This is a genomic window from Sphingosinicella sp. CPCC 101087 (assembly GCF_004151485.1).
Lineage (GTDB): Bacteria > Pseudomonadota > Alphaproteobacteria > Sphingomonadales > Sphingomonadaceae > Allosphingosinicella.
Genome location: NZ_SBFF01000003.1, coordinates 171,602 through 228,161, shown reverse-complemented (window position 1 = coordinate 228,161; position 56,560 = coordinate 171,602). Strand labels below are relative to the sequence as shown.

General features: G+C 67.5%; 51 protein-coding genes (2 of these 51 cut by a window edge). 11 read left to right on the top strand and 40 right to left on the bottom strand.

Translation table 11 applies throughout. The features are described 5' to 3' along the window. Window positions 1-863 carry the 3' portion of an aminodeoxychorismate synthase component I gene (gene pabB / locus EKM57_RS06330; RefSeq protein WP_129791637.1) on the top strand. 853 nt of this gene lie to the left of the window's left edge, so the window shows 863 of its 1,716 coding nt (coding positions 854-1,716); the start codon falls outside the window, past its left edge; it ends in the stop codon at window positions 861-863. Window positions 864-908: 45 nt separating this feature from the next. Here the strand turns inward: pabB and EKM57_RS06325 are convergent, their stop codons facing one another. The 5 genes from EKM57_RS06325 to argS all read right to left on the bottom strand — a co-directional run bounded on the left by EKM57_RS06325 (window position 909) and on the right by argS (window position 6,017). Beyond that, window positions 909-1,856 (bottom strand): hypothetical protein, encoded by a 948-nt coding sequence (locus EKM57_RS06325; RefSeq protein WP_206185316.1) that lies wholly within the window; start codon window positions 1,854-1,856, stop codon window positions 909-911. Window positions 1,857-1,930: 74 nt separating this feature from the next. Beyond that, on the bottom strand, window positions 1,931-2,464 hold the full coding sequence (locus EKM57_RS06320; RefSeq protein ID WP_129791635.1) for a GNAT family N-acetyltransferase: 534 nt from the start codon (window positions 2,462-2,464) through the stop codon (window positions 1,931-1,933). Beyond that, window positions 2,457-3,464 (bottom strand): beta-N-acetylhexosaminidase, encoded by a 1,008-nt coding sequence (gene nagZ, locus EKM57_RS06315; RefSeq protein ID WP_129791634.1) that lies wholly within the window; start codon window positions 3,462-3,464, stop codon window positions 2,457-2,459. Before nagZ ends, EKM57_RS06320 begins: the two co-directional genes overlap by 8 nt. Window positions 3,465-3,524: 60 nt before the next feature. Beyond that, complete coding sequence (locus EKM57_RS06310; protein WP_129791633.1) at window positions 3,525-4,223, bottom strand: SPOR domain-containing protein; 699 nt, start codon at window positions 4,221-4,223, stop codon at window positions 3,525-3,527. Between the two features lie 60 nt (window positions 4,224-4,283). Beyond that, window positions 4,284-6,017, bottom strand: a complete 1,734-nt coding sequence (gene argS, locus EKM57_RS06305) for an arginine--tRNA ligase (protein ID WP_129791815.1) — start codon at window positions 6,015-6,017, stop codon at window positions 4,284-4,286. Window positions 6,018-6,485: 468 nt separating this feature from the next. On the opposite strand from argS, the gene EKM57_RS06300 reads away from it, so the two are divergent. Continuing rightward, entirely contained in the window at window positions 6,486-6,800 is a 315-nt protein-coding gene (locus tag EKM57_RS06300) for a hypothetical protein (protein WP_129791632.1), read from the top strand. A gap of 254 nt (window positions 6,801-7,054) precedes the next feature. Here the strand turns inward: EKM57_RS06300 and EKM57_RS06295 are convergent, their stop codons facing one another. The 23 genes from EKM57_RS06295 to EKM57_RS06185 form a co-directional block, all read right to left on the bottom strand. Beyond that, the gene (locus tag EKM57_RS06295; RefSeq protein ID WP_129791631.1) at window positions 7,055-7,870 is read right to left on the bottom strand and encodes an ion transporter; all 816 of its coding nucleotides are present in this window, start codon (window positions 7,868-7,870) and stop codon (window positions 7,055-7,057) included. Between the two features lie 220 nt (window positions 7,871-8,090). Next, on the bottom strand, window positions 8,091-9,161 hold the full coding sequence (locus EKM57_RS06290; protein ID WP_165357217.1) for a nucleotidyltransferase family protein: 1,071 nt from the start codon (window positions 9,159-9,161) through the stop codon (window positions 8,091-8,093). Next, window positions 9,154-10,332 carry a hypothetical protein gene (locus tag EKM57_RS06285; RefSeq protein WP_129791629.1) on the bottom strand — a complete coding sequence of 393 codons (1,179 nt, stop codon included), beginning with the start codon at window positions 10,330-10,332 and terminating at the stop codon, window positions 9,154-9,156. Before EKM57_RS06285 ends, EKM57_RS06290 begins: the two co-directional genes overlap by 8 nt. A gap of 8 nt (window positions 10,333-10,340) precedes the next feature. After that, a complete protein-coding gene (locus EKM57_RS06280) occupies window positions 10,341-10,991 on the bottom strand; it encodes an NAD(P)H-binding protein (protein WP_129791628.1) in 651 nt (216 codons plus the stop codon). A gap of 17 nt (window positions 10,992-11,008) precedes the next feature. Next, entirely contained in the window at window positions 11,009-12,163 is a 1,155-nt protein-coding gene (locus EKM57_RS06275) for a deoxyguanosinetriphosphate triphosphohydrolase (RefSeq protein WP_129791627.1), read from the bottom strand. A gap of 46 nt (window positions 12,164-12,209) precedes the next feature. Next, window positions 12,210-14,099: an SPOR domain-containing protein gene (locus EKM57_RS06270; RefSeq protein WP_165357215.1), complete on the bottom strand. Its 1,890-nt coding sequence runs from the start codon at window positions 14,097-14,099 to the stop codon at window positions 12,210-12,212. Between the two features lie 212 nt (window positions 14,100-14,311). Next, window positions 14,312-15,814, bottom strand: a complete 1,503-nt coding sequence (ftsZ, locus tag EKM57_RS06265) for a cell division protein FtsZ (protein ID WP_129791625.1) — start codon at window positions 15,812-15,814, stop codon at window positions 14,312-14,314. A gap of 192 nt (window positions 15,815-16,006) precedes the next feature. Then, entirely contained in the window at window positions 16,007-17,269 is a 1,263-nt protein-coding gene (ftsA, locus tag EKM57_RS06260) for a cell division protein FtsA (protein WP_129791624.1), read from the bottom strand. Continuing rightward, complete coding sequence (locus EKM57_RS06255) at window positions 17,266-18,210, bottom strand: cell division protein FtsQ/DivIB (protein WP_129791623.1); 945 nt, start codon at window positions 18,208-18,210, stop codon at window positions 17,266-17,268. Before EKM57_RS06255 ends, ftsA begins: the two co-directional genes overlap by 4 nt. Then, the gene (locus EKM57_RS06250) at window positions 18,207-19,124 is read right to left on the bottom strand and encodes a D-alanine--D-alanine ligase (protein WP_129791622.1); all 918 of its coding nucleotides are present in this window, start codon (window positions 19,122-19,124) and stop codon (window positions 18,207-18,209) included. The genes EKM57_RS06255 and EKM57_RS06250 overlap by 4 nt, the downstream gene beginning before the upstream one ends. Continuing rightward, entirely contained in the window at window positions 19,117-20,019 is a 903-nt protein-coding gene (gene murB, locus EKM57_RS06245; RefSeq protein ID WP_206185315.1) for a UDP-N-acetylmuramate dehydrogenase, read from the bottom strand. Before murB ends, EKM57_RS06250 begins: the two co-directional genes overlap by 8 nt. After that, on the bottom strand, window positions 20,016-21,440 hold the full coding sequence (murC, locus tag EKM57_RS06240) for a UDP-N-acetylmuramate--L-alanine ligase (protein WP_129791621.1): 1,425 nt from the start codon (window positions 21,438-21,440) through the stop codon (window positions 20,016-20,018). The genes murB and murC overlap by 4 nt, the downstream gene beginning before the upstream one ends. Continuing rightward, on the bottom strand, window positions 21,437-22,600 hold the full coding sequence (gene murG, locus EKM57_RS06235) for an undecaprenyldiphospho-muramoylpentapeptide beta-N-acetylglucosaminyltransferase (protein WP_129791620.1): 1,164 nt from the start codon (window positions 22,598-22,600) through the stop codon (window positions 21,437-21,439). The genes murC and murG overlap by 4 nt, the downstream gene beginning before the upstream one ends. Beyond that, complete coding sequence (locus EKM57_RS06230; RefSeq protein ID WP_243450913.1) at window positions 22,597-23,805, bottom strand: FtsW/RodA/SpoVE family cell cycle protein; 1,209 nt, start codon at window positions 23,803-23,805, stop codon at window positions 22,597-22,599. The genes murG and EKM57_RS06230 overlap by 4 nt, the downstream gene beginning before the upstream one ends. Then, on the bottom strand, window positions 23,802-25,103 hold the full coding sequence (gene murD, locus EKM57_RS06225) for a UDP-N-acetylmuramoyl-L-alanine--D-glutamate ligase (RefSeq protein WP_129791619.1): 1,302 nt from the start codon (window positions 25,101-25,103) through the stop codon (window positions 23,802-23,804). The genes EKM57_RS06230 and murD overlap by 4 nt, the downstream gene beginning before the upstream one ends. A gap of 103 nt (window positions 25,104-25,206) precedes the next feature. After that, the gene (mraY, locus tag EKM57_RS06220; protein ID WP_129791618.1) at window positions 25,207-26,277 is read right to left on the bottom strand and encodes a phospho-N-acetylmuramoyl-pentapeptide-transferase; all 1,071 of its coding nucleotides are present in this window, start codon (window positions 26,275-26,277) and stop codon (window positions 25,207-25,209) included. Next, window positions 26,277-27,656: a UDP-N-acetylmuramoyl-tripeptide--D-alanyl-D-alanine ligase gene (murF, locus tag EKM57_RS06215; protein WP_129791617.1), complete on the bottom strand. Its 1,380-nt coding sequence runs from the start codon at window positions 27,654-27,656 to the stop codon at window positions 26,277-26,279. The genes mraY and murF overlap by 1 nt, the downstream gene beginning before the upstream one ends. Continuing rightward, window positions 27,653-29,068: a UDP-N-acetylmuramoyl-L-alanyl-D-glutamate--2,6-diaminopimelate ligase gene (locus EKM57_RS06210; RefSeq protein WP_129791616.1), complete on the bottom strand. Its 1,416-nt coding sequence runs from the start codon at window positions 29,066-29,068 to the stop codon at window positions 27,653-27,655. The genes murF and EKM57_RS06210 overlap by 4 nt, the downstream gene beginning before the upstream one ends. Beyond that, window positions 29,068-30,765, bottom strand: a complete 1,698-nt coding sequence (locus tag EKM57_RS06205) for a penicillin-binding protein 2 (RefSeq protein WP_129791615.1) — start codon at window positions 30,763-30,765, stop codon at window positions 29,068-29,070. The genes EKM57_RS06210 and EKM57_RS06205 overlap by 1 nt, the downstream gene beginning before the upstream one ends. After that, window positions 30,765-31,388 (bottom strand): hypothetical protein, encoded by a 624-nt coding sequence (locus EKM57_RS06200; protein ID WP_129791614.1) that lies wholly within the window; start codon window positions 31,386-31,388, stop codon window positions 30,765-30,767. The genes EKM57_RS06205 and EKM57_RS06200 overlap by 1 nt, the downstream gene beginning before the upstream one ends. Continuing rightward, window positions 31,385-32,356 (bottom strand): 16S rRNA (cytosine(1402)-N(4))-methyltransferase RsmH, encoded by a 972-nt coding sequence (gene rsmH / locus EKM57_RS06195; RefSeq protein WP_129791613.1) that lies wholly within the window; start codon window positions 32,354-32,356, stop codon window positions 31,385-31,387. The genes EKM57_RS06200 and rsmH overlap by 4 nt, the downstream gene beginning before the upstream one ends. Then, window positions 32,353-32,832: a division/cell wall cluster transcriptional repressor MraZ gene (locus EKM57_RS06190; protein ID WP_129791612.1), complete on the bottom strand. Its 480-nt coding sequence runs from the start codon at window positions 32,830-32,832 to the stop codon at window positions 32,353-32,355. The genes rsmH and EKM57_RS06190 overlap by 4 nt, the downstream gene beginning before the upstream one ends. 530 nt (window positions 32,833-33,362) lie before the next feature. Then, window positions 33,363-33,659, bottom strand: a complete 297-nt coding sequence (locus EKM57_RS06185; RefSeq protein ID WP_129791611.1) for a hypothetical protein — start codon at window positions 33,657-33,659, stop codon at window positions 33,363-33,365. Window positions 33,660-33,799: 140 nt separating this feature from the next. Between EKM57_RS06185 and EKM57_RS06180 the strand changes: the two genes are divergently transcribed. The 6 genes from EKM57_RS06180 to EKM57_RS06155 all read left to right on the top strand — a co-directional run bounded on the left by EKM57_RS06180 (window position 33,800) and on the right by EKM57_RS06155 (window position 39,791). Further along, window positions 33,800-34,183 carry a hypothetical protein gene (locus EKM57_RS06180; RefSeq protein WP_129791610.1) on the top strand — a complete coding sequence of 128 codons (384 nt, stop codon included), beginning with the start codon at window positions 33,800-33,802 and terminating at the stop codon, window positions 34,181-34,183. 472 nt (window positions 34,184-34,655) lie between these two features. Further along, window positions 34,656-36,887 carry a phosphoribosylformylglycinamidine synthase subunit PurL gene (purL, locus tag EKM57_RS06175; RefSeq protein ID WP_129791609.1) on the top strand — a complete coding sequence of 744 codons (2,232 nt, stop codon included), beginning with the start codon at window positions 34,656-34,658 and terminating at the stop codon, window positions 36,885-36,887. A gap of 124 nt (window positions 36,888-37,011) precedes the next feature. Next, window positions 37,012-37,182: a bacterioferritin-associated ferredoxin gene (locus EKM57_RS06170; RefSeq protein ID WP_129791608.1), complete on the top strand. Its 171-nt coding sequence runs from the start codon at window positions 37,012-37,014 to the stop codon at window positions 37,180-37,182. Window positions 37,183-37,275: 93 nt separating this feature from the next. Next, window positions 37,276-37,755 carry a bacterioferritin gene (gene bfr / locus EKM57_RS06165; RefSeq protein ID WP_129791607.1) on the top strand — a complete coding sequence of 160 codons (480 nt, stop codon included), beginning with the start codon at window positions 37,276-37,278 and terminating at the stop codon, window positions 37,753-37,755. A 136-nt stretch (window positions 37,756-37,891) separates the two neighbouring features. Further along, window positions 37,892-38,509, top strand: a complete 618-nt coding sequence (locus tag EKM57_RS06160) for a nitroreductase family protein (protein WP_129791812.1) — start codon at window positions 37,892-37,894, stop codon at window positions 38,507-38,509. Between the two features lie 25 nt (window positions 38,510-38,534). Continuing rightward, entirely contained in the window at window positions 38,535-39,791 is a 1,257-nt protein-coding gene (locus tag EKM57_RS06155; RefSeq protein WP_129791606.1) for a DUF418 domain-containing protein, read from the top strand. 25 nt (window positions 39,792-39,816) lie between these two features. Here the strand turns inward: EKM57_RS06155 and EKM57_RS06150 are convergent, their stop codons facing one another. The 5 genes from EKM57_RS06150 to panB form a co-directional block, all read right to left on the bottom strand. Next, window positions 39,817-40,245, bottom strand: a complete 429-nt coding sequence (locus EKM57_RS06150; protein ID WP_165357213.1) for an Hpt domain-containing protein — start codon at window positions 40,243-40,245, stop codon at window positions 39,817-39,819. 104 nt (window positions 40,246-40,349) lie between these two features. Then, entirely contained in the window at window positions 40,350-41,690 is a 1,341-nt protein-coding gene (gene der, locus EKM57_RS06145) for a ribosome biogenesis GTPase Der (protein WP_129791605.1), read from the bottom strand. Between the two features lie 61 nt (window positions 41,691-41,751). Next, window positions 41,752-43,071: a PQQ-binding-like beta-propeller repeat protein gene (locus tag EKM57_RS06140; protein WP_129791604.1), complete on the bottom strand. Its 1,320-nt coding sequence runs from the start codon at window positions 43,069-43,071 to the stop codon at window positions 41,752-41,754. After that, window positions 43,068-43,814 carry a tetratricopeptide repeat protein gene (locus EKM57_RS06135; protein WP_129791603.1) on the bottom strand — a complete coding sequence of 249 codons (747 nt, stop codon included), beginning with the start codon at window positions 43,812-43,814 and terminating at the stop codon, window positions 43,068-43,070. The genes EKM57_RS06140 and EKM57_RS06135 overlap by 4 nt, the downstream gene beginning before the upstream one ends. 122 nt (window positions 43,815-43,936) lie before the next feature. After that, window positions 43,937-44,794, bottom strand: coding sequence for a 3-methyl-2-oxobutanoate hydroxymethyltransferase (panB, locus tag EKM57_RS06130; RefSeq protein ID WP_129791602.1), 858 nt, complete (start codon window positions 44,792-44,794; stop codon window positions 43,937-43,939). Between the two features lie 169 nt (window positions 44,795-44,963). On the opposite strand from panB, the gene EKM57_RS06125 reads away from it, so the two are divergent. Then, the gene (locus EKM57_RS06125) at window positions 44,964-45,554 is read left to right on the top strand and encodes an alpha-ketoglutarate-dependent dioxygenase AlkB (RefSeq protein WP_129791601.1); all 591 of its coding nucleotides are present in this window, start codon (window positions 44,964-44,966) and stop codon (window positions 45,552-45,554) included. 22 nt (window positions 45,555-45,576) lie between these two features. Here the strand turns inward: EKM57_RS06125 and EKM57_RS06120 are convergent, their stop codons facing one another. Then, the gene (locus tag EKM57_RS06120) at window positions 45,577-46,266 is read right to left on the bottom strand and encodes a cell wall hydrolase (protein ID WP_129791600.1); all 690 of its coding nucleotides are present in this window, start codon (window positions 46,264-46,266) and stop codon (window positions 45,577-45,579) included. A gap of 290 nt (window positions 46,267-46,556) precedes the next feature. Next, a complete protein-coding gene (locus EKM57_RS06115; RefSeq protein ID WP_129791599.1) occupies window positions 46,557-47,072 on the bottom strand; it encodes a hypothetical protein in 516 nt (171 codons plus the stop codon). Between the two features lie 197 nt (window positions 47,073-47,269). On the opposite strand from EKM57_RS06115, the gene EKM57_RS06110 reads away from it, so the two are divergent. Continuing rightward, a complete protein-coding gene (locus tag EKM57_RS06110) occupies window positions 47,270-47,674 on the top strand; it encodes an EVE domain-containing protein (protein ID WP_129791598.1) in 405 nt (134 codons plus the stop codon). 66 nt (window positions 47,675-47,740) lie between these two features. On the opposite strand, the gene typA is transcribed toward EKM57_RS06110, so the two are convergent. Both typA and EKM57_RS06100 read right to left on the bottom strand, forming a co-directional pair. Further along, window positions 47,741-49,573, bottom strand: a complete 1,833-nt coding sequence (typA, locus tag EKM57_RS06105) for a translational GTPase TypA (protein WP_129791597.1) — start codon at window positions 49,571-49,573, stop codon at window positions 47,741-47,743. Window positions 49,574-49,932: 359 nt separating this feature from the next. Then, the gene (locus EKM57_RS06100) at window positions 49,933-50,889 is read right to left on the bottom strand and encodes a calcium-binding protein (protein WP_256386868.1); all 957 of its coding nucleotides are present in this window, start codon (window positions 50,887-50,889) and stop codon (window positions 49,933-49,935) included. Window positions 50,890-51,074: 185 nt separating this feature from the next. On the opposite strand from EKM57_RS06100, the gene EKM57_RS06095 reads away from it, so the two are divergent. Then, window positions 51,075-52,922, top strand: a complete 1,848-nt coding sequence (locus tag EKM57_RS06095; protein WP_243450912.1) for a DUF885 family protein — start codon at window positions 51,075-51,077, stop codon at window positions 52,920-52,922. Window positions 52,923-53,045: 123 nt separating this feature from the next. On the opposite strand, the gene cydB is transcribed toward EKM57_RS06095, so the two are convergent. From cydB to EKM57_RS06075, 3 genes are all read right to left on the bottom strand, one after another. Beyond that, window positions 53,046-54,044, bottom strand: coding sequence for a cytochrome d ubiquinol oxidase subunit II (cydB, locus tag EKM57_RS06085; protein ID WP_129791594.1), 999 nt, complete (start codon window positions 54,042-54,044; stop codon window positions 53,046-53,048). Further along, the gene (locus EKM57_RS06080) at window positions 54,041-55,477 is read right to left on the bottom strand and encodes a cytochrome ubiquinol oxidase subunit I (protein ID WP_129791593.1); all 1,437 of its coding nucleotides are present in this window, start codon (window positions 55,475-55,477) and stop codon (window positions 54,041-54,043) included. The genes cydB and EKM57_RS06080 overlap by 4 nt, the downstream gene beginning before the upstream one ends. Window positions 55,478-55,876: 399 nt before the next feature. Further along, window positions 55,877-56,560 carry the 3' portion of a glutaminase gene (locus EKM57_RS06075; protein WP_206185313.1) on the bottom strand. 252 nt of this gene lie beyond the right edge of the window, so 684 of the gene's 936 nt are visible here — the last part of the coding sequence; its start codon lies beyond the right edge, outside the window; the stop codon is at window positions 55,877-55,879.

The window sequence follows — 56,560 nt, the reverse complement described above, 5'->3', positions numbered from 1 at the left end:
TCACCGGCGCGCCGAAGATCCGGGCCATGGAGATCATTCACGAGTTGGAGAGTGGGCCGCGCGGGGTCTATTGTGGCGGGATCGGAAGGATTGGCACGGACAGCGCCGCCTTCAACGTCGCGATCCGCACCCTGACGCTCAAGGCAAATGGCAGCGGGATCGCCCGGATCGGCCTAGGCTCCGGAATCGTTGCCGACAGCGAGCCGGGCGAGGAATGGCGGGAATGCCTGGCGAAGGGAGCGTTCGTGGAGAGCCAGCGGCGGTTCGACCTGATCGAGACCATGGCGTTCGACCCGCATGACGGAATCGACCAGCTGGACCGCCATCTCGCTCGGCTGAAGCGTAGCGCCGAGGCGCTGGACTTCGCCTTCGACCGGCATTTCGCCCGCAACGAGCTCCAAGCGGCGACCTTTCGCGCCGGCCGGAGCCGGGTCCGGCTGATGCTCTCGCGCAGCGGCGCAATGGCGATCGAGCTGAGGCCGATCCCGGAGCCTCCCGCCGAGCCGGTACCGGTCGCACTCGCGCCGCTGCCGGTGCGGGCCGAGGACTTCCGGCTGGCGCACAAGACCAGCGACCGCGCCTTTCATGACGAGGCGCGGGCCGCCGCCGGCACGTTCGAGATCGTGTATCGCGACCCCGACGGGTTCCTCACGGAAGGAAGCTTCACCAGCCTTTTCGTCGAGCGGGACGGCCGGCTGCTGACCCCGCCCCTGGCGCGTGGCCTGCTTCCGGGCATCCTGCGCGAGCGGCTGATCGAGGAAGGAAGCGCCGAGGAGGCGGATCTCAGGGAACAGGATCTCGCCGGCGGGTTCCTGATCGGAAACAGCGTTCGCGGCCTGATCCGCGCGGTGCTCGAGATTTGATACCCGCTCAAAGCGTCGCGCCTCGCCGCTTTGGGTTGCGATCCTCTATCGGGTGCGTAGGCTGCCCACCTCTTCCCGATCCAGGTCGCGCTCCATCGAAGCGCGAATTCGAGCGCGCCTTTGCTCCGCCGGCATGTTCCAATTCCCCTGGTACAGGGAGGCCAGGAATGCGAGATCCCAGTTGGTGAGATCGTCGGCAATCAGGCCGCCCTGTGCGCGGTCCCTGTCGAAGATCTGCATGATCGAAGGCATCGCTACTTCGCCCTTGAGCGGATTGCCCAGAACGACCATCGCCAAATAAGCGGACAGCGATCTGAACGACACACGCCCAAGCCGGGAAGCGTCGACGACGATCAGCATCGACTGCAGCTCGCTTCGCGAGCCATTCCGCAGTCGGCTCGGCAAGCTTCTCATCCCGGTCACAGGCCGGCCCGTGTCGGAGGCGCCTGTGGCGAGCGAGAAGCTGAACGGCATTTCGCCATAGGTTCCACGGAGTTGGGCATGGGACAACCAGCGAACTGGCGCCCTCGAAGCCAGGAATTCGTGCACCTCGGACGATGGGATCGCCCCGAAGAAGGAAGGTCGATCGGTGCGGATCCGGGCGAGGAGAGGGGCCGCTTGCGAGGCGAAGAGGATATAAGCGGCCGGCACGCAGTCTCCGCCGGACCGAATGCGCAGCCCAAGCTCGCTCGCGACCGCCGCGATTCGGCCGGCGAAATAGCGTGCCTGGCGCGACGACAGTCCTTCGATCTTCAGGCACAGGGCCTCGCCCCAACGGGCAATCCTGCCATCGGCCGTTTCCGCGAGGAGCGAATCGACGAAGCGGTCGACGGCCTCGCGCGATGCCTGCTGGCGGCCCACCACGAAGATCTCGTCCCCGGCGCCCGGCGCTCCGACCGAAACAGGTCCGAGGAGCTCGGCCTGCGCTGGCCCGACGCTCGCCGACAGGCCGGCGATCAGAAGAGCTGGCAGGAAAAGCATGTTCCGAGCCATTTCGGGCCTTCGACCGACCGCGGGATGCGCCGTCGTTCATAAGCCGGCGGCCGCGTGACGAGAATAGCCGAATATCAGTCGCGCAACAGCCGCGCCCGTTCCCAGCGCATCCGGACGATCGATGCCATGCCGCCGCCGGGGACCTCTTCGTCGAACCGCTCCACCTCCACCGCTCCGAGCCGATCGTAGAAGCCGCGCGCAGCATGGTTTGCGGCCCAGACGTATAGCTGGAGCGAGGCGTCGGGCGACCGGTCGGTCAGCCACGAAGCGGCGGCACGGATCAGGCGGCGACCGATTCCGCCGCCTTTGCATTCGGGATCGACATGGAGATTGTCGAGCAATGGGCCGGCCGGGTCGCTCTCGCGCCGGATGCAGGCGAAGCCGGTCGGCTTGCCGTCGCGCTCCGCGATGAAGACCGCATCGACTTCGCCGTCCATCGCGGGGAGCCTCTCGCGCCAGAAGGCGCGCCGATCCTCGACCACGTCGCGATCGAGAAAGGCGTCCGGATAGATGCCGCGATAGGCGCTCTGCCAGCTCAGTGCGTGCAGAGCCGCCACTGCCGGCCAATCATCGGGCCGCGCCCTCCGGACGATCGGGCGGTCAGGCATAAGCCAGCAAGGCGTCGCGTTTCGCCGCCAGCGCGTCGAACGGATCCGACGATGTTTTTCCGGCGACTCGCTTCATGGCGCGGTCCAGCCGATCCAAGACGGTGGGGGCGGCTGCGGAAAGCGCGTCAGCGACCGCCTCATTTTCCGCGATCGCGCCGGATCCGAGAAGCACCAGATCGCAACCCGCCGCGATCGCGCCGCGGGCGCGGTCGGCGAGCGTTCCGGACAGGGCCGCCATGGCGATATCGTCGCTCATCAGCAGCCCGTCGAAGCCGATGCGACCGCGGATCACGTCCACGATGACAGCGCGCGACAGGGTGGCGCATCTCTCCGGATCCCAGGCCGGGAAGAGGATGTGGGCGGTCATGGCCATCGGCGCGTCGGCAAGCGCCGCGAAGGGATAGAGGTCGTCCGCCAGCTCGGCGCCGTCCTCCCGGACGATCGGCAGCTCGAAATGGCTGTCGGCGGCGGCGCGGCCGTGGCCCGGAACATGTTTGACGACACCGCAGACCCCGCCGGCGGCCAAGCCGTCCAGAATGGCTCGGCCAAGGGCAGCGACCTGCATCGGATCCGCGCCGAGCGCCCGATCGCCGATCACGCCGTGCGCGCCTTCCCGGCGAAGGTCGAGCACCGGGGCGCAATCGACATTGATTCCCGCCTCGGCGAGGACAAGCGCTATTGCCTGCGCGTTGGCCCGCGCCGCTTCGATCGCGCTGATGGGGGCGCGGCGATAGAGCTGGGCGAAGCGCTGCGGCGCCGGGAAGGCAGGCCAAGCGGGGGGCTTGAGGCGGGCGACACGGCCGCCCTCCTGGTCGATCAGGATCGGTACGTCGCTGCGCCCGGAAAGCGCCCGCAGCGAGTCGGTGAGCCGGCGAACCTGCTCCGGGTCCCGGCAATTTCGTTCGAACAGGATGAAGCCGGCAGGGGCGGCCTCGACGAAGAAGGCGCGCTCGTCTTCGGTCAACGTATCGCCGCTCAGGCCGAAAATGGCGGGAATCATCGCCCCGGTCTAAGCGAAGCCGAGCCGCGCAGGAAGCGGGTCCGCTTCGCAGAGCCGCCGTCAGCCGACGACGGCGCAGTCCTCTCCAGCGATCTGGAGGCGCCGGCAGACGCCCGCGGCATCCGGACCCACCGCGCGCAGGCGGTAGAGGGTGCGCCCATCGGTCTGAACCGGAAGGATCGAATGGCTCAGCGGCGCCAGGTAGCGAAAGCGCCCGGACAAGGCCGTCCAGGCGCGCCGGGCGCCAGCTTGAGAAGAGAAGGCGCCTAGCTGAATCGTCGCTCCCGCGGCAGTCGGGGCCGGAGCCTGGGGCCGGGCCTGGGGCCGCGGCTGGGCTTGAACCGGCGGCCGAGCCTGGGCGGGCGGCCGGGCCTGCGGCGCAGCCGGTGCCGAGGGGCGCGCGACGGGCGCTTCGGGGACCGCATTGGTGTCGAGGCGGCCTTTCGGCACATCCCCCTCGCTCGCGGCGAAGGCGGTATCACCTTCACCGGCGACGTTCATCCCGCCGGGATCGGCCGGCTTGACCTTATAGTCGCCCTCGGGCGCCGCGATGATCTCGCCCCCACCGCCTTCGCGGCTGCGATTCCCGAGCCAGAAGAGTCCCCCGACGATGAGCCCGATCGCGACCAGGCCGATGACGATCGCACCGATCATCTTGGCGACGGAAGGCCCGCCCTGGTCTTCATCCTCCTCGACCGCCTCGAGCCAGGGCAGGCGATCGTCCTCGCCGATCACATCCCCACGCGCCTCGTCCGTCATCTCGCTCTCCCCCCGTCGCCCGCAGCGCCGGTCAGTCTCGCCTTGGCCGGCGGCGGGCGATCAGAGCATCTCCTCGACCGCCTGAACGCCCATCAGCGCCAGCCCATTACGCACAACCTGCCCGATCCCGCTCGCCAGTTCCAGACGGGCGCGTGTCATTTCGGGATTCTGTGCCAGGAGGAAACGCTTTTCGGGATCGTCATTCCCCTTGTTCCACTGAGCATGAAAGGCAGCAGCCAAGTCGCCGAGATAGAATGCGATCCGGTGCGGCTCGTGCGAGGCGGCCGCCTGCTCGACGACTCGGGGGAATTGGGCGGCAAGCCCGACCAGGGCCAGCTCGTCCTCGTCGAGTCGCCCGAGGTCCGCCGGCGTCGCCATGTCGATGCCCGCCTCGGCCGCCTTGCGGGCGAGCGACGATATCCGGGCATGGGCATATTGGACGTAGAAGACCGGATTGTCCTTCGATGCCTCGACCACCTTGGCGAAGTCGAAATCCATCTGGGCGTCGCCCTTGCGGGTCAGCATGGTGAAGCGCACCACGTCCTTTCCGACGTCGTTCACGACCTCGGCGAGCGTGACGAAATTGCCCGATCTCTTGGACATCTTCACCGGCTCGCCGGCCCGCAGCAGGCGGACCATCTGCACCAGCTTTATGTCGAAAGGCGTGCGACCCTCGGTCAAAGCCGCGACCGCGGCCTTGATCCGCTTGACCGTGCCGGCGTGATCGGCGCCCCAGATGTCGATCAGCTGATCGGCCTTCTGCGCCTTCTGGAAATGATAGGCCAGGTCCCCGCCGAAGTAGGTCCAGCTCCCGTCCGATTTCTTGACGGGCCGATCCTGGTCGTCGCCGAATTCGGTGGCGCGGAAGAGCGTGAGCTCGACAGGCTCCCATTCGTCATTAGGTTCGAGGCTCTTCGGCCGTTCGAGCAGGCCTTCGTAGACCAGTCCGCGCGCACGAAGGGTTTCGAGCGCCTGATCGGCGAGGCCCTTTTCCTGCAGTTCGGCTTCCGAGGCGAAAACGTCGTGATGGATGCCGAGCAGAGCGAGATCCGAGCGGATCTGGTCCATCATCATCGCCACCGCCGCCTTGCGGAACGGCACCAGCCATTCGCTTTCCGGCGCGGCGGCGAAACGGTCGCCATGCTCGGCTGCAAGCTTCTCGCCGACCGGCTTCAGATAGTCGCCGGGATAGAAGCCCTCGGGGATCTCCCCGATCTCCTCGCCGAGCGCCTCGCGATAGCGCATGTGGGCGGAGCGGGCGAGAACGTCGACCTGGCCGCCGGCGTCGTTGACATAATATTCGCGGATCACCTCGTGCCCGGAATATTCGAGAAGGGTCGCCAGCGCGTCGCCGACCACGGCGCCGCGACAATGCCCCATGTGCATCGGACCCGTCGGATTGGCCGATACATATTCGACATTGACCGTCTGCCCGCCGCCCATGTCCGAGCGCCCGTAATCGGGGCCGTCGGCGAGGATCGCCCGGAGCTCCTCCTCCCAGACGGAGCGGCCGAGCCGGATGTTGATGAAGCCCGGTCCCGCCACCTCGGCACCCTCCACATCCTCCAGCGCAGCAAGTTTCGGCACGATCATCTCGGCGAGTGCGCGCGGATTGGTACCGGCGCGCTTGGCCAGCACCATGGCCGCATTGGTGGCAAGGTCGCCGTGGGACGGATCCCGCGGCGGCTCGACGGCAACGGCGGACCGGTCGAGCCCCGGCGCGAGGCGGCCTTCGCCTTCAAGGGCGTCGAGCACGGCATCGATATGCGCGGCGAAACGGGCGTAGAGGGTCACTTGGTCCATCCAGTCCAGCAGGGAAGCCGCGGCCTTAGCGGAGGTGCGGAGGGTTTTGAAGCAGGCGAACGGTCGCAAGACGATCCGGGCGCCGGCAGCGCTCTTCGCCTCAGCCCCGCGATTCATGACCTTTGCCATGAACGGCGGTGGCGCCTTCCCATAGAGGCGCTTCGGTCGAGTTGCCGAGGCAGGGCAGGCCCTGGCGCCCCGCCGCCTCCCGAAGCCCGACGATATGGAGGCCTTGAACAGGGGCATGGTCGGAACTTCCACTGCAGCCGGAACAGGTCCCGACCGCCGGCGGGCCGTGCGAAGCGACGCGGCGGTGCATTTTCACGGCCGATGCGGCGGCGCCGTCTTGCCCGGAATCGACCGTCCGGCAATTCGTCCTGCGGGCGGAGGGGAGCCGGCTTCGCTTGGAGACGAGACGGGCCGGGCACGACTTGTAGGCAATAGCGAAGGAGACCCTTCATGAACCAAGTTGAAACCAGCCAGGGGCTGGATCCGGGCGGGGAAGACCGCCGTGCCTTCCTCAAGTCGGCCGGCCGCTTCGCGGCGACGGTCCCACCGGCGATGACGATTCTCCTGTCGACCTCACTCGCCTCGCCGGCGATCGCGCAATCGACCGGGGGAAGGCCGGGCGGCAATAACGGCAAAGGGGGGAACAATGGCAATAATGGCGTCGGAAACGGGTCCGACGATCCGCAGCCACCGGGCAATCCGCCGCAGAACGACGGACCGGGCACCGGTCCCGGCAATCCCGGCCGGCGCGGCGGCGGCAACTAGGGCGTATCGACATCCAATCTTCCCTGTCGCCGAAGGACGCACCGGTGCATGAGGAGGGGGACCGCGGAACGCCGTGGAGGAGCTTAAGGCCGCGTTGCCCCTCCACCACCCGGTGGGTGGTCCCCCTCCCCATGAGCCTTGCTCACAGGGACGATAAGGAAAAAGGTCGCCTTCGCCTGAATGAACTGAAAGTCGATACCGCCCAGGTCCCAGACTCATAACCGGGAGGGTCCGAGATGGGTAAAGGCTGACGCTTAGCTCGCGGGTTCAGCGTTCTTCTCCGCAGCCTTGCGAATGGCCCGCACTTCCTCCCCCAAGGTCCGCAGTTCGCGCAGGATTTCCTCGCGTTCGTCATGCGCTTCTTCATCGGTCGCCTCGGACATGGCGTTCACGATCACACCGATAAACAGGTTCAGTACGATGAAGCTGGTAAGCAGGATGAAGGGCACGAAGAACGCCCACGCATAGGGGAACTGCTCCATCACCGGACGGACAATTCCCATCGACCAGCTTTCCAGCGTCATGATCTGGAACAACGAATAAAGCGAAGCGCCAAAACTTCCGAACCATTCAGGGAATGCCGCGCCGAACAGCTTCGTTGCCATGACCGCGCTGACGTAGAACAGCAGCACCAGCATGACGATCACCGTCCCGATGCTTGGGATCGCACTGAACAGCCCGACAATGACCTTGCGCATGCTGGGCACGACCGAGACGAGCCGGAGCGCCCGCAGGATGCGCAGCGCACGCAAGACGGAAAACTGCTGCGATGCCGGCACCAGTGCCGCGCTGACGATCACGAAATCGAAGATGTTCCAGCCATTGCGGAAGAAGCCCAGGCGGTAAGCGAACAGCTTCATCGCGAGCTCGACCACGAAGATCGCGATCGCGGCGCGGTCGATCGCGTAGATGATCCCGCCGAAGCGCGCCATGATCTCGGGCGAGGTCTCCAGTCCCAGCCCGATCGCATTGACCACGATCACAGCGGTGATGGCGTGCTCGAAATTTCGCGTCTCGAGGAAAGACTGGACGCGTTGGCGTAGCGTCGGAGGTCTGTGGGAAGTGCTCATTTCGGCGGGCATATAGCCACTCGCGTGCGGGAAAACAGGGACGTTCCGTCTTGGCTGCTGCCAATGTCCGCAAATCCCAGCCGACGATTTCCTCAGGGGAACGCCCAAGCCTTCGCACCGATCGCTACGTCGCAGCAGATCAAGTCGGTCGTGACCTCATCGCGCTTATGAGTTCACGACGCAGGTCCTCATAGCCATCGAACGCGAATCCCTGCCCGGGCTAAAGCTTGCCCGGGCCGGCTTGCTGTACGAAGCGTGATGCCGCCGCAAAAGCATGGCGAAGCGGCTGCGGCAAGGGCAGCCGGCTGAGCCGGCTATGCTCGATCGGCGTCGCGCGCGGGCCGGCCAGCCCCGCCTGCCAGGGCGGATCGGCCAGCCAGGTGAGAAGGGTCAGCGGGACCCTGAGCCACGGACGGCGAAGCTGGGCAAGGCGCCGGCGCACCTGAAGGCGCGGCCAGCGGCCGGCATGGAGATGCGCCGGGATGTCGAGCGCGAAGAAAGTCTCGGCAGTCCGCAACTGCACGGCCAGCGCTCGCCGGGGGAAGCCCGACGGGAATCGATCGGCGAGCGCTGCCCAGTCCACGCCGCCCGGCGCCCGGGCAAGGGCGGCGAGGTCGAGCAGGTGCCGCAGATCGACGAGGCCGCGCCAATAATCGCGCTCCTGAAGCTGATCGTGGAGGATGAAGAAGAAGGCCTGGGCGGTCGGCGACGGCAGCCACGCATTTGCTCCCCCGATCGCCGCGTCGGTGCAGTCGCCGAGCAGGTCCTGATAAGCGAGGCCTGGGTGGCGGACCTTCGTCCGGCTATGAAGGTCGAGCATGCCGACGTCCTGGGGGCGGAACAGGTTGCGCGGCCCCAGCGCCAGCCCGCTCGGCGCATATTCGCGATAGCCGATCTCGCTGAGGCAGCGGACGGCGTCCCCCATCGCGGATGGCGGCACCATCAGATCGAGATCCGAGACGATCCGGCCCGAACAGTCCACGCCGGCCGTGTTGAGGATCGCGGCGCCCTTGAGCAGGATCGGCCGTATGCCGGCGGCATTGAGCGTGCCGAGCGCTTCGCGAAGCTGGGCGGCCAGGCGGGAATTGCGCTCCGCCGTCCGGCCGCGAATGGCGGCGAGAAACGCCCGCACGTCCGGCGGCGCCCTGTCCCCGATCCGGTCCGCCAATATTCCGGTGACCAGTGCCCGGTTGGCCGCCGCGAGCGCGCTGGGCCAATCGATGTCAGGCGGCGGCTCGCCCGCGAAGCAGGCGAGCAGGGTGGCGAGCGGCTCGGCCGCGACATCAGGCACAGGCTGCCGCCAGGGTTCGGACCCCATCGTCGAGGTCGGAATAGACGAGGTCGAACCCCCGGGCCTGCTCGGCAACCCCGATCAGCATGCGCAAGGTCTCCAGGCTAGCGGCTCCGGCGGCCGAATGGGCCTCACCGACCAGGCACGCCAGGGTGCCCGCCGGATCGAGCGGTTCGAGCCCGGCCCCGACGCCAGGCGTGCGGCGAAGGTTGACGATCCATCCGATCTCGAGCCCGGCTGCCTGGATTGGGGCGAGCGGCGGCAGATAGCGCACTCTTACTCCGTCGGACCTGAGGTGGACCGACTCTTCCGGCAGGTCGGGCCGCAGGCGCGACAGCAAGGGCCACGAACCGCTCTTCACCGCAGGAGCGAAGGCCACACCCAGCGCGCGCCCGGCCGGGTCGAGCAGCGTGATGTCGTCGGACGCGAGGGCGAATCCCGCAAGGGAAAGGGCGACGGCCAGGGTTGTCTTGCCGGCGCCGGGCGAGCCGGTCAGCAGAAGGGCACGATCGCCTCGGGAGAGGCAGGCGGCGTGCACGGCGATGTCGGGCGGTGCGAGGGAGAGGACATGTTCGGTCAGCAGGCCCTTTATGAGGGGCGCGACTTCGTAGCGCGAAACGATTGCCGCGCCGCCGCCATTGCAACGCACCAGTGCCAGGCCGTTCGTTTCGAACGCCTCGATCGACAGACGAGGAGAGGCTGCGGGCGCTCCGGATGCCAGGTGAGCGAAGGCACGCAACACCCTGGCCTCGACCCCTGCGCTCGCAAAATGAAGCACGGCGTCTAGACTGGCGATGCGAAGCGCCTGGGGCCGTCTCGCGCCGAGGCGAGCCTTCGGCAGGTACGCCGCCGCGATGCCGAGTGCCGACCATTGCCGCAGCAGGCGGCGGACATAACGTCCGGCCTGGTCTAGACTCAGGCCGTCCGCAACCAGGGCTCCGGCCAGACCCGCGAAGGACGCGCCGGTCCCAAGCTTGCGCGCCAGGAAGGCGGTGACGGGATCGAGCGCGTAGAGTTTCTCGCCCAAGGCCGAATGTAGCGTGGGCCGGCCGCCGACCGACAGCAAGGTCGCCCCTTCCGCAAGCCTGAACGTCACCTGCGTGAGCGATCCGTGTTCCTCGACATGGACCGTGTCGTGACGTCCAGTGGCGGCAGCAGGATGACCGCTCACCGGGAAGCTCATGCACGCGCCAGCGCGCGGAGATCGGCGTTATGATGGACATAAGTGCCGGGCGACACCTGCCCCACCAGCCTCTCCATCGCCACTGCCACCGTCGAAGCGTCGATCGCCGCATAGGGTCCGAACGAACCGCGCAGGAACAGGTTGGTGATCGGGCTCACCCGGATGCCGATCCGCTCCCCGAGGCGTCGGTCCCCGCCTCGCTTGCCTCGAAGCAGGCCCGGCCGCACGACATCCAGCCGATCGAAAGCGAGGGCACCGAGGGCCTCTTCCGTTTCGCCCTTGATACGCAAATAGGTGTTGCGGGACGCGGGATCCGCTCCGACCGAGGAGACCAGGATCAGTTGCCGCGCGCCCCCCTCGCGCGCGGCGCGGGCAAAAGCCACGACCAGGTCGTGGTCGACGGCGCGAAAGGCCGGCCACGAGCCTGCGGCACGCATGGTGGTCCCGAGGGCCGATATGGCGATCGCGCCGCGGATGCGGCGAGCGATTTCGGGCCATTGCTCCGGCGGCGCGACATGCTCCTGCCAGCGCCGGCCGGCAGGGCGCCGGACCAAGGCATGAAGGACGTGATGCCCCGCCGCCAGTTGGCGGTCGGCGAAAAGGCCGCCGACCAGGCCGGTCCCGCCGATGAGTGCTATTCGGGCCATGGCGCCTCCGGCCGCCCTCAGAACGCTTCCGGCAGGTCGACCGGCCCGACCCATTCCTGGTGACGCCGGATGGCGTAGCGGTCGGTCATGCCAGCAACGAAATCGCCGATGGCGCGCAGGACGATAACCGGGTCGGACGAGGCCGGCCGCCATTCCGGCGGCAGGCGGGCAGGATCATCGCGATAGGCGGCAAAGAGCCGGGCAAGCAAATGCTGGGCCTCCTTCCTCACCCGATCCACCTCAGGCGCCTCGTACATGCGGGCATGGAGAAAGGCCTTGAGCTGCCGTTCCTCGGCCCGCACCGGCTCGGAAAAGGCGACGAGGGGACCTCCCGCCGCTCGAACCGCGTCCGGACTGGTCACCCCGGCGATGCGCCGCTTCGTCTCCTCGAGCAGGTCGTTCACCATGATTCCGATCTGCTCGCGGACCAGTTCAGGGAGCAGGCGCTCCTGTCCGACGTCCGGATAGCGCGCCCGCACCGCGTTCCAGGCGCGGGCGATGGGCGGGACTTCGAGCAGGGTCTCGAGTGTGAACAGGCCGGCGCGAAGCCCGTCGTCGATGTCGTGATTGTCGTAGGCGATATCGTCGGCGAGGGCAGCGACCTGCGCCTCTAGGCTCGGCCAGCTGGAAAGCTCGAGCGGGAACTCGCGATCGGCCTCCGCCAACGCCCAAGGCGGGGCCAAGACCGGCCCATTGTGCTTTGCAAGCCCTTCGAGCGTCTCCCAGCTGAGGTTGAGCCCGCAATGGGTCGGGTAAGGACATTCGAGCCGGGTCAGCAGACGGATCGTGTGGGCGTTGTGGTCGAACCCGCCGGCCTCGGCCATGGCCGACTGGAGCGCCTCCTCACCGGCATGGCCGAACGGCGGATGCCCGATGTCGTGGGCGAGGCAGAGCGCCTCGGTCAGGTCCTCGTTCAGACCGAGCGCGCGCGCGATCGTCCGGCCGATCTGCGCGACTTCGAGGCTGTGGGTGAGGCGGACTCGGAAGTGATCGCCATCCGGGGCGACGAACACCTGCGTCTTGTGCCGCAAGCGGCGGAAGGGGATCGAGTGGATGATCCGGTCACGGTCGCGCTGGTAGGCATCGCGCGGACCGCGCGTGCCACGCGCCTCCTCGGGGTGCAGGCGTCCGCGCGAGCGGGCAGGATCTGAAGCGTAGGGAGCGAGGGTCATCGAAGCGGCTTCGAGTCCACAACCGGACGTGGAACCGGCCCTTGCCTCATCGGCCGGTCTGCAGGCGCTCTATCTCCTGGCCCGCCTCGCTTGTCCAGGCGAAGGCCGCGACATTGTGCCGCGCGAGCTGGTTGACGAACCCCTGCGCCTCGTCCGGGCTCGCGAAAGGGCCGACCAGCAGACGGTTGGTCGCGCGAAGCGTCGCTGTATAGGCTGCGCGCCCGCCGAGCTGCTCGGGCGCCTGCTGACGCAGCCGGGCGAATTCGGCGGGCAAGGCCGCGCGATTGGCGCCGCCGGCGATCTGCACCCAGTGCCGGCTCGGATGAGCCGGTTGCGCGCCGGCCGAGCGAGCCGGCACGGCCGCCCGGTTGGCGGCGGGCGCCGGACGTGACGCCGGCGCGCGGAAAGGCGAAGGCTGGCGGGCGCGTTCCTCGGCGGGAAGCGTTCGGACCAGTTCAGCGATATCGGCGAGTGCCGGCCGTTCCTGCGCTTCCGCCGTGCTAGGCGTGGCGGGCTGCGGCGCCGCCTCGAGGCTGAAGCCGGGACCCGCACTCGCGACCGGAGGCACGGCCGAGGGCGCGGCCGACGCAGATCGCTGCATGGCCGGTGAGGAAGGCCCGGACTGCAAGGCTGCGGCAGGCGGCGAACCGGAAGGCGTCGCGACGCGCTGTTGGGGCGCAGGCTGCTGCGGCGCGGGTTGCTGAGGCGCGGGTGACTGAGGCGCGGGTTGCTGGAGTGCCGGCGGGGCGGTTGACGAAGCCGGTATCGCGCCCGACGAAGCCAGGGCTGAAGGGCGCGGCGGCGCGGGCGCTTGCGCCTGCGGCGCCTGAGCGGGATTGGCCGCACCCGACCACCGGCTATCCGCCTGTGCCACTTGCGTCGCGGCAGGTGGCGGCGCAGCCGGCGGGGCCGCGGCGGTCCGGCCCTGCGTCGTCGCCCGTGGCCGAGGGCTTTCGCCCGGCCCGCGAGCAAGTTCTCGCGAACCGTCGGTGGACGAACGCACCCTTCCCGGTCGGCCCCGCACGGTTTCGGCGGACGCTTCGCGCGTCGCGGCGGGCGGGCGCGCCGGTGCGGGCGCCGCCGTCGGCGCGCCGCCCATCGCGACCGCCACCGCGCGGGGATCGGCGGTCGTGTCGACGCTGGGACCACCCATTGCGGGGCCGCCGACGGGGAAACGGCCGAGATGGACCGCCATTGCCTTTTCCGACGGGTTCAGTGCCGCCAGCCGGGCGAGGAAAGGCGCCATCGCCTCCGCCTGGCCGGGCAGCATGACTCCCTGGGCGGTACGACTGGCGCCAGCGGCATCGCCGGTGAGCGCCAGCACGAATGCCTGGGTACGCCAGCCTGCGCGATCGTTCGATCGCAGCTGGGCATCGATCAAGCGAAGAGCCGCTTCACGCTGACCGCTGATCGCGAGCGAGAGCGCCAGTCGCCGCCGCACCTCGGGGTCGTCGCGCCGTCCCAGCGCGAGCAGATAATCCTGCTGGGCACGACGCGGATCGCCGACCAGGTCGTAGCCCAGTCCGCGGTCGCCGGCGATCTCGACCTCCGGCGCTCCCAGCGCGACCGCTTCCGCAAACAGGGAAAGGGCGGCCTGCGGTTGCCCCATGTGGAGCAGCCCGGATGCCATGCCGGCCTTGACGCGCGGATCGCGCGGCGACAGCTCGTTGGCACGGCCGAAGAAGGTGAGCGCCGCCTCGACATCGCCCATTCGCATTGCGGCGCGACCGGCGCCGACCATCGCGTCGACGCTCCGCGGATTGTCGGCGAGCGTGGTGAGATGGCCGCGCAGCTCCGCGCCGTCGTCGCGCACCAGTGGCTGAACCACCGCCCCCGGCGGGAGGTTGGGCGGCGGCTGCTGCTGCGCTGCCGCAGCGGCGGTCAAGAAGCTGCTGGTCGCCAGCAGCATCAGGCCGCGGCGGAATCCCCGCATCATCGATGAAGTCATGGCCATCGATAGACAGTGGGGTAGCTGTACGGGCAATGACTCGTCGGCCGTGCTTGCGGTCAACCGGTTCGGCCGGACGATGAAACGGAGAACGGCCGAGCGGGCGGCCGACGCCGTGGCAAGGAGCGATCGGACGTCCTGCGCACAATGGGCACGCAGGACGTCCAGCCTTGGTCTACGGGGCCTGCCGGAGAAGGCGGCTACTGATTGTTCTGCCGGTTGAGAAAGCGCGGAATGTCGAGCGGGTCGCGTCCGGTGCGCAGGCGCGGACCCTGATCCTCCTCGACCTGGGCCTTGGCGGCACCACGCGCGATGTTGGACATGCGCTCGAACAAGGTGCCGCCTTCGCGCGCCGGTTTCGCCGCGGGCTGGGCTGGAGCCTCGTCCTGGCTCACCCAGCTGCGTCGCCCGCCCTCGTCGTCCTGCGCCGACGGCGCACCGCTGTCACCGTCCAGCGTGTCGAGGAGAAGCTCGTCACCCTGATCCTCGTCCGCCGGCACGTCGAGCGCCAGCTCGGACGGCGCCGCGGTCGGCTCGTCGATGAAGCTGACCGGCTCCTCGGCCTCGTCGTCCTGCGCCATCTCGGGCGGCTCGAGGGTGATCGGCGGAGCGGCCGGCCTCGCGATCGGTGCCGCCGCCTGGCCCGGAGCAGAAGGCTCGGCGCGAGCCGCTTCGGCGGTGCGGCCGCCAGGAAAAGCGAACACCTTCGCCTGGAGCGGAGTCGCCTGAGTGGCCTCCTCGACGTCGATGCCGGTGGCGACTACCGAAACGCGGATCTTGCCTTCCAGGTCGTTGTTGAAGGCCGAGCCCCAGATGATGTTGGCGTCCGGATCGACCAGGTCCTTGATGTGATTGGCAGCCTCGTCGACCTCCATCAGGCGCATGTCCTCGCCGCCGGTGATGGAGATGATGACGCCCTTGGCACCCTTCATGCTGACGCCATCGAGCAGCGGGTTGGCGATCGCCTGCTCGGCCGCCTCGATGGCGCGATTGTCGCCGGCGGCCTCGCCGGTGCCCATCATCGCCTTGCCCATCTCGCTCATCACGGAGCGCACGTCGGCGAAATCGAGATTGATCAGGCCCGGCATGACCATCAGGTCGGTGATGCCGCGCACGCCCTGCTGCAGCACCTCGTCCGCCATCATGAACGCTTCCTTGAAGGTCGTGTTCGGGTTGGCGATGCGGAACAGGTTCTGGTTGGGAATGACGATCAGCGTATCGACATGCTGCTGCAGCTCGTCGATGCCGGATTCGGCCGAGCGAGCGCGGCGCGCGCCTTCGAAGCTGAACGGCTTGGTGACGACGCCCACGGTGAGGATGCCGCGGTCGCGCGCCGCCTTGGCGATGACCGGCGCCGCGCCGGTGCCGGTGCCGCCGCCCATGCCCGCGGCGATGAAGCACATGTGGGCTCCGTCGAGGGCCTGCTCGATCTCGACGATCGCCTCCTCGGCCGCCGCCTTGCCGATCTCGGGCCGGGAGCCGGCGCCGAGGCCCTGGGTGATCTTCAGCCCGAGCTGGATCTTGCGGTCGGCCAGCGAATGGTTGAGCGCCTGGGCATCGGTGTTGGCGACGATGAAGTCGACGCCCTGCACCTCGGACTGGATCATGTTGGCGATGGCGTTGCCGCCGGCGCCACCGACGCCGATCACGCTGATGCGCGGACGCAGCTCCTCGACCTCCGGACGGATGAAATCGATGCTCATTCACTATCTCCCCAGAGCCCTGGCGCCCGACGAGGCGCACCCTTTCGAGCCTTGCGGCCCCAAGCCGTTTCCTGACGCATCGCCGGGCCGGAAATCCGGAAACCGCCTGTCCGCACGATGCTCTCTAAACCCTTTTGCACGATGCGATTCTGCGGTGCGAGCGAAAAGTTAACGCGATCCACACATTTTCCTTCAGTACTGAGTCCGAAACAACGCAATCAGGCGCTGCAGCGTGTTGCCGCCTGACCTTTCGCCGCCCGGCGCGGCAAAGCCGACGCGAAGGTCCAGCTCGTCCGAAGCCGCGAACTGCGCCAGCCCGGCGAGCGTTGAGAAAGCAGGTCCGCTATGAGCCTCCGGAAGCCCCGGCATGGACGGGCGGCCGACGCGGACGGCCCGGCCGAGCACGCCCTGGGCGTAGTCGGCGATCGCCTTGAGCTCGGCGCCGCCACCGGTAAGGACGATCTGGCGCCCGAAGGGTCCGGCGAAGCCGAGCTGCTTGAGCGCGTCCTCGATGAGAGCGGTGAGATGCTCGAGCCGCTGGCGGATCACCGAGACGAGCTGGGCTCGGGTGATGCGGGCGGATTCCATCCCCTCCTGGCCACCGGCGATCGGCGCGAGCTCGATCATGTCGTGATTGTCGCGCGGGCTCATCATGGCGGAACCGTAGAAGCATTTGATCCGCTCGGCCTCGGCGCGGCGGGTTCCGAAAGCGGAGGCGATGTCGTCGGTGATGTCGCAGCCGCCGAACGGGAGCGACTTCAGGCCCACCAGCATTCCCCCCGCGAAGACCGAGACATTGGTGACGCCCGCTCCCAGCTCCACCAGCGCAACGCCCAGCTCCCGCTCCTCCTCGCTGAGGCATGCCTTCCCCGCGGCGACCGGCGACGCGACGATGGCTTCGACGCCCAGATGGGCGGATCGGACGCACAGATCGAGATTCTTCACCGGGGAAGCGTCCGCAGCGATGACATGGATGTCGACGGCGAGCTTGTCGGCGTGGAGGCCGCGCGGCTTCTTCACGCCATTGACGCCGTCGATGGTGTAGAGCGCCGGCATGGCGTGCAGGATCATCCGCCCTTCCGGATCGATCGAGTCCTTGCCCGTCGCAAGGAGCGCGTCGATATCCTCGCGCGATATGCGGCGCCCGCCGATATTCACCTCGACGCCAGCGACGTCGCTGACCAGTCCGCCGGCGGAGAAGCCGACGAACACCTGGTCGATATTGGTGCCGGCGATGCGCTCGGCCTGCTCGACCGCCTCGCGAATGGCGATCTCGCTTCGCTCCATGTCGGCGATATAGCCGCGCTTGACACCACGGCTCTCGCGCTGCCCCGTCCCGAGGATGCGCAGCTGGCCATCCTCCTGCGGCTCGGCGATCATCGCCGAGATCTTGGACGAGCCGACGTCGAGCGCCGCGACCAGATTGCGGACCGGCGGCGGAGGGGCGCGCCTCATATGGTCCTCGTCAGGCCCTGCGACGGGGTCGCGGGCTGGGGAGGCGCCAGTTCGGGCACGCTCGTTCCCGGCTCGCGCGACACGCGCACGATGAAACGGCCCGGAATACGCATGTCGAAGCGGACGAAGCCGCGGCCGAGCAGCTGGGTCTGCTGGTCCATCCGGGCGAAGTTGCGGATCGCACGGCGGGCCGCCTCATCCCCTTCCGGCAGCGCCAGCACCTCGCCGGTCTGGAAGCGCACGTCCCAGCGCCGGCCACTCACCCACGTGGCGCCGGTCACCTGGGGCCTGAGGTGCGGCGCCTCGCCGAGCAGCGCGCGGAGCGTCGCCAAATGGTGGTTGGCATCGTCGCCGATGACCAGCAGCAGTTCGGGCATGGCCTCGAGCCGCACCGGCTCGAGCACCACCCCCTCCGCATCGACCAGGCTCAGCTCGCGATTATTCTGCCATATCGCAGCGGGCTCGCGCTCGACGATGTCGATCACCAGCGTGTCGGGAAGGCGGCGGTGCACGCGCGCCTCCCTGACCCATCCGAACTGAAGAAGCCGGTCCCGCGTCGCCTCGATGTCGACCAGCGGCATGGCCATCGAACTCTGATCGAAGGCGACGTTCAGCACGTCGAGACGGGAGACTCGTACATTGCCCTTGATCTCGACATGCCGCAACGCGAACCCGGCCTCGCCGATGGATTCGGCAAGTGCGGTAGACGCCATCTGGGGCAGGCGAAAGGCGAGGATCGCTGCGATCGCGGCTATCACCGCCAGCGCGGCGAAGGCCCAGCCGCCGATCCGGCGGCCGGTGCCGGGCGAGAAGCCGAAGGAATCGAGCAAGCTCTCGCTCTTGGCGCGCCGGGTATTGACCGAACGGCCGGACGGGCGCGGCTTGGCGCGCGCCCGGTTGTTGCCGCGGCCGGCGCCGCCCTTCGCGATGCGGGCGCTCATAGGGCCGCCTCCACGAGCCGCTCGACCAGCTCGGCATAGTCGATGCCGCGCACCCGGGCCTGCTCGGGAACCAGGCTGAGGGACGTCATGCCGGGCTGGGTGTTCACCTCGAGGAGATAGAGTCCCTCGACGCCCTTCTCCTCGTCCCAGCGGAAGTCGGAGCGCGAGGCGCCGCGGCAGCCGAGCAGCCGGTGGGCGCGCAGCGCCATGTCCATCGCGGAATCCCTGATGTCGTCGGGGATCTGCGCCGGACAGACATGCTCCGTCAGCCCGTCCGTATATTTGGCATCATAATCATAGAAACCCGACCTGGGACGAAGCTCGGTGACCGCCAGCGCCTCTTCCCCGAGAACCGCCGTGGTGAGCTCGCGCCCCGGAATGAACGGCTCGGCGAGAAGGCGATCGAACTCCTGCCACGGCCCGGCCGTGTCGGGCGAGATCGGATCGCCGTAATTGCCGCCGTCGCGGACGATGGCCACGCCGACGGACGAGCCTTCATTGATCGGCTTGAGGACATAGGGCCGAGGCAGCGGATCGGCCGAATAGAGACTCTCGCTCGACACCACCTTGCCCTGGGGCATTCGGATTCCGTGAGGAACGAGCACCAGCTTCGTGAGCTCCTTGTCGATCGCGATCACCGACGTCGCGAGACCGCTATGCGTGTAGCGGATTCCCATGAGATCCATCAGTCCCTGGACGCTGCCGTCCTCGCCGGGCGTTCCGTGCAGCGCATTGAACACGATGTCCGGCTTCGTCTCGGCGAGGCGTTGGGCGAGGTCGCGGCCCATGTCGATGCGGGTGACGCGATGACCGCGGCTCTCGAGCGCCTCGGCAACGCCGCGACCACTGGTCAGCGACACTTCGCGCTCGGCCGACCATCCGCCCATCAGTACGACGATGTGCAGCTTATCCATGGCCGACCCCCACGCGCTGTATCTCCCATTCCAGCGTCACGCCCGAATGTTCGAGCACGCGCCGGCGGACCTCCTCGCCCAGCCTCTCAATGTCGGCCGAGGACGCGTCCCCGAGATTCAGCAGGAAGTTGCAATGCTTCTCCGACACCTGCGCATCGCCGACACGAAGTCCGCGGCAACCCGCCTCGTCGATGAGCTGCCACGCCTTGGTTCCAGGCGGGTTCTTGAAGGTCGAGCCGCCGGTGCGGCTGCGCAGGGGCTGCGATTCCTCCCGGGACTGCGCGATCCGGTCCATTTCCGCCTGGATCGCCGCAGGATCGTCCTCATGTCCGCGGAAGGTGGCCGCGACGACGATGGCCTGATCGGCAAGCTCGCTGTGGCGGTAGCTGTAGCCGAGCGCCTCCGCGCCCAGGGTCATCCTCTGTCCGGTGCGCAGAACCACTTCACAATCGACCAATATGTCCTTGACCTCGCGGCCATAAGCGCCGCCGTTCATCCGGACAAACCCGCCGACCGTTCCCGGGATGGAGCGAAGAAACTCGATCCCGCCGATGCCATGGTCGCGCGCACGAGACGAGACGAGAATGCCCGAGGCACCGCCGCCGCAGTGAAGGCTTGTGGAGTCGAGCCTCTCGACCTGCGCGAAGGCCTTGCCCAGGCGCACGACCACGCCGGGAACACCCCCGTCGCGAACGATCAGGTTGGAGCCGAGGCCGAGCGCCATGACCGGAACGGCCGGATCAAGGTCGGCGACGAAGTCTTGGAGATCCTCGACGTCCTTCGGCTCGAACAGCCATTGCGCCGCGCCACCCGACTTGAACCACACCAAAGGCGCGAGCGGCGCGTCGGCCTGAAGCCTGCCCCGAACCGACGGGATCTCGACGAGGCTGGTCATCGCGCCTGCCTCGCCTTGCGGATGCCGTCGGCCAGCCCCGCCGCCCATTTCGTGATGTCACCAGCGCCGAGGCAGATCACCATGTCGCCGGGAGCGGCCAGGTCGCGAAGGTGGCGGCACACCGCGTCGGCATCGGGCACCGCCTGGGCACCGAGATGGCCACGCTCCTTCAGTCCGGCGACCAGCGCCTCGTGGTCGACGCCTTCGATCGGCGCCTCGCCAGCGGCATAGACCGGCGCCACCAGGACGATGTCGGCGTCGTTGAAAGCGACCTGGAACTCGTTCATCAGCCCGTTGAGGCGGGAGTAACGGTGCGGCTGCACTACCGCGATTACCCTCCCGTGATCGGCCCCGCTCACGGCCTCGCGCGCAGCCGACAGCACGGCCTTTATCTCGACGGGATGGTGACCGTAATCGTCGATGATCGTGACGCCGTCGACCTCGCCGACCTTGGTGAAGCGCCGCTTGACGCCGTCGAACTTTTCGAACCCGCGCCGGATCGTCGCATCCTCAATGCCGAGTTCGGCGGCGACGCCGATCGCGGCGAGGGCGTTCTGGACGTTGTGCCGGCCCGGCATCGGCAGCTCGATTCCGGTGATGGTCCGAACCTGGCCGGTGCGGTCGCGCAGCGACACGTCGAACCGGTTGCCGCCTGGGACGGGCGTGACATTCTCGCCGCGCACGTCGGCCTGGGCAGCGAAGCCGTAGGTGACGATCCGCCGATCCCGAAGCCGCGGTATCACCGACTGGACCTCCGGATGATCGACGCACAGCAAAGCGGCGCCGTAGAAGGGCACGTTCTCGACGAACTCGACGTAGGCGTCCTTGACCGCGTCGAACGAGCCGTAATGGTCGAGATGCTCGGGATCGATATTGGTGACGACCGCGATCGTGCCGTCCAGCCTGAGGAAGCTGCCGTCGCTCTCGTCCGCTTCGATCACCATCCAGTCGGAGCTGCCGAGCCGCGCGTTCGAGCCATAAGCGTTGATGATCCCGCCGTTGATCACGGTCGGATCGATTCCGCCGGCGTCGAGCAGGGCGGCGATCAGCGAGGTGGTGGTGGTCTTGCCATGCGTTCCCGCCACCGCGACGGTCGACTTCAACCGCATCAGTTCGGCCAGCATCTCGGCACGACGCACGACCGGGATCCGCCGCTCGTACGCCGCTTGGACCTCGGGATTGTCCTTCTTCACCGCAGTGGAGACGACCACCACGGCGGCATTGCCGAGATTGTCCGGACTGTGCCCGATCGCGATCGGGATGCCGCGCTGGCGCAGTCCCTCGACGACATAGGATTCAGCGACGTCGGAGCCCTGGACCTTATAACCGAGGATGTGCATCACCTCGGCGATGCCGGACATGCCGATGCCGCCGATACCGACGAAATGAATGGTGCCGATGTCCGTCCCCACCCCTCTCATGCCGGCACCCCGCCCGGCATCGGCGTGAGGATATTGTCGCGAACGAATTGCGGATCGGCGCCGGGATGGCGGCCGACCCGCTCGACCAGGTCCGCAAGTGCGCGCGCCGCATCGGGCTTGCCGAGTGCGCGGGCGCGGGCGGCTGCATTGGCGAGGGCGTCCGGATCGAGCGCCAGCTTCTGCATCTGCTTGGCGAGCTCGATCGGGGTGAAGCGCGTCTGCGCAATCATCCGCGCTCCGCCCGCGCGCGCCATTTCGCGGGCATTGGCGGTCTGATGGTCGTCGGTCGCGGTCGGCAGCGGGATTAGGATTGCTGGCCGTCCGGCTACGGTCAGCTCGGCGATCGTGGAAGCTCCGGCACGCCCGATCACGAGGTGCGCCCAGGCAAGCCGGTCCGGCATGTCGGGGAGATAGGTGGCGAGGTCGGCCGGAATACCCAGCCCCGCATAGCGTTCGCGAACTTCGTCGATATCCTCGGCCCGGCACTGCTGGGTGACCTGGAGCCTGCGGCGGAAATGTTCGGGGAGCAGGGCCAGGCCCTCCGGAACGACTTCGGACAGGACCGAGGCACCCTGGCTGCCGCCCGTCACGAGCAGGCGAAATATTCCGTCCGGCCCCAGGGGAGGGAAAGGCTGCTCGCGAAGCGCCAGCACCTCGTCGCGCACGGGATTGCCGACGAACTCGGCGCGCTCCTTGGCGGCAGCCGGCAAGCGCTCGACATTGGGATAGGACGTGGCGATCGCGTCGACGCGGGCCGCGACGAGACGGTTGACCCGGCCGAGCACCGCATTCTGCTCGTGGATCAGCGTGGGGATTCGATTCCGCCGTGCCGCAAGCAGTGCCGGGAAGGCCGGATAGCCTCCGAAGCCGATGACCGCCGAAGGCCGGAACGTCTCGTAAAGGCGAAGCGCCATCGATCGTCCGGTGAGGATCGCGCGCACGGCCCGGACCCAGCCCGCCGGGCCGCCGGCCAGTCGCCCGGCCGGAAGGACATGGACCTGAACCTTTTCGAACAGGCCGGGGATCCTAGCGCCGCGATCGTCCGTGATCAGGGCCACCCGATGTCCGCGCGTCATCAGCTCCTCGGCGAGCGCATGCGCAGGCATCATGTGTCCGCCGGTGCCGCCGGCGGCGAGGACGTAATGGCGCACCATGCTCATTTGAGGCCGTTCCATTTGACGACGTAAGGAGAGCGGTGGAGATACGGGTTGCGGCGGCTGAAGGCGAGCAGGAGGCCGAAGCCGATCGAAAGCGCGACCATCGACGAGCCGCCATAGGAAATGAATGGCAGGGTCATGCCCTTGGAGGGCGCGATGTTGACGTTCACGGCCATGTTGATCAGCGCCTGGAGCCCGAACTGGGCGGCGAGGCCTCCGGCGGCGAGGACGAGGAACCGGTCCTCCTCGTGCAGCAGCCGGATCAGCACCCGAGCGACGATGGTGAGATAGAGGATCGCGATGGCCAGGCAGGCGATGATCCCGAACTCCTCGCCGATCACCGAAAAGATATAATCGGTATGCGGCTCGGGCAGCGAGAATTTGTGCACCCCCGCCCCGGGACCGGCCCCGAAGAGACCGCCGGCAGTGAGCGTCCGCAACGCCGCTTCCACCTGGTAATTGTCGCCTTCGGCGAACAGGAAGCCGTCGATCCGCGCAGTGGCGACCGGATAGAAGAAGTAAGCGAGCACGATGGCCCCGAGGCCGGCGGCGCCCAGGACGCCAAGGATGCGTAGGGGCGCGCCTGAAAGGGCGAGCAGAAGGGCCCAGACACCGGCAAAGATGATCGTCTCGCCGAAATTGGGCTGCTGCATCAGCAGCAATGCGACGATTCCGGTGATGACCGCGGTGAGCGGTACCATCGGAAGCGAGGGATCCTTGTCCTTCAGCGACAGCAGCCAGGCGATGCTGACGATGAAGAGAGGCTTCAGGAATTCGGACGGCTGGAACTGGGTAAAGCCCAGGCCGATCCACCGGCGCGCACCGTTAACCTCCGCGCCGAGATAGGGAACAAGGAAGAGCAAGACGGTGAAGAAGGCGGCTCCGGTCAGCGAGAGGCGCCGGGCCGTCGCCTTGGGCAGCATCGAGACGCCGATCAGAACCGGCACGGCGACCACGGTCCAGATCAGTTGCCGATAGAAATAATGGAGCGGCGCGAAGTTGATGCCGCCGCCCGAATAGCGCGATCCGGCGGCCGGCGAGGCTGCGGCAACGGCGATCAGGCCGATCGAGATCAGAACGGCGACGAGGATCAGGAGGACCTTGTCGATTTCCCAGAACCAACGCCCGATGGCGCTCATGTCGGAACGGCCGAGCCGCCCCGACCGCGTCACGCCCGCAATAGGCCCCGCTGCCGCCCCCATCGTCATGCCAACGCCTCCACCGCCGCGCGGAATGCATCGCCGCGCGCCTCATAATCCCGGAACTGATCGAAGGACGCGCACGCGGGGGACAGCAGGACGACCTCGCCCGGCATGGCCGCCCGGGATGCGCACCGGACCGCTTCGACAAGCAATTCGCATTGGATTACAGGGACTTTTCCGTCAAGCAATTGTGCGAATAACGGCCCCGCCTCGCCGATCGTATAGGCGGCGCGGACATGGTTCAGATGGGCTTCGCAAGGCCCCAGGTCGTCGCCTTTGGGCAGACCGCCGACGATCCAGTGTATCTTTGGGAAGGCGGCGAGGGCCGGCGCAGTCGAATCGGGGTTGGTCGCCTTGCTGTCGTTCACGAAACGGACGCCATTCCTCTCGGCGACCAGCTCCATCCGATGCGGCAGCGCCCGATAGCTTTCGAGCGCGCGGCCGATCACCGCCTCGTCGAGCCCCAGCGCGCGGGCCGCAGCCGCCGCCGCGGCGACATTCTGCGCATTGTGCGGTCCCTGCAGCGCCGGCCATCGCGACTGGTTTTCGATATCGGCGGACGAAACGCGGACGGCCCGGTCCCCGATCCCGTCCGCGATCGCGCGCGTGGTCGGATCGTCGGCTGCAATCACCGCGACATGGCCGGCGGACTGCATGTCGAACAATCGGGCCTTCGACGCAGCATAGGCTTCCACCGACGAATATCGGTCGAGATGGTCCGGGCTGACGTTGAGCAGCAGGGCGACGTCGCAGTCCAGGCTGTGGGTGAGATCAATCTGATATGAACTGAGCTCGAGGACGTAGACGCCGCCGGCAGGCAGCGGATCGCGTCCGAGTATCGGAAAGCCGATATTGCCCGCCATCAGGGCCGGTATCCCGGCCTGGTCGAGCATGTGGCGCAGAAGGGCGGTCGTGGTCGACTTGCCGTTGGTGCCGGTAATCCCGGCCACCCTGTGCGGCGGCAGGGCCGGGCGCGCCAAGGCGAAGAGCTCGATATCGCCGACGATCGGAACACCCTGGAGACGGGCGCGATCGGCGATCGGGTGGCGATTCAGCGGAACGCCGGGGGAGACGACGATGGCGTCCTGACCGGCGAGGTCCTCGACCAGAGGGTCGGCGAGACGGAAGCGCCCAGCCGCGTCGGAGGTCAGCGCCATGGTCGCGCGGGCGCGCGCTTCCTCGCTCTTGTCCCACGCCATGACCTCGGCCCCGCTGGCGAGCAGGGCCTCGACCGCCGCCAGCCCCGAACGGGCGAGGCCGAGCACCGCATATTTCCTGCCGGCAAAGGCGGGACTGGTGATCATGGAGCCTCCCTGCTCCCGCGAAGGCGGGAGCCCGGAGTGGCCCGTTTGCCTGGACCCCGGTCTGCGCCCGGGCGCGGCGACCGCCTTATGTTCCGCATCGCCGTCACCGCAGCTTCAGCGTCGACAAGCCCGCCAGCGCCAGGACGAAGCTGATGATCCAGAAGCGGATCACCACGGTCGGCTCGGACCAGCCAAGCTGCTCGAAATGATGATGGATCGGCGCCATCCTGAAGACCCTTTTGCCGGTCCTCTTGTAGACGGCCACCTGGATGACGACCGACAGCGCCTCGACGACGAACAGTCCGCCGACGATCGCCAGGACGATCTCATGCTGGGTCGCCACCGCGATCGCGCCGAGCGCGCCGCCGAGCGCAAGGCTGCCGGTATCGCCCATGAAGACCGCGGCCGGCGGCGCGTTGAACCAGAGAAAGGCGAGCCCCGCCCCGATGATCGCGGCGCAGAGCACCGTGAGGTCGCCGACCCCGAGCACATGCGGGATGCCGAGATAGCCCGCGAAGATCGCATTTCCGACGACGTAGGAGAAGACGAGGAAGGCGAGGCTTGCGATGATCACGGGCATCGTCGCGAGACCGTCCAAGCCGTCGGTCAGATTCACGGCATTGCCGAAGGCGACGACGACGAAGGCCGCAAAGAGGATGTAGAATGGACCGAGATCGATCACCGGACCGTTGTAGAAGGGGATGTAGAGCTCTGTCCCCGCGCCCCAGCTGATGATCCAGACGCCGATGCCCGCGACGATGAACTCCGCGAGCAGCCGGATGCGGCCCGAGACGCCTGCATGATGGCGCTTCTTGACCTTGTCATAGTCGTCGAGGAAGCCGATCACGCCGAAGCCGACGGTGATGAACAGGCACGCCCACAAATAGCGGTTGGAGAAGTCCATCCACAGCAGCATCGCGCTGGTGAGCGACGTGAGGATCATCAGCCCGCCCATCGTCGGCGTGCCGCGCTTCGCAAGGTGCGATTGCGGCCCGTCCTCCCGGATCGGTTGGCCCTTGCCCTGGCGGACGCGAAGCCAGCCGATGAATCGCGGCCCGATGATCAGCCCGATGAACAAGGCGGTCGCCGTCGCCGCGCCGGCACGGAAGGTGATGTAGCGGAAGAGGTTCAGGACCCCAGGGAACCCCAATTGTTCGGCAATCCAGAGAAACATCAGCCCTTCCCGCCCGCCAGCGCCTCGACGAGGGCGGCTAATCCGATGGAGTTCGATCCCTTGACGAGCATCGCGTCGCCGGGCCCGATCGCCTCGCGCGCGAGGCCGGTCGCGGCGGCCGCGTCGGGCACATGCGCCAAATCCGTGCGGCGGCCAAGCGCTTTCGCCAGCGCCTCCATCTCCTCGCCCACCAGGATCGCATAGTCCACCCCGGCCTCGGCGATCGGTTCGGCGAGTGCGGCATGAAAAGCGTCGCTGTCGGGCCCAAGCTCGCGCATCGATCCGAGCACGACGATGCGCCGACCGGCAACCGGCTCCTCGCCAAGCACCTTCAAGGTCGCCACCATCGAGGCGGGATTGGCATTGTAGCTCTCGTCGATCAGAAGCGCCTCGCCGCCCCCGACCGATACCATCCGCCTCTCGCCGCGACCGGGAATGGCGGCTAGGTCGGCAAGCGCCAGCCCGGCCGCCGCAAGATCGCCGCCGACAGCCCAGACGGCCGCCAGCACCGCCAGCGCATTCGATACCATATGCTCGCCCGGCTGGCCGACGGTGAAGCTGAGCTGCGCATCGGGAAGGGTCGCGGTCACCATCGTGCCGCCTCTGGGCGCGCGAACCAGATAGGCAGCGCGGACGTCGGCGCCCTCTCCCAGACCGAAGGTGACCATCCGCGCCGCATGCGGACCGGCGAGCGCTGCGAGCCGGTCGCGGTGGGGGCTGTCGAAGGGCAGAATGGCCGTGCCGCCTCCCTCCAGTCCTTCGAAGATCTCGCCCTTGGCGTCCGCGATCGCTTCCTCGCTTTCGAAAAACTCCCTGTGCGCGGAGGCAATGGCGGTCACGAGCGCGACATGCGGCCGAACGAGCCGAGTCAACGCGGCAAGCTCTCCGGCATGGTTCATCCCCATCTCGAAGATGCCGTAGCTTGCCTCGCGCGGCATGCGCGCGAGGCTCAAGGGGACGCCGGTATGATTGTTGTAGCTCTTGACCGAGCGGTGGGTGCGCCCCGGATCGGCCCGATCAAGGGCGGCGTAGAGGGCCTCCTTGGTACTCGTCTTGCCGACCGAACCGGTGACCCCGATGATCCGGGCCGAAGATCGGGCTCGCGAGGCCCGGCCGAGTTCGTCGAGCGCGCGAGCGGTCTCGGCGACCTGGACATGCGGCCCTTCGACGGGTTGCGAGACGAGCAGGCCGGCAGCGCCCTTCTCCAGCGCCTGCGCGACGAACCGGTGGCCGTCGGTCGCCTCGCCCTTGAGCGCGATGAACAGGTCGCCAGGCTGGACCTCGCGGGAATCGAACGTGACCCCGGACACCTCGAACGTGCCGTGCGCATCGCCGCCTACCGCGGTCGCGATCTCGGCCGAGCTCCACAGGCCGCTCATGCCGCGCATTCCCGGGCGACGCTGACATCGTCGAACGGAAGCACCGTCTCTCCCACGATCTGGCCTTGCTCGTGACCCTTGCCGGCGAGAAGGATGATATCGCCGGGACCGGCCTTCTCCACGGCCGCGCGGATCGCGTCGCGCCGGCCCGGCACCTCGATCGCCTCCGGCGCGCCGGCGAGCACGTCGCGCCGGATGGCAGCCGGATCCTCGCTGCGGGGATTGTCGTCGGTGACGATGACCAGATCCGATAGCCGCGCCGCCACAGCCCCCATTTCGGAACGCTTGCCGACGTCGCGATCGCCGCCGGCGCCGAACACGGTGATCAGGCGGCCGCGCGCGTGCGGCCGCAGCGCCTCGATGGCTGACTGGATGGCATCGGGCGTATGCGCATAGTCGACATAGATCGGCGCCCCCGAGCGGGTGATCACGGCCCGTTCGAGGCGCCCGCGTACCGGATGAACCCGTCCGAGATTGGCGAGCGTCGGACCAATTTCCGCTCCAGTGGCGATCACCAGGCCGGCGGCGGTCAGCGCATTGGCAGCCTGATAGGCACCGATCAGGGCGAGGCTGACCTGGTGGACGCGCCCGTCCGCCTCCACGACCAGCTTCTGACCGAGCTCTCCGGTTTCGCGCGATACCAGGCGAAGGCTTTCGCCCCGGGCGCCGACGGTCATGACCGCGAGCCCGCGCTCGCGGCAGCGGCGGATCACCTCGTCGGACTTCGGATCGTCCGCCCAGATCACCGCGGTCCCGTCCGGTTCGACCACTTCGGAGAAGAGGCGCATCTTGGCCTCGAAATAGGCCTCCATCGTCTGATGATAATCGAGATGGTCGCGGCTGAAATTGGTGAAGGCGGCGGCGTGCACCGGCAACCCCTCGGTCCGAAATTGGGACAGTCCGTGGCTCGACGCCTCGAACGCGGCATGGCTGATCCCCATGCGAGCCAGGCCGGCCATGTTCGACAGAAAGGTGACGATGTCGGGCGTGGTAAGTCCGGTCGTCACTTGTTCGTCGGCCGTCGTGACGCCGAGTGTGCCGATGCTGGCCGAGCGGTGCCCGGCCATTCGCCAGAGCTGGCGACAAAGCTCGACATTGGACGTCTTGCCGTTGGTGCCGGTGACGGCGACCACGGTCCCGGGAAAGGGTCGGAAGAAGGCTGCCGCAAGGCGCGCGAATGCCCGGCGGGGCTCGGCGTCGGCGATGTGGACCGCGCCTTCCACCTTCGCCTCGGGCCGAGCGACGACCGCTATGGCGCCAGCCGAGACCGCGGCAGGAATGAAATCCTCGCCATCGAACCGGGCGCCGCGAAAGGCGCCGAACACCGTTCCGGGAGCAACCTTGCGATGATCTATGGCGAAGCCGGTGACGGGCGAGTCTTCGTCACCGCCGGTCAGTGTCCCGAGCCGCATCAGCGCCCCGCATTGGCAAGCAGCGGCAACAGCTCCGAATTGTCCACGTCGCGATTCTCGTCGGGGATGATTCCGAGCAGCGGCCCGACCCGGGCGATGACGCTGCCGACCACCGGCGCCGCAGTCCAGCCCGCGGTGGTGAACCCGTGGGTCTGCGCAGTGCCTTTTGGTGCATCCATCATCACCAGCACCACATAATGCGGATCGTCCATCGGAAAAGCCGCTGCGAAGGTGGAGACGTTCACTCTACGCGAATAGCCCCCGCTCGACGAAACCTTTTCGGCCGTCCCCGTCTTGCCGCCGACCCTGAAGCCGGGAACGTTGGCGTTGCGGCCGCTCCCGTGGGTCGCGACGAGGCGCAACAATTGCCGCATTCGGCGACTGGTCGCCTCCGAAAATACCCGGCGCCCGCGCGGCGTCTGCCCGGGCTTGATCCGCATCAACGTGGCCGGGCGCCAGACGCCACCATTCACCAATGCGGCATAGGCGCTGGCCAGATGCAGCGGCGTGACCGCGATGCCATGCCCGAAGCCGCTGGTCAGCACGGTGGCGCGGCCCCAGTCCCGAGGCCACAAGGTTCCGCCACGCTCGTGAAGCTCAATATGAGCGGGCTCGTGGAAGCCAAGCGCGCGAAACGCGGCCTGCATCCTCTCCGGTCCCATGGCATCGGCAACGCGAGCCGTGGCGATATTGGACGAATGGACGAGTATCTCCGGCACGGTGAGTGCCCGGTTCTGACCGCGATAATCGCTGATCCGGAACCGACCGATGGCGAGCGGGGCCGACGCGTCCCATTTGCGCGCCATCGAGTCGATAACGCCCGCTTCCATCGCCGCAGCGACGGTGATCGGCTTGAACACCGAGCCCAGCTCGTAGACGCCCATCGTCGCCCGGTTGTAGAGAGCGCTCGGATCGGATCGGCCGGCGGCGTTCGGATCGAAGGTCGGCGCGGAAGCCATGGCGATGACCTCGCCGGTGCGCACGTCGAGCACGATGCCCGTCCCGCCCTCGGCATTCTGGACGGCGACCGCGGATGCGAGCTCGCTCTCCATCGTCGCCTGCACGCGGCTGTCGATCGCCAGCGCGACGGGGCTGCCGCGTAGCCCGGGATCGGTCAGCCGCTCCTCGAGCACCCGCTCCATGCCGGCGACGCCGCGGCCGTCGAAATCGGTCCAACCGAGGACATGGCCCGCCATTGCGGCCTGGGGGTAGAGCCGTTCGGGCTCGCGGTTGAACACGACCGCGGGTTCTCCGAGCGCATTGACCGCCGCGACCAGCTCGGGAACGGCGCGACGGGCCAGATAGAGATAGTTGCTTTCGGCACCGAGCATCCGCCGGTACTCGGCAACGCTGCGTTCGGGGATCAGATCGTGGAGCCGACGCGCAAGCTCGTCCCGATCGCCGATGACCCGGCGGGGATGCACCCCGATCGACCAGGCATCGATCGTCCGCGCGAGCGGGATCCCGTTGCGGTCCACGATGTCGGCGCGCGGCGGGATCAGCGGGTTGCCGAGCTCGGCGGACCCGGTACGATCGGTGAACGCCTGCAGGAAGATGAGGCGCAGCACGACAAGCGCCGTCACGCCGGCGAACAGGAGCAGCACCAGCATCAGCCGGTGGTGGGTCAGCGCAAGTCCGTGCTGATCCTCTTCGCCATGGGGAATGGAGCGGCCGGCATGAGCGGCAAGCGTGGCCATCAGTTGCGGGTGCCCCCTCCCCGCTCGGAACGGGACTGGGCACCCAGGTCACGAAGGGTCGATTCGTCGAGCAATGCGGATCGCCGCGGCGGAGCGGAAGTCGCGGACGCGGGCGTCGACCTCGCCGTCGGAGCTTCGTCGGCAACAGGGAGGATGGTCAGGCTGGCACGCCGCACGAGGGGCCGATGGACCGGACCGGCGGCGGCCACGGCCGGGGCGGAATGAACCTCGGCAGAGGCAAGGCGCACCGGAGCCTGGCCGACCGGAGCCGGAGCCGCCGGAGCGGATTCGGCCGCCGCCAGGCGCACCTGCTCATCGCCGAAGGTGCGCTGGCGCACGTCGAAGCGGGCGAGGCTGACATTGCTTTCGAGGAACTGACCGGCGACGGGAGCGGAGAGGGCCAGCACTTCCGCATTCCAATGTTCGAGCTGCTGCAGGCGCGCACGGGTGCCGAGCTCGGTCTGGAGCGAACGAATGTCCTGGCGAGTCTCGACGATCTCCCGCTCGAGGCTGGCCAGCTCGGCGCGCTCGGCCGCAACCTGCAGCGACAGCATGTAGCAGCCGAGCGCCGCGGCCCCGACGGCCGCCACCCAGGCGACGGGTCTGAATCCCCTGACGATCATATCGCCGATCCTCTCTCAAAGCTGTACCAGGCCGGGGCCGACGTGCGGCGCGCCGCGCGCAAGGTGGCCGATCGAGCGCGCGGGTTGCGGGCGAGCTCGTCCTCGCCGACACGCACCGGCTTGGCGACCGCCTCGAAGGTCGGTGCCGGACCGCTCTCCGTAGCGGCCGGCAGGTGGCGCGAGCGCGACGGCAGGGCACCGCTGCGCTCCTTCAGGAAGCGCTTGACGATTCTATCCTCGAGGCTGTGGAAGGTGACGACGGCTAGGCGGCCGCCGGGTGCAAGCACCTGTTCGGCGGCCGCCAGCCCGCCCTCGAGCTCGTCAAGCTCCTGGTTGATGTGAATCCGTATCGCCTGAAAGGTCCGGGTCGCCGGGTCCTTCTTTGCGCCGGGCCGATAGCCCACGGCGCGCCGGACGATCGTGGCAAGCTGTCCGGTCGTTTCGATCGGACGCCCGACCACGATGGCGCGCGCGATGCGGCGCGACTTCGGCTCGTCCCCATAGCGGAAGATGATGTCGGCAATCTCCGCCTCGTCGGCGCGATTGAGGAAATCGGCTGCGCTCTCGCCAGCGCGGGACATGCGCATGTCGAGCGGCGCGTCGGTCTGGAAAGAAAAACCGCGATCGGCCTCGTCCAGCTGCATCGACGAGACGCCTATATCCAAGGTGACGCCATCGACCGATTCGACACCGCGGGCGGCAAGCGCCTGACGCATCCGGGAGAAACGCTCCGGTACAAGCGTCAGGCGCTCCCCGCTCGAGGCAGCCAGTGCCTTGCCCCACTGGATCGCCTCGGGATCGCGATCAAAGGCAAGGACGCGGGCTGCCCCCCTATCGAGAATGGCCTTGGTGTATCCGCCGGCGCCGAACGTGCCGTCGACATGCGTTTCACCGGGTGCAACGGCGAGAGCGGCGACGACTTCGTCGAGCAGGACGGGAAGATGGCGAGGAGCGGCGGTCGTGGTCATGCTGCGACCCCCCTCTCCTCGAGACGATAAGCGGCGAGCTCGCGCAGGTCGGCATCCTGACTCTCCAGCGCGAGCCGCGGATTCCAGATTTCGAACGTGCCGCCGACGCCGACGAACAGAGCGAGATCCTCGATCTGTCCCTTGCGACGCATCATCGGGGGCAGGATGATGCGTCCACTGCTGTCGTAAGGGACCTCCTCGGTGATGCCGAAGGTCCGGCGGGCGCGGGCGAAATGCGCCTGAGGGTCGGCCGCCTCCTCGTTGAGGCGGCGACGCTCGTTCTCGACGTAGAGATTGCGGGCGTAGTTGCGATCGTAGGCGGTGAGGCAGGGGTCGACCTCGTGCGCACCGATGATGATCGCCTTGGCGTCGGAACGGCGCTCGATCACCGAGCGAATGAAGGCCGGGACGGACAGACGCCCCTTGGCGTCGACCGCGTTGAGCGCGCTTCCATTGAAGAGATGCTCAAGTTCCACCGAACGCCAGGCCCCTGCCTACACACAGGCCCTCCCCGTTCCCGGGCGCGCGTCTCAGCGCGTCCGCGTCGTCGCCGCGGCTGAACAGGAAATGCCCCTAATTACCCGTTGGTGGATAACCCAATGGGTGCGGGATTGGAAGGGTTTTCCATGCCTTTTTATGGGATTTGATGCCGCAAGAGCGGGAAGAGGCCCCCTATTCGTGGTTTGTTCTTGAACCAGTTGCTTGCTTGTTCTCTTTTCTGAGCTGTGGATAAGTCGGTGAATATGCGGCGACGCCCTGATGCGACCGCCAACGAGAGCCGCAACCCGCTATCGTCATCGAACGCGGCTTCCGTGATTCGCCTGCGGCGCGGCGTTGCGCCGGAACGGGGCTTTCGGGATCGCCTGTGGTTGGGTCGGCCGGCAGCAGGGAGCGCGGCCACGAGGCAGCAGGCCACGGCCGGCGCAGGCCGGTTGGCCCGCCGACCCGCTAGTCCCCGAATATTGCTGCGATGCGAAACAGGCGCGACGGCCGCGCTAGAAGGCGATCACTGTTCCTCGACGACCGGCGCTTCGGGTGTCGCTTCGGCCGCATTGGCGTCGGCCTTGCCCGGTGCCACGCCAAGTTCCGCGAGCGGCTCGGCCGGGGCCGCTGTCTCCGCTTCGGGCTCCGGCGTGGCCGGCTGCCCGGACCGCTGCTGCTCGAGGAGGTTGGGGGTGATCGGCTCCTCGCCCGCCTCCTGGCGGATGAACACCATCGCAAGGAGCACGGCGAGAAAGACGAAGGCGAGGCCGGTCAATCCGATCCGTACCCTCTCCATGCCGGCGATCGCTCCTCCTGTCATCGACTCCGGACCAGTGTAAGCATGGCGTCGGCCTTTGTCGAACCCGAGCCGCCGCTCGTCGAAATGACTGGTCCGGACTGCGACAATTTGCCACAAACTATCCCTTGACGAGGGATGCTGCACTCGCGAAGGGGGCGCCCATGCAGAAGACCCATTTCCTCGCCGTGGCGATCAGCGCGGCGTCCATCGCACTTGCGGCCTGCAGCACCGAGCCTGAGGTCGTCACCATAAACGAGTTCGACCCGATGGCCGAGGCATTGAAGAATGCCGGGCCGGTCGAGGCTCCGCCGATGATTTCGGACAGCCGGACCTACCGCTGCCGCGACAACAGCCTGGTTTACATCGACTTCTACACGAACGACACGGCCGCGGTGCGCACCGAGCGCGGACAGCCGCCAGTGGCGACGTTAAACGCCGAAGGCGGCAATCCGCCTTACACCGCCGAGGGATATTCGGTCAGCGCCAATGCCGACGAGATCGAATATACGGCTCCGGGCAAGGGCACCCAATCCTGCCGCAGCTGATCGTCAGCCGCTACCAGTTTCCCGGGGCCGGTCCGTAACGACGGATCGGCCCCTTCCATTTCCGGTTCAGGCGGAACGCGCATGGGCCGCCCTACGGCGCTCCATTTGCTCGAACGCTACGTCCTCGAAATGACTGGGCAGCGTCCGACGACGGCCGAAGGCGGAGCGCCATCCTCGCAAAACCATCAAGGCTGAAGCTCGCGGCGCAACGGACCTCCGGGCAGAGCCCGCCGATCTCGGATATTCGTCGGATAACATGACGTGGCTGTCGCCGGCCCGATTTCGGCGAGGGCGATGGAGCGAATCACCCTCGGCGGCGGCGGCCGTCATATAGGTGGTAATGTCGTGACAGCTCTGCGGAACCGCGCCGATCGCCCGTCTCGTGTCCCTCGCATGAGAACGCAAGGTGATCATGCCCGCACCTGACGACGCCCTTCGACAAAGCGGAATCGATGCCTTACAGGCGCGGCCCATGTCCGAAAGCATCACCCCCGATCATATCGACTCCGCCACCATCGCCGACCATGGCTTCACCGAGGAGGAATATCAGCGCGTCCTCCACGCCCTGGGACGCGAGCCGAACCTGACCGAGCTCGGGATCTTCTCCGTGATGTGGTCCGAGCATTGCTCCTACAAGAGCTCGCGGGTGCATCTGAGAAAGCTGCCGACCAAGGCTCCCTGGGTGATCCAGGGTCCCGGCGAAAATGCCGGAGTCGTCGACATCGGCGACGGACTGGCCGCCATCTTCAAGATGGAGAGCCACAACCACCCCTCCTACATCGAGCCTTATCAGGGCGCCGCGACCGGCGTCGGGGGCATATTGCGGGACGTCTTCACGATGGGCGCGCGCCCGGTCGCGAACCTCAATGCGCTCCGGTTCGGCAGGCCGGATCATCCCAAGATGCGCCACCTGATCGCCGGGGTCGTGTCCGGAATCGGCGGCTACGGCAATTGCGTCGGCGTGCCCACGGTCGGCGGCGAAGTGAATTTCCACCCGGCTTATGACGGCAACATCCTCGTCAACGCGATGACCGTGGGCATCGCCGCCACCGACCGAATTTTCTATTCGGCGGCCGCTGGCGTCGGGAATCCGGTCGTCTATGTCGGCTCCAAGACCGGCCGCGACGGCATCCACGGCGCGACGATGGCGTCGGCCGATTTCTCCGAGGATTCGGAGGAGAAGCGCCCCACCGTCCAAGTCGGCGATCCGTTCACCGAAAAGCTGCTGATCGAGGCCTGCCTCGAACTCATGGCTTCGGATGCCATCGTCGCCATTCAGGACATGGGCGCGGCCGGGCTCACTTCCTCCTCGGTCGAGATGGCGTCGAAGGGCGGCGTCGGCGTCGAGCTCGACATGAATGCGGTCCCTTGCCGCGAGGAGGGCATGACCCCCTACGAGATGATGCTGTCGGAGAGCCAGGAGCGCATGCTGATGGTGCTGAAGCCGGGCCGGGAGGCAGAGGCCGAGGCGATCTTCCGCAAATGGGAGCTGGATTTCGCGGTGATCGGCAAGGTGACCGACACCGGCCATCTGGTGCTGAAATGGAACGGCGAGACGGCGGCCGACATCCCGCTCGGCCCGCTCGGCGACGACGCGCCCTGCTACGAGCGGCCCTGGGTTCGGACCGACCCTCCGGCTCCGCTGACCGACATACCGGAGGCCGCTGACGTCGCAGCCGACCTCCTCAGGCTGATGGGTTCCCCCGATCTTGCGAGCCGCCGCTGGATCTGGGAGCAATATGACCAGAAAGTCGGCGCCGACACGATCCAGCGGCCGGGAGGCGATGCAGCCGTCGTGCGCGTTCACGGCACGCGCAAGGCCCTCGCCATTACAACGGACTGCACGCCGCGTTATTGCCGCGCCGACCCGCATGAAGGCGGCAAGCAGGCGATCGCCGAGGCATGGCGCAACCTGTGCGCCGTCGGCGCCCGGCCGCTCGCCGCGACCGACTGCATGAATTTCGGCAACCCGCAACGGCCCGAAATCATGGGCCAGTTCGTCGGGTGCATCGAAGGGATGGCCGAAGCGTGCCGCACGCTCGACTTCCCGATCGTGTCGGGCAACGTCTCGCTCTACAACGAAACCAAGAATGAGGACGGCAGCGGCAGCGCCATTCTGCCGACGCCGGCGATCGGCGGCGTCGGCCTGATTGACGATTGGGAGAAATCTGCGACGATCGGGTTCAAGAGCGAGGGGGAGGCTATTCTGCTGATCGGCCATACCCGAGGCCATCTGGGCCAGTCGCTATGGCTTCGGGAATGCCATGGCCGAGAGGAAGGGCCGCCCCCGCCTGTCGACCTCGCTGCCGAGCGTGCCGCGGGAAACCTTATCCGGGCGCTGATCGAGGGCGGCGACATCACGGCGGTCCACGACTGTTCGGATGGCGGGGCCGCGGTCGCGCTGGCCGAAATGGCGCTCGCGGGAGACATCGGCGCCGAAATCAGCGTTCCTGCCGAGGCGCCACTGGCGCCGTTCCTGTTCGGCGAGGATCAGGGCCGCTACGTCGTCACGGCGCGAGATGCGCCCGCAGTGCTTGCGCTTGCTCAATCCCACGGCGTGTTCGCTGCGCTCATCGGATCGACCGGCGGGGACGGGATTGCCATCGAGCATCGGAAAAGATGCGCGATTCCTCTCGCCGAGCTCCGCCGAGCCCACGAAAGCTTCTTCCCCGGCCTCATGCAGAACGAACCGGCGGTCGCCTGACCGTCCCGGGCCCGTCGCGAATCGGTCGACCTGGTTCGGCTCCGCAGTGATTCGAGGCAACCCGCGCTGACAGCGATAAGATTCCTATTGCGACCTATTCGCATTATCGATACTTCCGATCCTCATGATCGTCTGCGTCTGTAACGCGATTCGCGAAACCGAGCTGCGCCAAGCGGCGCGGGAAGGGGCGTCCTGCCCGACCAGCGCCTATCGGCTTTACGGCCGCAAGCCGCGGTGCGGACAATGCTTCTCATTCGCGCGCGAGCTGATCGCCGCGGAACGTGCGACTGCCTAGCAAGAGCGCGAGTTTTTCGCAGATTTCCGCCATTTTTTCGGTGCCTTTTCGTCGTCCGCGCGTTATGAACGCGGCCAGAAAAGGAGACCCGCAATGAAGGGCGACGATCAGGTCATTCAGCATCTCAACGACACGCTCAAGAACGAGCTGACGGCGGTCAACCAATATTGGCTGCACTATCGGATGCTCGACAATTGGGGCGTCCACAAGCTCGCCGAGTTCGAACGGCACGAATCGATCGATGAGATGAAGCATGCCGACCGGTTGGCCGAACGTATCCTGTTTCTCGAAGGCCTGCCCAACTTCCAGATGCTCGGCCGCCTTCGCGTCGGCGAGAACGTGGAGGAGATCCTCCGGGCCGACCTGGAACTCGAGCGCGAAGCGGTGACCCAGCTCAAGGAGGCGATCGCCCATGCCGAAGCGGTACGCGATTATGTCAGCCGCGAGCTGTTCGCCGACATCCTCCAGAACGAGGAAGAACATATCGACGTGCTCGAGAAGCAGTTCGACATGATCGAGCAGATGGGACTGCAGAACTACATCCAGCTTCAGTCGAAGCCGGCACAGGACTGAGCGCCACGGGATCGGCCGCGCGCCTCGGGTCTTCCCCACGCGGCCGAATTCGAGCATCACGAGGCGGATGCCGAGCGATCCCGAGCCTTACCGACCCATTCCCTGGGCGGGCCTCCCCGATTTTCCGCCCGGCGAGATGATCGAGCGGGCTCGCGCCTTTTACGACTCGATCCGAACGCGCCGAACCTGCCGCTTCTTCTCCGACTCGCCCGTCCCGCGGGAAGTGATCGAGCAGGCGATCCTCGCCGCCGGGTCAGCGCCGAGCGGCGCCAACCATCAGCCGTGGCACTTCGCGGTGGTTTCGACCCCCGAGCTCAAACGACGGCTCCGCGAAGCAGCCGAACAGGAGGAACGCGCTTTCTATTCGGGCAAGGCCGGAAGCGAGTGGCTGGAGGCGCTGGCGCCACTCGGAACCGACGCCGACAAGCCCTATCTCGAAATCGCGCCCTGGCACATCGTGGTCTTCGGCCAGCGCAAAAGCGGAATCGCACCGGGCGAACACAAGCAGAATTATTACGTGACGGAATCCGTCGGCATCGCCTGCGGGTTCCTGCTGCTTGCCCTGCACGCCGCCGGCCTTGCCACGCTGACGCATACGCCCAATCCGATGCGTTTCCTGAACCGGTTGTGCGGCCGGCCTGCAAACGAGAAGCCGGTCATGGTGATCGTGACCGGCAAGGCGGCCGCCGACGCCAGCGTCCCCGAACACGCGCTGTTGAAGAAGCCGCTGGATCGGATATCGAGCTGGCTGTGAGCCGAGCGGCAAGCGGAGAGCCGGGATGACCGCGACCACCGAAGCCGGACCGCGCATCGCCACCCTCGACATCGTCCGCGGGATCGCCGTTATGGGCATCCTGGCGATGAACATCATTGCCTTCGCCATGCCCTTCCAGGCTTATATGAATCCGCTCGCCTTCGGGATGGAAAGCGCGGCCGATTACTGGTCGTGGGTCGTCAGCTTCGTCTTCGTCGACGGAAAGATGCGCGGACTCTTCTCCTTCCTGTTCGGCGCGAGCACGCTACTGGTCATCGAGCGTGCGGAGGCGGCCGGCCGCTCCGGCGCATCGGCGCATTTCCCGCGAATGCTCTGGCTGCTCTTGTTCGGGCTCCTTCATTTCTACTTCATCTGGTGGGGCGACATTCTCACCACCTATGCGTTGATCGGGCTGGTGCTGTTTCTCTTCCGGCGCCTGGCCACCCGGGCGCTGGTCGCCTGGGGTGTCGCCCTCATCATCGGGCAATTCCTGATGTTCCTCGGTATGGGGATCAGCATCGCCGCCCTCGCGCAGGCGGCCGCATCGGCAAACCCGGATCCGGAGACGGTGCGCCAGTGGCAGTCGCTGGAATCTCAGTTCGGAATCCTCACCGGCCAACCTTTGGCTGAAAAGCTGGCGGCGTTCCGGGGCGCCTGGTCCGGGCTGGTCGAGAACCGACTGTTCGAGCGCACGTTCGAGCCGTTCTCGGCCGTCCTTTTCTTCGGCTGGGAGACTTTGGGCTACATGCTGCTCGGCATGGCCGCGCTGAAGTCCGGCTTCTTCAAGGGAGAGTGGAGCGTCGGGCGCTACCGCCGGGTGGTCCTGGTCGGCCTCGCGACCAGCATCCCGGCCTATTGCGCACTGGCCTGGCTGCTGACGCGCAACGGCTTTTCGGTGCCGGCACTATTCCTCATCGGGATGGCCGCCACGACTCCGTTCCGGCCCGTGATGGTCGTCGCCTACGCCGCTTCCATCATCCTCCTTACCCGCGGGGGCGGCGCGCTGGTCGACCGGATTGCGGCGGCGGGGCGCGCCGCCTTCACCAACTATCTCGGAAGCAGCATCCTGATGACCAGCCTCTTCTATGGTCACGGCCTCGGGCTCTACGGAACGACGGGCCGTGCCGAGCTGTGGCTGGTCGTCTTCGCCACGTGGGCGCTGATGCTGATCTGGTCGAAGCCCTGGCTCGAACGCTATCGCTACGGACCGTTCGAGTGGCTCTGGCGCTCGCTCGCGCGCTGGCAGCCCCAGCCCATGCGTCGGACGCCCGCTGCGGGTTGAAAACCGCCTGCCATAGGCATCCGCTTCAGAGGCGGCCGAACTCCTGATTGCCAGGGCCACGTCCCGTGCCGTGACCGCGCGCGACGAGCGGGTTGGTCTCCTGCTGGAAGAGCGCCATCGTACGCTCGTAAAGCGGCCGGAGCGCCGCCACCTGGGGCAGTATCTGGTCCGGGAAAAGCCGGGATTCGAGCGCCCGGCGACCGGCATCCTCTATCTCCTCGGCCAGGTCGCCGAGCGGATAGGCGCCGAACTGGCGCGCTTCGGTCTTCATCGTATGAGCCGGAGTGACGAGCCCGGCGGCATCACGGCGCTGCATCGCCTGCTCGATCCGGTCGACGGACTTTCCGCCATCTTCACGGAAATAGCCCAATATCCTGATGAAATCGGCGCCGAGCTCGGTCCGCATTCGACCAAACTCGACCCAGTCCACCAATGCTCCGCTAGCGTCCGCCATGATCCATCCCTCGCCGAACGGCGCATTCGGGACCGTAACCGCCAGAGGTAAAGGGGCCGTTTACGGATCGTCCGCACCTCAGGAGCGAGAACCCTCCTTGGCGCTCACCGGTCGAACGGATTTTGGGAGCTGCGCAGGGCGAGGCGCACCGGAACGGCGCCAAAGCCGAGATCCTTGCGGATCCCGTTGACCAGATAGCGGCGGTAACTTTCCGGCAGCATTTCGGTGCGCGTGCCGAACAGGACGAAGCTGGGCGGGCGCGTTCCGACCTGGGTGATGTAGCGCAGCTTGATCCGCTTGCCACCGGGCGCGGGCGGCGGGTTCTTTTCGACCGCTTCCTCGAACCACCGGTTGAGTTGACCGGTCGAGACTCGGGCCGACCAGGTGTCGCGAACTTCGAATGCCGCCTGGAGCAGGGTGTCGATCCCCTTGCCGGTCTTGCCCGAAACCGTGAGCAGGGGAACGCCGCGCGCTTGCGCGAGCCCCTCGTCGAGCGCCGCCTTGATGCCGTTGAACAGGCGGCTGGCATCCTCGGCCACGTCCCATTTATTGATCGCCACGAGCAGCGCGCGCCCCTCCTCGAGCACGTAGGAAGCGATCCTCAGATCCTGGGCCTCCAGCCCGCGTGTGCCGTCGAGCAGCAGCACCACGACCTCGGCGAAGTCGACCGCGCGCCGGGCGTCTGCGACCGACAACTTCTCGAGCTTGTCCTCGACCTTGGCGCGCTTGCGCATGCCGGCAGTGTCGATCAGCCGAACCGGTCTGCCGCGATATTCCCAATCGATCGCGATGGAATCGCGGGTGATCCCGGCCTCCGGGCCGGTGATCAGGCGCTCCTGCTCGAGCATGCGGTTGATCAAGGTGGACTTGCCGGCATTCGGCCTTCCGACGATCGCCAGCTTGAGCGGGCCTTCGGCCTCGGCCTCTTCTTCATCGCCGGGCTCGCGCTCGACATAGGGGCGCAGGTGCTCGAACAGGTCGACGACGCCCTCGCCATGCTCGGCGCTCATCGCGATCGGCTCGCCCAGACCGAGGGCGAAGGCCTCGAGGATTCCGGCCTCGCCGGATCGGCCTTCCGCCTTGTTGGCGGCGAGGACGACCGGCGTGCTTTCCGAGCGCAGCCAGCGGGCGATCTCCTCGTCGAGCGGGGTCATTCCGGCGCGGGCGTCGATCAGGAACAAGGCGACATCGGCCTCGCGCACGGCGGCAATGGTCTGGGCGCGCATCCGGCCCGGCAGGGTGTCCGGGTCCTCGTCCTCATAGCCGGCGGTATCGATGACCCGGAAGTCGAGCCCCAGCAGGGTCGCCTCGCCTTCGCGTCGATCGCGGGTCACACCCGGCCGATCATCGACCAGAGCGACCTTTCGGCCCACCAGCCGGTTGAACAGGGTGGACTTGCCGACGTTGGGCCGGCCCACGATGGCGACGGTCGGCAATCTGGACATGGTCGGTGCCCCTGCCCCCTCGGCGGCGCAGGGTCAACCGATTGGATCTCGTGCCCGTCGGCTAGCGCCAGGCGGTCAGCCGGCCGGAGTCGTCCAATATGTACAGCGTATTGTTGGCGACGACCGGCGGAAGCGAGATGGGCGAACGGGTCTCGGTCGTCGCCTGGATCGCGCCATCGATCGGCGAGACGTAGGCGATCTGGCCCCGTGAGCTGGTCAGAACCAGCCGGTTGCCGGCAAGCACCGGTCCGCGCCAGAAGATCGGTCCCTCGCGATCCTCCGGATCGCGATAGCGGGGCAACTGGGAAATCCAGCGGATCCGCCCGGACGCGCGGGCGATCGCCAGCAGCTGCGCCCGATCGGTCACGACATAGACCCAGTCTCCGGCGACCCACGGCGTCGAGATGCCGGCAATGTTGATCTCCCAGGCGCGCTGGCCGGTGATCAACTCGACGGCGACCATGCGGCCGCCCTGCCCTACGGCGAAGACCCGGCCCTGATCGATCACGGGATCCGCATCGATGTCGGAGATGGTGCCCACGACGGTGCTGACCCCGGTGCGGGCCAGCGCGTCCTGCCAGACGACCTGGCCGTTCTCGTAGCGATAAGCGGTGAGCTCGCCCGACGAGAAGCCCGCGACGACGGTGCTCTGCGCGAAAGCGGGCGCCGCTGTCCCGAACACGCCGGCCAGCTCGAACGAGCCGGCGCCGGTCCAGCGGGTCTCGCCATTGGCAACGTTGAGCGCGTAGAGCTGGTTGTCCTGGCTGACCGCATAGACATTTTCATTGCCGACGGTCGGGGCGCCGCGCAGGGGGCCGCCGGGCTTGACCATCCAAACGACCTCGCCGGTCGCGGCGTCGAGCGCCGCAGCGTCGCCGGCGCCATTGGTGGCATAAACGCGGCCACCATCGAAGCTGACGCCCCCGCCGTACAGGGCCTCTCTCGGCGAGTTCTCGCCGCGGACCTGTCTGGACCAGAGCTGGGCGCCGGTATCGGCGTCGAATGCGCGGACGGTGGCTCGGGTATCGATCGTATAGACTCGCCCGTCGCCAATCACCGGCTCCGCCGCCAGCCGTCCCCGAACGCTGCTGCCCTGGCCGATGCTGACGCTCCAGGCTTGCGTGATCGAATCGGCAAGCGCGACATGGCCCATCGACTTGGAGGGATTGCCGCCCGGCTGCGGCCAGTCGCGGTTCGCGACGGGCGCGGGCAAACTGACGGGAATGCCGGCCAACGCCGGGTCGACCTCGACGTCGCTCTCGGAAGCGAGGACCGGAATGCGTTCGCCGACCGTCGGCGTGGTCGGGCCGCGCGAGCCGCGAAAGATCCCGCAGCCGGCCAGAAGACTGACGGCGGTCAACGCGACGATGATACGCTTCATTCGGCTTCACCCTTCGTTGCGGCCGAGTCGGCCGGGGCCTGCGGCTCCGCGCCCGAAGCTGCCTGCTCGGGCATGGCGTTGATCCCTAATGACCCGGCCATCTGAATGGCCCTTGTACGAATCGACGGAGGCACGGTCTGGTCGCGGCCGATCTGGGCGAACAGCGGACCGGCCAAATCGGGCCGGCGCATCTTGAGATGAGCGATACCGACCAATTCGCCGGCGGTTCCGAACCAGGCCTGGCCCGGACGGGCCAGCGGCCCGAGCCGCTGGATCACCGCCTGCGGCTGCAGTTGATCGAACTCCAGGGTCGTCTGGCGGACGAGCGCCGCCTGGCGGTAAGGTTCTGCGAGCTGGGCATCTTCGGCGATCGACTTCAAGGTCGCGACGGCAGCGGCCTGGTTCCCCGCTTCCGCCTCGGCCGTCGCTCGCGCGAACAAGGCCGCGGCGCGATAGCCTTCGATATCGCTGCCGGCGAGCTCCGCCACCTTCGGCGCCGCCGCGTCGCGGTTGCCGGCGTCCATCGTCGCGAGCGCTTCGAGCAGCGTCTCGCCCTGGCCCGCGGCCAACTCCCGCTGATGATGCTTCCACCAGATGACGCCGCCGATGGCGGCGAGCAGCAGCAGGACCCCGGCAATGATCAACCAGCCGTAGCGCGCGAACAGCCGGTTCATCCGCTCCTTGCGAAGCTCCTCGTCGACTTCCCTCAGAAAGGTGTCGGACTCATTCGGCTTGATCGCCAAAACCTCTCTCCAAATTCAGGGGAAGCGCGTCCGCACTGCCCGGATCGCTGGCACGCGTACGAGCACGCCGAAAGGCGAGCCCGAAGCGCTCCTTACCGGTGGCTCGTGCGAAGGGAAAGTCCTCACGTCCAGGGCTGATAGGTCTGCTCGGACGTCGGAAAGGCGCGCGTCCTGACATCGGCGGCATAAGCGGCTGCGGCCGCGCCGATCTCCGCGGCGAGATCCCCGAACCTCTTCACGAACCGGGGCGTCCGCTCGAACAGCCCCATCATGTCCTCGGTCACCAATATCTGTCCGTCACATTCGACCGATGCGCCGATGCCGATCGTCGGGCATGCGACGGAGCGCGTCGCCTCGACCGCAATCTCCTCCATCACCCCTTCGAGGACCAGGGCGAAGCAGCCCGCATCGGCGACGGCGCGGGCGTCGCCGAGGATCTTCTTCGCCTCCGCTTCGTCGCGGCCGCGGGCGCGGTAGCCGCCGAGCGCGTTCACCGCTTGGGGAGTCAGGCCGACATGGCCGATCACCGGAATGCCGCGCCGCACCAGGAAGGCGACGGTTGCCGCCATGGCCTCGCCGCCCTCGAGCTTCACTGCCGCCGCACCGGTCTCCTTGAGGATCCGCGCCGCGCTTCGGAATGCCTGTTCCGGCCCTTCCTCGTACGAGCCGAACGGCATGTCGACGGCAACGAGCGCATGCCAGGAGCCGCGCACGACGGCGGCGCCGTGGGCGCACATCATTTCGAGGCTGACGGGAATGGTCGAGGGCAGCCCGTAGATGACCTGCCCGAGGCTGTCGCCGACCAGCAGCAGATCGCAATGCGGATCGAGCAGCTGCGCCATCCGCATCGTGTAGGCAGTGAGCGCGACGATAGGCTCTCCGCTCTTGCGCGCCATGATCGCCGGCGCGGTCAGACGCTTCATCGGCGCCGGGCTCGGCGTGGCACGACTAGTAGCCGTGTCGATCGTATAGGTAGACATAGGATCGCCGAACTAGCCCATCCCGCCGACGGTGGCAAAAGATCACTTCGCGATCCGCAAGACCACTGGCGCGCCGCTCACCCGAGCGCCATTCTCCGCAAATGGCGCCGCGCCGAATCGTGAAGCTGTCCCGACCGACGCGTCTCGCCGAGCGCCTGCGTGCCGCAGCATGACGAGCCGTCAACCCGATCTGTTCGGCGAAACGCCGCCCGTTGGCCCGGAAGGCCTGGCCTATCGACCGGACTTCCTTACGCTCGAGGAAGAGCGCACCATCGTTGCCCGTCTCGAAGCCCTTCCGTTCAAGCCGTTCGAGTTTCAGGGATTTGTGGGCAAGCGCCGGACGGTGTCGTTCGGCTGGAACTATCGCTTCGACGGCAGCGGCCTGGCGCCGACGGATCCGATGCCCGACTGGCTGCTGCCGTTGCGCGAGCGCGCGGCCGCATTTGCGGGAATAGGGGCCGCGGCGATCGAGCATGCGCTGCTGATCGAATATGGGGAGGGTGCCGGCCTGGGTTGGCACCGGGACCGGCCCGTATTCGGCGATGTGATGGGGATCTCCCTGCTCTCGGCGGCGCCCCTGCGCTTTCGCCGCCGGCGCGGTGCGAGTTGGGAGCGATTCACCCTCCCCGCCGCACCTCGCTCGGCATATCTTCTACGAGGGGCATCGCGAACCGAATGGGAGCACAGCATCCCGCCGGTCGAGGCGCTACGCTATTCGATCACGTTCCGGACGCTCGGGCAGCCCGGTACGGTGACCTGACAGGCTGGCGAAGAGGAATCGCTCAGCTGTAGAAGATATGGAGCCCGATCTTGGTGTTGCGGTCCAGGCGACGGCCCCAGCTCGGGCTGACATAGTCTGCATGATACCAGAGCACGTCGTCCGGGAGCAGGCGGCTCGCCCCGGCTTCGGCGATGCGGGCGACGGCGACGGCGCGGCGCCAGGATTCGGAGCGGCGATTGGCGCGCGGAATGATTCCGCGCCGAACGAACGAGAATTGCCAGGGCTGGGTGACGACCTCGCAGATCGTCCGGGGATAACGGCCGGAACGGGCGCGGTTCAGCACGACTTCGGCGACGGCGAGCTGACCCTCCAGCGGCTCGCCGCGCGCCTCGAAGTAGACGGCGTTGGCGAGGCAGTCCTGTTCGCGATTCGCGGTGTCGACCGCCTGGTGGCTGCTCACCAGTTCGCCAAGGGTGCGGGGGCGGGGCAGCGCCTGGTCGGCCAGCGCGATCATGTGATCGGCAAACTGGCCGAAGCGCTCGTTCCGCTCGCTCTCCGCCCCGGTCTCGCTCTCGGGTCCGTTCAGTCCGATGTCGACCACCTCGGCCGAAGCCCCGGCATGGTCCAGATAGTGTGAAGCCTGGGGCGCGATATTGCCCGCATCGGCCTGCAGTGGGTTGCTGAATACCGCCGCGGCGGCAAGGGCTGAGGCAGCCACGGCAATGCCCGCGGCGCGAACCGTGCGAATCATTCAGTTCCGTTTCATGTGCGGTGGGCCGGACCGGCGGATGCAGGATGCATCCGGTCTCTGGCCTCCCCCGACTTGCTTGGCTGCCGTCGCCGACCGTCGGGCCGACTGTGCGACCCTTCGCCGCGCCTGGGCACGACGACCGTTCGTTGACTGTGGCGGCTCCCGCTCGCTATCAGTGAGAGGGCAGATGACCTCTCCGGCTCGCCGAAGCAAGGCCTTGGCCCGGGTGAGGCGGCGGACGGGGCAGAGTCCGCGACGAGCCGCGGAACCTTTTCAATCTATCCCTGAAATCAATCGGTTGGCGGAGCGTCCAATGGTACTTCGTCCGGCACGCCGGAGATCATCCGCACCGAGTAGCTCGAAACCCAGCCCGCCGCGCAAGGCCCCTGATAGTCGCGTCGCGCAGGGATCGGGGCGGACACGCCGCAGCGTTCGCTCGCCCGGCCGCCCTCGTCATAGACGATCCCGAACCAGCGCTGATCGTTGGTCCGCGAGCAGATGAAGAATTGGGAACTCACACCGAGCTGGTCGATCTGCTCGGCCGGCTCGAACGGCGCCGCGCGCACCGGAATCGCCCCCTCGGTGACCCTCTCGCGCACGGCACCCCGCCCGTTGCAGGCGGCGAAGTTCGGGCCGAGCTCGCCGACCCTCACCGGCTGGACAAGGTCGGAAAGGAGGGTCGGACTCGATTCGGCCCGGACATAAGGCGGCGTGGTCGAACCCTGCCCGCTTTCGTCCAGACGCGCCGGCTCGCCGCAGGCGGCGAGAAACAGGCAGGCGAGGATGGCCATGCGTTGAGCCGTCATGGGCCATGCTCTAGACCGTTCGCGGCGGAACGGAAACCGTTGACGGTCGGGAAACGTCCAGATCCGTTTATCCGTCGCACTCTCTTGTCCGAGGGATCAGGCATGTCCGTGGGCCTCAGGACTTGATTCTTGCTTCCCACTTTTGCGGGGAGCGCTCTACGGGGAAAGCGGGCAGAGGCGAAAGGAGCGCGAGAGGCATGGCCTATTGGCTGATGAAATCGGAGCCGTCCGCATATGGCTGGGACGACCTGGTACGCGACGGCGGGACCGAGTGGGACGGAGTGCGCAACAATTCCGCGCGCCTGCACCTCAAGGCGATGAAAGTGGGCGACGAAGCCTTCTTCTACCATAGCATGGCGGAAAAGGCGGTCGTCGGCATCATGCGCATCTCTCGGGAAGGGCAGCCGGACCCGAAAGACGCGGACTGGGTTTCGGTCCAGGTCGAGCCGGTGCGGCCGCTGCCGAAGCCGGTGACGCTGAAGGAGATCAAGGCCGAGCCGGGACTGGCGAAGATGGAGCTGATCCGCCAGTCACGCCTCTCGGTCGCGCCGGTGCGCGAGGAGGAATGGAAGAAGGTGCTCGCAATGGCTGCAGCGAAGTGAGGGGATGAGCCGCCTTCGCGACGGTGGCTTCTCCCCTTCCCTTCCCGCGACGGTTCGCGGCGAGGCTTATGCCGCCTCGGCCTTGCGCGACTGGCGCTTGCGCTCGTGGGGATCGAGGTAGCGCTTGCGGATGCGGATCACCTTCGGCGTGACCTCGACCAGTTCGTCGTCCTGAATGTAGGCGATCGCCTGCTCCAGCGTCATCCGGCGCGGCGGCGTCAGGCGGATGCTGTCGTCCTTGCCGCCCGAGGCGCGGAAGTTCGTGAGCTGCTTGGACTTCAGCGGATTGACCTCGAGGTCCTGAGGCTTGGCATTCTCGCCAATCACCATTCCCTCGTAAAGCGCATCGCCGGGCGAGATGAACAGGATGCCGCGCTCCTCGAGCATGTTCAGCGCATAGGCCACCGCCTCGCCCTTCTCCATCGAGATGAGGACGCCGTTCTGCCTGCCCTGGATCGGGCCCTTATAGGGACCGTATTTCTCGAACAGGCGGTTCATGATCCCGGTGCCGCGGGTGTCGGACAGGAACTCGCCGTGATAGCCGATCAGGCCGCGCGACGGCGCCGAGAAGGTGAGGCGCGTCTTGCCGCCGCCGGACGGGCGCATGTCGGTCATCTCGGCCTTGCGCTGGGCCATTTTCTCGACGACCGTGCCGCTATGCTCGTCATCGACGTCGATGACGACCGTCTCGTACGGCTCCTCGCGGCCATTGGGGCCGTCGCGGAAGAGCACCCGCGGCCGGCTGATCGACAGTTCGAAACCTTCGCGGCGCATCGTCTCGATGAGCACGCCGAGCTGCAGCTCACCGCGGCCGGCGACCTCATAGGCGTCCTTCTCGGCGCTCTCGGTGATCCGGATCGCGACATTGCCCTCGGCCTCGCGCGCCAGCCGGTCGCGGATCACGCGGCTCTGCACCTTGTCGCCGTCGCGGCCCGCATAGGGGCTGTCGTTGACCGCGAAGCTCATCGCCAGCGTCGGTGGATCGATCGGGCGCGCAGGCAGCGGCTCGGTCACGGCCGGATCGGCGATCGTGTTCGAGACGGTCGCCTTGGTGAGGCCGGCGATGGCGACGATATCGCCCGCTTCCGCCGTCTCGACCGGCACGCGCTCGAGGCCGCGAAAGGCGAACACCTTCGTCGCGCGTCCGACCTCGACCGCCTTGCCGTCGACGTCGATCGCATTGATCGGCATGTTGACCTGGAGCCGGCCGCTCTCGATCCGGCCGGTCAGGATGCGGCCGAGGAAGGGGTCACGATCGAGCAGGGTAACGAGCATCTTGAACGGCCCGTCCGGATCGAGCCCCGGCGCCGGCACGTGGCTGACGATGGTCTCGAAAAGGGGGTTGAGATCGCCCGAACGGACATCGTCGCTGCGGCCGGCATAGCCGGCGCGGCCGCTCGCATAGAGCGTCGGAAAGTCGAGCTGCTCGTCATTGGCGTCGAGGCTGAGGAAGAGCTCGAACACCTCGTCGAGCACCTCGGCCGGCCGCGCGTCGGGCCGGTCGATCTTGTTGACGACGACGATCGGCTTCAGGCCGAGCGCGAGCGCCTTGCCGGTGACGAACTTGGTCTGCGGCATTGGGCCCTCGGCCGCATCGACGAGCAGGATCACCCCGTCGACCATCGACAGGATGCGCTCGACTTCGGCGCCGAAATCGGCGTGGCCCGGCGTGTCCACGATGTTGATATGCGTCGTCTCGCCGCCATGCTCCCACTCGACCGAGGTGCACTTGGCGAGGATGGTGATCCCGCGCTCCTTCTCGAGGTCGTTCGAATCCATCGCCCGTTCCTCCACGCGCTGATTGTCGCGGAAGGTGCCGGACTGGCGGAACAGCTGGTCGACAAGGGTCGTCTTGCCGTGATCGACGTGGGCGATGATCGCCACGTTGCGCAGGCTCATCTTCGTTCAACTCTTTTTAGCGGGAAATATGTCCCGTCCATATAGCGGCGATGTTGCGGTGCAACAAGGTCGAAGGCGAATCCCGGCGAGGGTTCAGGCGGCTTCCCGCGCCGAAAGCCGCCGCGGAAGGGGATGTCGATTCGCCCGCAGGTGGCGGCACGCCACAGCACGTTCACCGGGAACGGGCTCATCAGCGCAGAGCCTCGCAACGCGTTCCACCAGCTCCGGACGCGGCGGATCGTGCATGCTGCCCGTCCCCGCCGGCGATCATCGACGGGCATCGATGATCGCGTTAATTCCGCTCGGCAGGAGTCAGGCAGGACTTGCTCGGCCGGTCGCGGGCCCGCCCGACCCGCACGTCAGAAGACGACGAAGTCAGTGGCCGCCAAAGCCGGCGGATGGTTGTCCAAAGTAGCGAACTGGATCGCAGCGCCGCCGCCTTCGCCGTCGGCGTCGTAGAGCAGGGCGCCGGTGACGGGGTTGTAGACGATCCGGTGGGCGGCCGTGCTCGCCGCGCTGCCGATCGCGAGCGCGTCGGAAGCCAGCGCACCGGAAGGCAGCGCGCGGAAGACCGCATCGTCGAGGAAGATGCTGTCCTCGCTTTGGGTGAAGTCCAGGATGGTGTCGACATTGGCGCGGCCGAGCGGCGTGTCGAAGTAGAAGCGATCGGCGTCGATCCCCCCTTCGAGGATGTCGTTGCCCTCGCCCCCGAACAGCCGGTCGAAGCGGTCGCCGCCCCTCAGAAGGTCGTTGCCGCCTTCGCCTTCCAGCGTGTTCGACCCCTTGTTGCCGTAGATCCGGTTGGCGAGCGCGTTGCCCGTCCCGTTGATCGCCTCGCGCCCGGTCAGCGACAGGTGCTCGACATTGTCGGTCAGCGTGTAGCTGATCGCGCTCTTCACCCGATCCGCCCCTTCGCCTGCCAGCTCGATCACCTGGTCGCCGGCCTCGTCGACGACATAGGTGTCGTTGCCGGTCCCGCCGCGCATCTCGTCGGCACCGGCGCCGCCATCGAGCAGATTGGACCCGCGGTTGCCGACCAGCTGGTTCGTCCCGGCATTGCCGGTGCCGCTGATCGTGGCATTCCCGATCAGCAGGAGGTTCTCGACATGATCGGGCAGAATATAGTCCACCGAGCTTCGCACCCGGTCGACGCCTTCTCCGGCCAGCTCCTCCACCTTGTCGGCGGCATGATCGACCACATAGGTGTCGTTGCCGCCGCGGCCGCGCATCAGGTCCTTGCCGCGCGCCCCGTCCAGCAGATTGTTGGCCGAATTGCCGGTGAGCTGATTACCATGGCCGTTGCCGGTGCCGTCGATCGCCGCCGCCCCGGTGAGAATCAGGTTCTCGACATAGTTGGCGAGGGTGAAGCTCTACCATAGCGTTGACGAAGCTGACGGTAGAAAGGTGGGTCCTGGAAAGGCAATGGGTTCAAGAGCGACCACAGTTGCGCCCAAAACAACCCCAAGCTACGCCCTTATCCCTGCAGAGAATGGAGACCGCCTTGCTCGACCGCCGCACCTTCCTCGCCAGCTCGACCGCGCTCGGCTTTCTCGCTTTCGGCGGCCTCCCCGTCCGGGCGCTGGCACAGGCCCAGCCCGCCGAGGCGCAGGCCGCCGGCGAGCGCGACGCGGCGCTCGACGCGATGCTCGACGGCTGGTTCCGCGAGGACCTTCTCGACAACCCCACCTTCGCCACCAACCTCGGCCTCGACACCGGCGAGCTCGCGCAGCTGCGCGGCAGGCTCGGCGAATCTTCGCTCGCCGAGATCAATGAGGAGCGCGCCCAGTCCGTCGAGCGGCTCCGGCAGATCGAAGGGTTCGAACGCGAAGGCCTCTCCGAGGCCGGCCGGCTCAACTACGACATCGCCCAGTTCCGCTGGTCGGTGAACGCCCAGGGTGCGCGCTTCCGCTATGGCAGCGCCGGCGGGCGGCCCGCGCTCTACGTGCTGAGCCAGCTCGGCGGCAGCTATTACGGCGTTCCGGACTTCCTCGACACGCAGCATCCAATCGGCGACCGCCAGGACGCCGAATATTATCTCGACCGCGTCGAGGATTTCGCCCGCAACCTGCAGCAGGAGACGGAGCGGCTGCGGCACGACGCCTCGCTGGGCGTGGTTGCTCCCGACTTCATCCTCGACAAGACGATCGCCAGCATCAGCCGGCTACGCGAAGGCCCGGCGGCCGAATCCACCCTCGTCCGGTCGCTCGTCCGCCGCACCCGCGAACAGGGCATCGAGGGGGATTGGGAGGCACGGGCGACGGCTTTGGTCTCGGGTCCGGTCGCCGCCGGGCTCGACGCCCAGATCGCGCTGCTGCGCGATCTGCGCACGAACGCCGTGCACGATGCCGGAGTCTGGCGGCTGCCCGAGGGCGAGGCCTATTACGACTGGGGCATTCGCGCCAACACGACGACCACGATGACCGGCGACGAGATCCACCGCACCGGGCTCGAGCAGGTCGCCGAGCTCCATGCCGAGCTCGACACGATGCTCAAGGCGCAGGGTTATACCCAGGGATCGGTCGGCGACCGGCTCAACGCGATGAACGAGGAAGAACGCTTCCTCTACCCGAACACCGACGCCGGCCGCGCCGAGCTGCTCGCGGCCCTGAACCGCCAGGTCGAGGAAATCACGCCGCGCCTGCCGCGCATGTTCAACCGGATCCCGACCTCCCGCGTCCAGATACGGCGCGTTCCGGTAGAGATCGAGATCGGCGCGCCCGGCGGCTATTATCAGGGCGCGTCGCTCGACGGGTCACGTCCGGGGGCTTATTACATCAACCTGCGCGACACGCACGAGCGGCCGAGCCTCGGCCTGCCTACCCTCTCCTATCACGAGGCGGTGCCGGGCCACCATTTCCAGGTCTCGCTGGCGCGCGAGGCGGGCGAGCTGCCGCTCTATCGCCGTACCCAGGGCTTCTCGGCCTACAATGAAGGATGGGCGCTCTACGCGGAGCGCGTCGCGGACGAGCTCGGCGTCTATGAAGACGATCCGTTCGGCCGGATCGGCTATCTGCAGAGCTACCTGTTCCGCGCGGTGCGCCTGGTGGTCGACAGCGGCATGCACCACAAGCGCTGGAGCCGCGAGCAGGCGGTGCGCTACATGGTCGACAATGCCGCCGAGCCCGAGGGTTCCGCCGTGCGCGAGATCGAACGCTACTGCGTCTGGCCCGGCCAGGCCTGCGCCTACAAGATCGGCCAGACCGTGATCGCCAACCTGCGCGCCGAGGCGGAGCGGACGATGGGCGAGCGGTTCGACATCAAGGCCTTCCACGACGTCGTGCTGCTCGCCGGATCGATGCCGCTGACCGTGCTGGAACGGCGAGTACAGGACTGGATGCGCACCGCCTGAACTGCCGTCAGGGGTTGATCCACCAGCGCAGGGCGTAGGCGACCGCGGAGACGGCCGCCACGCCCGCCGCCCACAAGAGCACGAACCAGCCGAGGCGCTTCCAGAACGGGCGCGGCGATGGCGTCAGTGGTAGCCCTCCTCGCCGACCTTGCCGCGGAACACCCAATAGGCCCAGCCGGTATAAACGAGGATGACGGGCACGAGGATGGCGGCGCCGACCAGCATGAACAATTGGCTCGAATGCGGCGCCGCAGCCTCCCAGATCGTGACGCGGCCCGGAATGACGTCCGGCCAGATCGAGACGCCGAGCCCGACCATCGACAGCAGGAAGAGCGCGAGCGCCCAGAGGAAGGGCGCGGCATCGCGCGGCCGCGACAGCGCCCGCCAGCACATCCAGGCCGCGAACAGGACGAGCAACGGCATCGGGACGGTCACCAGCATGCCCGGCCATTCGAACCAGCGATAGAAATATTGCGGCTCGACGAACGGCGTCGCGAGGCTCACCGCCCCGATGGCGAGCAGCAGCGCCGGCAGCAGCCGCCGCGCCCAGCGCCGGACATTGTCCTGCAGCGGTCCGCTCGTCTTCCAGATCAGCCAGCAGGCGCCGAGCAGGGCATAGCCGGCCACGAGGCTGGCGCCCGTCAGGAGGCTGAACGGCGACAGCCATTCCCACCACCCGCCGGCATAGGCCCGTCCGTCGACGGTGATGCCCTGGAGGAGCGCGCCGAGGGTGACGCCCTGCATGAAGGTCGCCACCAGCGAGCCTCCAAAGAAGCCGACGTCCCACCAACGGCGATGGCCGGGATCGCGCCAGCGCGCCTCGAAGGCGACGCCGCGGAAGACCAGGCCGAGCAGCATCGCGATCAGCGGCGCATAGAGCGCCGGCAGCACGATCGCATAAGCCAGGGGAAAAGCGGCAAGCAGGCCGCCGCCGCCCATGACCAGCCAGGTCTCGTTGCCGTCCCACACCGGCGCAATCGCGTTCATGGCCTGGTCGCGCTCCCGGCCGACCGGGAAGCTGGGAAAGAGGATTCCGATTCCGAGATCGAATCCGTCCATCACGACATAAGCCGCCACCGCAAAGGCGATGATGAAGGCCCAGATGATGGTGAGGTCGATCATGACGCCTCCTCGCTACGGTCCGGCCGCGTCTCGGCGCCGCGCTCATTCACCGATGGCGCCGGGGTGATTCCGGCGGTGCGGATCGGTGCGCCGGCGATGCCGGTCTCGCCGGCGTGCGGCGCATGCGCCATCAGGCGCAAGATGTAGACGGTCCCGGCGGCGAAGACGGTGAAATAGACGATCACGAAGGCGAGCAAGGATGCGCTGACGGCCGGCGCGGCGATCGGCGATACGGCATCGGCCGTGCGCAGCTGGCCATAGATCACCCAGGGCTGGCGGCCGACCTCCGTCGTCACCCAGCCGGCGATCACGGCGACGAATCCCGCCGGGCCCATCACCAGAGCGAATCGGTGGAGCAGCGGCCAGTCGTACAGGCGCTTGCGCAACCGCGCCCAAAGGCTGAGCAGCCCGAGGCCGAACATCAGCAGGCCGAGGCCGACCATGATGCGGAACGACCAGAAGATGATTCCGGCGGGCGGCCGCTCGTCGGGAGGATAAGCTGAGAGGCCCTTTACCGGGGCGTTCCAGTCATGATGCAGGATCAGCGACGACAGATGCGGGATCTCGACGCTGGCATGGACCGTCTCCCGCTCCGAATCCGGGATTCCGAACAGGATGAGCGGTGCGCCGTCCGGATAGCTGCGGAAATGACCCTCCATCGCCGCGACCTTGGCGGGCTGGTGCTCGAGCGTGTTGAGCCCGTGAAGGTCTCCGACGACCATCTGCACCGGCGCGACCAGAGCCAGCATCCACATCGCCATCGAGAACATCTTGCGCACCTCGGGCGTGTCGCGGCGGTGCAGCAGGTGCCAGGCGCCGACCCCACCGACGACCAGAGCGGTGGTCAGGTAAGCGGCCGTGACGGTGTGCACGAGACGGTAGGGGAAGCTCGGATTGAAGATGATCTCGAGCCAGCCCGCGGCCGGAACGAACTGTCCGGCCTCGTTCAGCGCCCAACCGACCGGCGTGTGCATCCAGCTGTTGACGCTGAGAATCCAGAAGGCGGAGATTACGGTCCCCACGGCGACCATCAGGGTCGCGGCGAAGTGCAGACCCTTGCCGACCTTGTCCATGCCGAACAGCATCACGCCCAGGAAGCCGGCTTCCAGGAAGAAGGCGGTCAGCACCTCATAGGCCATGAGCGGCCCAATGATCGGGCCGGCGCGGTCCGAGAAGACCGACCAATTGGTTCCGAACTGGTAGGACATGACGATCCCGGAAACGACGCCCATCGCGAAGGTGATGGCGAAGATCTTCAGCCAGTAGCGGAACAGGTTGAGATAGCGGTCGCGCCCCGTCTTGAGCCACAGCCCTTCGAGCACCGCGAGATAGGAGGCCAGGCCGATCGAGAAGGCCGGAAAGATGAAGTGAAAGCTCACCGTGAAGGCGAACTGCAGCCGCGCCAGCAGCAAGGCGGTGGCGGCGTCGGTCAAGGTGGGGACCCTCCCTCGTGACGATGCGCCGCGCTATAGCCGAACCGCGGGCCGGGTCGAACGTTTGTTTGTCGCGCGAAGGAGTCGGGATCGCCCGCCGGCGGGCGCGTCCGGGGCGTTCCCGGACGCGGCGCTAGGCAAAGAGCGGCGAAGTCGCGACCGTCAGCATCATCGCGCCGACGAACATGGCGGCGACGCAGGTCGAGGCGGTGCGGAACGCTTCGGCGGTCATCTCGATCTCCCTTCCGGCGGCAGCCGCCGCGGGTGCCCCGGCTAGGCCGCGGCAGCGGTCAGGACATCAGGATTGCGACGAAGCCTGCGGATCGGTTCGACCGCCGCCCCGGCCGTCCGACGAAAGGGCGGTCGCAGGCGACGAACGCGCCGCGCGCCCAATCCACTTCAGAAGAAGACCGACCAGCCGGTGCGCTCGACGAGCGCTTCGAGCGCCGCAGCGCCGGCCGCGCTCGTGCCCGCTTCGTTGAGCCCCGGCGACCAGACCGCGATCGTCCCGTGGCCCGGAGCGACGGCCAGGATGCCGCCGCCGACCCCGCTCTTGCCGGGCAGCCCGACTCGAAACGCGAACTCGCCCGAATTGTCGTAATGGCCGCACAGCATCATCACGCTGTTGATGCGGCGGGCCCGGTGCCAGGCGACCACTTCCCGGCCCGTGCACGGATCGCGGCCGTCGAAGGCGAGGAACAGGCCGGCGCGGGCGAGCTGCCGGCAGCTCATCGCCAGCGCACAGTGGCGGAAATAGGCCGACAGCACCGTCTCGACGTCGTTGGTGAGGATACCGAAGCTCTTCATAAACCAGGCGAGGCTTCGATTGCGGGCGCCGGTCGCCGCTTCGGAAGCCGCCACCGCGTCGTCCACCCGGATGCTCCCGTCGCCCGCCTCGACGCGCAGGAAGGCGAGCAGCCGGTCGATCGCCGCATCCGCGCCGCCATCGCCGACCAGCTGATCGGTGACGACGATCGCGCCGGGGTTGATCAGCGGATTTCGGGGCTTGCCCTGCTCGTGCTCGAGCTGGACGATCGAATTGAACGCGCTTCCAGACGGCTCGCGCCCCACCTTGTCCCACAA

What these genes read in the sequence shown, in the direction of transcription:
- nagZ (WP_129791634.1), bottom strand. Translation starts at nt 3,464, where the DNA reads ATGATTCCCGCCATTTTCGGCCTGAGCGGCGATACGTTGACCGAAGAC.
- EKM57_RS06170 (WP_129791608.1), top strand. Translation starts at nt 37,012, where the DNA reads ATGATCGTCTGCGTCTGTAACGCGATTCGCGAAACCGAGCTGCGCCAA.
- EKM57_RS06280 (WP_129791628.1), bottom strand. Translation starts at nt 10,991, where the DNA reads ATGGCCCGAATAGCACTCATCGGCGGGACCGGCCTGGTCGGCGGCCTT.
- bfr (WP_129791607.1), top strand. Translation starts at nt 37,276, where the DNA reads ATGAAGGGCGACGATCAGGTCATTCAGCATCTCAACGACACGCTCAAG.
- EKM57_RS06310 (WP_129791633.1), bottom strand. Translation starts at nt 4,223, where the DNA reads ATGACGGACGAGGCGCGTGGGGATGTGATCGGCGAGGACGATCGCCTG.
- EKM57_RS06300 (WP_129791632.1), top strand. Translation starts at nt 6,486, where the DNA reads ATGAACCAAGTTGAAACCAGCCAGGGGCTGGATCCGGGCGGGGAAGAC.
- EKM57_RS06230 (WP_243450913.1), bottom strand. Translation starts at nt 23,805, where the DNA reads ATGACGATGGGGGCGGCAGCGGGGCCTATTGCGGGCGTGACGCGGTCG.
- cydB (WP_129791594.1), bottom strand. Translation starts at nt 54,044, where the DNA reads ATGATCGACCTCACCATCATCTGGGCCTTCATCATCGCCTTTGCGGTG.
- EKM57_RS06275 (WP_129791627.1), bottom strand. Translation starts at nt 12,163, where the DNA reads ATGACCCTCGCTCCCTACGCTTCAGATCCTGCCCGCTCGCGCGGACGC.
- murC (WP_129791621.1), bottom strand. Translation starts at nt 21,440, where the DNA reads ATGAGAGGGGTGGGGACGGACATCGGCACCATTCATTTCGTCGGTATC.
- der (WP_129791605.1), bottom strand. Translation starts at nt 41,690, where the DNA reads ATGTCCAGATTGCCGACCGTCGCCATCGTGGGCCGGCCCAACGTCGGC.
- EKM57_RS06320 (WP_129791635.1), bottom strand. Translation starts at nt 2,464, where the DNA reads ATGCCTGACCGCCCGATCGTCCGGAGGGCGCGGCCCGATGATTGGCCG.
- ftsA (WP_129791624.1), bottom strand. Translation starts at nt 17,269, where the DNA reads ATGAGGCGCGCCCCTCCGCCGCCGGTCCGCAATCTGGTCGCGGCGCTC.
- EKM57_RS06295 (WP_129791631.1), bottom strand. Translation starts at nt 7,870, where the DNA reads ATGAGCACTTCCCACAGACCTCCGACGCTACGCCAACGCGTCCAGTCT.
- EKM57_RS06250 (WP_129791622.1), bottom strand. Translation starts at nt 19,124, where the DNA reads ATGGATAAGCTGCACATCGTCGTACTGATGGGCGGATGGTCGGCCGAG.
- EKM57_RS06120 (WP_129791600.1), bottom strand. Translation starts at nt 46,266, where the DNA reads ATGATTCGCACGGTTCGCGCCGCGGGCATTGCCGTGGCTGCCTCAGCC.
- panB (WP_129791602.1), bottom strand. Translation starts at nt 44,794, where the DNA reads ATGTCTACCTATACGATCGACACGGCTACTAGTCGTGCCACGCCGAGC.
- EKM57_RS06185 (WP_129791611.1), bottom strand. Translation starts at nt 33,659, where the DNA reads ATGACAGGAGGAGCGATCGCCGGCATGGAGAGGGTACGGATCGGATTG.
- rsmH (WP_129791613.1), bottom strand. Translation starts at nt 32,356, where the DNA reads ATGACCACGACCGCCGCTCCTCGCCATCTTCCCGTCCTGCTCGACGAA.
- EKM57_RS06325 (WP_206185316.1), bottom strand. Translation starts at nt 1,856, where the DNA reads ATGGCTCGGAACATGCTTTTCCTGCCAGCTCTTCTGATCGCCGGCCTG.
- EKM57_RS06140 (WP_129791604.1), bottom strand. Translation starts at nt 43,071, where the DNA reads ATGAAGCGTATCATCGTCGCGTTGACCGCCGTCAGTCTTCTGGCCGGC.
- EKM57_RS06205 (WP_129791615.1), bottom strand. Translation starts at nt 30,765, where the DNA reads ATGGCCACGCTTGCCGCTCATGCCGGCCGCTCCATTCCCCATGGCGAA.
- EKM57_RS06110 (WP_129791598.1), top strand. Translation starts at nt 47,270, where the DNA reads ATGGCCTATTGGCTGATGAAATCGGAGCCGTCCGCATATGGCTGGGAC.
- EKM57_RS06200 (WP_129791614.1), bottom strand. Translation starts at nt 31,388, where the DNA reads ATGATCGTCAGGGGATTCAGACCCGTCGCCTGGGTGGCGGCCGTCGGG.
- EKM57_RS06155 (WP_129791606.1), top strand. Translation starts at nt 38,535, where the DNA reads ATGACCGCGACCACCGAAGCCGGACCGCGCATCGCCACCCTCGACATC.
- murG (WP_129791620.1), bottom strand. Translation starts at nt 22,600, where the DNA reads ATGAGCATGGTGCGCCATTACGTCCTCGCCGCCGGCGGCACCGGCGGA.
- murF (WP_129791617.1), bottom strand. Translation starts at nt 27,656, where the DNA reads ATGAGCGGCCTGTGGAGCTCGGCCGAGATCGCGACCGCGGTAGGCGGC.
- mraY (WP_129791618.1), bottom strand. Translation starts at nt 26,277, where the DNA reads ATGTTTCTCTGGATTGCCGAACAATTGGGGTTCCCTGGGGTCCTGAAC.
- ftsZ (WP_129791625.1), bottom strand. Translation starts at nt 15,814, where the DNA reads ATGAGCATCGATTTCATCCGTCCGGAGGTCGAGGAGCTGCGTCCGCGC.
- EKM57_RS06150 (WP_165357213.1), bottom strand. Translation starts at nt 40,245, where the DNA reads ATGGCGGACGCTAGCGGAGCATTGGTGGACTGGGTCGAGTTTGGTCGA.
- EKM57_RS06210 (WP_129791616.1), bottom strand. Translation starts at nt 29,068, where the DNA reads ATGCGGCTCGGGACACTGACCGGCGGTGACGAAGACTCGCCCGTCACC.
- EKM57_RS06255 (WP_129791623.1), bottom strand. Translation starts at nt 18,210, where the DNA reads ATGAGCGCCCGCATCGCGAAGGGCGGCGCCGGCCGCGGCAACAACCGG.
- EKM57_RS06180 (WP_129791610.1), top strand. Translation starts at nt 33,800, where the DNA reads ATGCAGAAGACCCATTTCCTCGCCGTGGCGATCAGCGCGGCGTCCATC.
- EKM57_RS06160 (WP_129791812.1), top strand. Translation starts at nt 37,892, where the DNA reads ATGATCGAGCGGGCTCGCGCCTTTTACGACTCGATCCGAACGCGCCGA.
- typA (WP_129791597.1), bottom strand. Translation starts at nt 49,573, where the DNA reads ATGAGCCTGCGCAACGTGGCGATCATCGCCCACGTCGATCACGGCAAG.
- murB (WP_206185315.1), bottom strand. Translation starts at nt 20,019, where the DNA reads ATGACCAGCCTCGTCGAGATCCCGTCGGTTCGGGGCAGGCTTCAGGCC.
- purL (WP_129791609.1), top strand. Translation starts at nt 34,656, where the DNA reads ATGTCCGAAAGCATCACCCCCGATCATATCGACTCCGCCACCATCGCC.
- EKM57_RS06115 (WP_129791599.1), bottom strand. Translation starts at nt 47,072, where the DNA reads ATGACGGCTCAACGCATGGCCATCCTCGCCTGCCTGTTTCTCGCCGCC.
- EKM57_RS06125 (WP_129791601.1), top strand. Translation starts at nt 44,964, where the DNA reads ATGACGAGCCGTCAACCCGATCTGTTCGGCGAAACGCCGCCCGTTGGC.
- murD (WP_129791619.1), bottom strand. Translation starts at nt 25,103, where the DNA reads ATGATCACCAGTCCCGCCTTTGCCGGCAGGAAATATGCGGTGCTCGGC.
- EKM57_RS06270 (WP_165357215.1), bottom strand. Translation starts at nt 14,099, where the DNA reads ATGATGCGGGGATTCCGCCGCGGCCTGATGCTGCTGGCGACCAGCAGC.